At 35.9% G+C, this 57,382-nt stretch carries 58 protein-coding genes (1 of these 58 cut by a window edge); 33 read left to right on the top strand and 25 right to left on the bottom strand.

Annotated features, from left to right (window positions below):
- On the top strand, nt 1-2,408 hold the 3' portion of the coding sequence (locus AC1W31_RS08345; protein WP_481733969.1) for a DUF5686 and carboxypeptidase-like regulatory domain-containing protein. Its footprint begins 25 nt before the window's first position; the window shows 2,408 of its 2,433 coding nt (coding positions 26-2,433); its start codon lies off the left edge, out of view; the stop codon is at nt 2,406-2,408.
- Nucleotides 2,409-2,457: 49 nt separating this feature from the next.
- A complete protein-coding gene (locus AC1W31_RS08340) occupies nt 2,458-3,048 on the top strand; it encodes a hypothetical protein (RefSeq protein ID WP_481733968.1) in 591 nt (196 codons plus the stop codon).
- A 63-nt stretch (nt 3,049-3,111) separates the two neighbouring features.
- Here the strand turns inward: AC1W31_RS08340 and AC1W31_RS08335 are convergent, their stop codons facing one another.
- The gene (locus AC1W31_RS08335; protein ID WP_481733967.1) at nt 3,112-4,275 is read right to left on the bottom strand and encodes a sigma-54-dependent transcriptional regulator; all 1,164 of its coding nucleotides are present in this window, start codon (nt 4,273-4,275) and stop codon (nt 3,112-3,114) included.
- A 349-nt stretch (nt 4,276-4,624) separates the two neighbouring features.
- Here AC1W31_RS08335 and AC1W31_RS08330 point away from each other — a divergent pair, with 349 nt between their 5' ends.
- The 9 genes from AC1W31_RS08330 (at nt 4,625) to AC1W31_RS08290 (ending at nt 12,064) form a co-directional block, all read left to right on the top strand.
- A complete protein-coding gene (locus AC1W31_RS08330; RefSeq protein WP_481733966.1) occupies nt 4,625-5,050 on the top strand; it encodes a DM13 domain-containing protein in 426 nt (141 codons plus the stop codon).
- A gap of 71 nt (nt 5,051-5,121) precedes the next feature.
- Complete coding sequence (locus tag AC1W31_RS08325) at nt 5,122-5,856, top strand: hypothetical protein (protein WP_481733965.1); 735 nt, start codon at nt 5,122-5,124, stop codon at nt 5,854-5,856.
- Between the two features lie 29 nt (nt 5,857-5,885).
- On the top strand, nt 5,886-6,419 hold the full coding sequence (locus AC1W31_RS08320; RefSeq protein WP_481733964.1) for a YceI family protein: 534 nt from the start codon (nt 5,886-5,888) through the stop codon (nt 6,417-6,419).
- Between the two features lie 67 nt (nt 6,420-6,486).
- Nucleotides 6,487-6,984, top strand: coding sequence for a hypothetical protein (locus AC1W31_RS08315; RefSeq protein WP_481733963.1), 498 nt, complete (start codon nt 6,487-6,489; stop codon nt 6,982-6,984).
- Between the two features lie 85 nt (nt 6,985-7,069).
- A complete protein-coding gene (locus AC1W31_RS08310) occupies nt 7,070-7,783 on the top strand; it encodes an NRDE family protein (protein ID WP_481733962.1) in 714 nt (237 codons plus the stop codon).
- A 220-nt stretch (nt 7,784-8,003) separates the two neighbouring features.
- Complete coding sequence (atpD, locus tag AC1W31_RS08305; protein ID WP_481733961.1) at nt 8,004-9,521, top strand: F0F1 ATP synthase subunit beta; 1,518 nt, start codon at nt 8,004-8,006, stop codon at nt 9,519-9,521.
- A 126-nt stretch (nt 9,522-9,647) separates the two neighbouring features.
- Nucleotides 9,648-9,878, top strand: a complete 231-nt coding sequence (atpC, locus tag AC1W31_RS08300) for an ATP synthase F1 subunit epsilon (RefSeq protein WP_481733960.1) — start codon at nt 9,648-9,650, stop codon at nt 9,876-9,878.
- Nucleotides 9,879-10,010: 132 nt separating this feature from the next.
- Nucleotides 10,011-11,225 (top strand): phospho-N-acetylmuramoyl-pentapeptide-transferase, encoded by a 1,215-nt coding sequence (mraY, locus tag AC1W31_RS08295; protein ID WP_481733959.1) that lies wholly within the window; start codon nt 10,011-10,013, stop codon nt 11,223-11,225.
- Between the two features lie 239 nt (nt 11,226-11,464).
- Nucleotides 11,465-12,064: a hypothetical protein gene (locus tag AC1W31_RS08290; protein WP_481733958.1), complete on the top strand. Its 600-nt coding sequence runs from the start codon at nt 11,465-11,467 to the stop codon at nt 12,062-12,064.
- Nucleotides 12,065-12,253: 189 nt separating this feature from the next.
- Here AC1W31_RS08290 and AC1W31_RS08285 read toward each other — a convergent pair whose 3' ends face one another.
- Both AC1W31_RS08285 and AC1W31_RS08280 read right to left on the bottom strand, forming a co-directional pair.
- Nucleotides 12,254-12,592: a DUF2853 family protein gene (locus AC1W31_RS08285; protein ID WP_481733957.1), complete on the bottom strand. Its 339-nt coding sequence runs from the start codon at nt 12,590-12,592 to the stop codon at nt 12,254-12,256.
- 208 nt (nt 12,593-12,800) lie between these two features.
- Nucleotides 12,801-13,292, bottom strand: a complete 492-nt coding sequence (locus AC1W31_RS08280) for an SPOR domain-containing protein (RefSeq protein ID WP_481733956.1) — start codon at nt 13,290-13,292, stop codon at nt 12,801-12,803.
- 169 nt (nt 13,293-13,461) lie between these two features.
- Between AC1W31_RS08280 and AC1W31_RS08275 the strand changes: the two genes are divergently transcribed.
- Nucleotides 13,462-13,713, top strand: coding sequence for a DUF4834 family protein (locus AC1W31_RS08275; protein WP_481733955.1), 252 nt, complete (start codon nt 13,462-13,464; stop codon nt 13,711-13,713).
- Between the two features lie 84 nt (nt 13,714-13,797).
- Here AC1W31_RS08275 and AC1W31_RS08270 read toward each other — a convergent pair whose 3' ends face one another.
- Nucleotides 13,798-15,720, bottom strand: a complete 1,923-nt coding sequence (locus tag AC1W31_RS08270; protein ID WP_481733954.1) for a vWA domain-containing protein — start codon at nt 15,718-15,720, stop codon at nt 13,798-13,800.
- A gap of 214 nt (nt 15,721-15,934) precedes the next feature.
- Between AC1W31_RS08270 and AC1W31_RS08265 the strand changes: the two genes are divergently transcribed.
- The 3 genes from AC1W31_RS08265 to AC1W31_RS08255 all read left to right on the top strand — a co-directional run bounded on the left by AC1W31_RS08265 (nt 15,935) and on the right by AC1W31_RS08255 (nt 19,718).
- Nucleotides 15,935-16,525, top strand: a complete 591-nt coding sequence (locus tag AC1W31_RS08265) for an RNA polymerase sigma factor (protein ID WP_481733953.1) — start codon at nt 15,935-15,937, stop codon at nt 16,523-16,525.
- Nucleotides 16,526-16,530: 5 nt separating this feature from the next.
- Complete coding sequence (locus AC1W31_RS08260; RefSeq protein WP_481733952.1) at nt 16,531-17,820, top strand: TonB family protein; 1,290 nt, start codon at nt 16,531-16,533, stop codon at nt 17,818-17,820.
- Nucleotides 17,821-18,110: 290 nt separating this feature from the next.
- On the top strand, nt 18,111-19,718 hold the full coding sequence (locus AC1W31_RS08255) for a M28 family peptidase (RefSeq protein ID WP_481733951.1): 1,608 nt from the start codon (nt 18,111-18,113) through the stop codon (nt 19,716-19,718).
- 183 nt (nt 19,719-19,901) lie between these two features.
- Here the strand turns inward: AC1W31_RS08255 and purN are convergent, their stop codons facing one another.
- Both purN and AC1W31_RS08245 read right to left on the bottom strand, forming a co-directional pair.
- Entirely contained in the window at nt 19,902-20,471 is a 570-nt protein-coding gene (gene purN, locus AC1W31_RS08250; protein WP_481733950.1) for a phosphoribosylglycinamide formyltransferase, read from the bottom strand.
- 13 nt (nt 20,472-20,484) lie between these two features.
- Nucleotides 20,485-21,372, bottom strand: a complete 888-nt coding sequence (locus tag AC1W31_RS08245) for a geranylgeranylglycerol-phosphate geranylgeranyltransferase (protein WP_481733949.1) — start codon at nt 21,370-21,372, stop codon at nt 20,485-20,487.
- A gap of 315 nt (nt 21,373-21,687) precedes the next feature.
- Between AC1W31_RS08245 and bshA the strand changes: the two genes are divergently transcribed.
- The 5 genes from bshA (at nt 21,688) to AC1W31_RS08220 (ending at nt 27,438) form a co-directional block, all read left to right on the top strand.
- The gene (gene bshA / locus AC1W31_RS08240) at nt 21,688-22,854 is read left to right on the top strand and encodes an N-acetyl-alpha-D-glucosaminyl L-malate synthase BshA (protein WP_481733948.1); all 1,167 of its coding nucleotides are present in this window, start codon (nt 21,688-21,690) and stop codon (nt 22,852-22,854) included.
- Between the two features lie 127 nt (nt 22,855-22,981).
- Entirely contained in the window at nt 22,982-24,265 is a 1,284-nt protein-coding gene (locus AC1W31_RS08235) for an NAD(P)/FAD-dependent oxidoreductase (RefSeq protein WP_481733973.1), read from the top strand.
- Nucleotides 24,266-24,434: 169 nt separating this feature from the next.
- Nucleotides 24,435-25,085, top strand: a complete 651-nt coding sequence (locus AC1W31_RS08230) for a sterol desaturase family protein (protein ID WP_481733947.1) — start codon at nt 24,435-24,437, stop codon at nt 25,083-25,085.
- A 187-nt stretch (nt 25,086-25,272) separates the two neighbouring features.
- Nucleotides 25,273-25,959 (top strand): response regulator, encoded by a 687-nt coding sequence (locus AC1W31_RS08225; protein ID WP_481733946.1) that lies wholly within the window; start codon nt 25,273-25,275, stop codon nt 25,957-25,959.
- A gap of 99 nt (nt 25,960-26,058) precedes the next feature.
- Entirely contained in the window at nt 26,059-27,438 is a 1,380-nt protein-coding gene (locus tag AC1W31_RS08220) for a HAMP domain-containing sensor histidine kinase (RefSeq protein ID WP_481733945.1), read from the top strand.
- Nucleotides 27,439-27,523: 85 nt separating this feature from the next.
- On the opposite strand, the gene folK is transcribed toward AC1W31_RS08220, so the two are convergent.
- Complete coding sequence (gene folK / locus AC1W31_RS08215; protein ID WP_481733944.1) at nt 27,524-28,144, bottom strand: 2-amino-4-hydroxy-6-hydroxymethyldihydropteridine diphosphokinase; 621 nt, start codon at nt 28,142-28,144, stop codon at nt 27,524-27,526.
- A 125-nt stretch (nt 28,145-28,269) separates the two neighbouring features.
- Here folK and AC1W31_RS08210 point away from each other — a divergent pair, with 125 nt between their 5' ends.
- From AC1W31_RS08210 to AC1W31_RS08200, 3 genes are all read left to right on the top strand, one after another.
- A complete protein-coding gene (locus AC1W31_RS08210; protein ID WP_481733943.1) occupies nt 28,270-28,824 on the top strand; it encodes a YqgE/AlgH family protein in 555 nt (184 codons plus the stop codon).
- A 138-nt stretch (nt 28,825-28,962) separates the two neighbouring features.
- The gene (locus AC1W31_RS08205; protein WP_481733942.1) at nt 28,963-29,913 is read left to right on the top strand and encodes a CPBP family intramembrane glutamic endopeptidase; all 951 of its coding nucleotides are present in this window, start codon (nt 28,963-28,965) and stop codon (nt 29,911-29,913) included.
- A 178-nt stretch (nt 29,914-30,091) separates the two neighbouring features.
- Nucleotides 30,092-30,628: a DUF2911 domain-containing protein gene (locus AC1W31_RS08200; protein ID WP_481733941.1), complete on the top strand. Its 537-nt coding sequence runs from the start codon at nt 30,092-30,094 to the stop codon at nt 30,626-30,628.
- An 80-nt stretch (nt 30,629-30,708) separates the two neighbouring features.
- Here AC1W31_RS08200 and AC1W31_RS08195 read toward each other — a convergent pair whose 3' ends face one another.
- A complete protein-coding gene (locus AC1W31_RS08195; RefSeq protein ID WP_481733940.1) occupies nt 30,709-33,531 on the bottom strand; it encodes a putative LPS assembly protein LptD in 2,823 nt (940 codons plus the stop codon).
- Between the two features lie 123 nt (nt 33,532-33,654).
- Between AC1W31_RS08195 and AC1W31_RS08190 the strand changes: the two genes are divergently transcribed.
- Nucleotides 33,655-34,473, top strand: coding sequence for an N-acetylmuramoyl-L-alanine amidase family protein (locus AC1W31_RS08190; protein WP_481733939.1), 819 nt, complete (start codon nt 33,655-33,657; stop codon nt 34,471-34,473).
- Between the two features lie 83 nt (nt 34,474-34,556).
- Nucleotides 34,557-35,507 carry an MlaD family protein gene (locus tag AC1W31_RS08185; RefSeq protein WP_481733938.1) on the top strand — a complete coding sequence of 317 codons (951 nt, stop codon included), beginning with the start codon at nt 34,557-34,559 and terminating at the stop codon, nt 35,505-35,507.
- A gap of 96 nt (nt 35,508-35,603) precedes the next feature.
- On the opposite strand, the gene AC1W31_RS08180 is transcribed toward AC1W31_RS08185, so the two are convergent.
- The 8 genes from AC1W31_RS08180 to AC1W31_RS08145 form a co-directional block, all read right to left on the bottom strand.
- The gene (locus tag AC1W31_RS08180; protein ID WP_481733937.1) at nt 35,604-36,071 is read right to left on the bottom strand and encodes an Lrp/AsnC family transcriptional regulator; all 468 of its coding nucleotides are present in this window, start codon (nt 36,069-36,071) and stop codon (nt 35,604-35,606) included.
- A gap of 65 nt (nt 36,072-36,136) precedes the next feature.
- Nucleotides 36,137-36,607 (bottom strand): CYTH domain-containing protein, encoded by a 471-nt coding sequence (locus AC1W31_RS08175; RefSeq protein WP_481733936.1) that lies wholly within the window; start codon nt 36,605-36,607, stop codon nt 36,137-36,139.
- Nucleotides 36,608-36,809: 202 nt separating this feature from the next.
- On the bottom strand, nt 36,810-37,250 hold the full coding sequence (locus AC1W31_RS08170; RefSeq protein ID WP_481733935.1) for a hypothetical protein: 441 nt from the start codon (nt 37,248-37,250) through the stop codon (nt 36,810-36,812).
- Between the two features lie 56 nt (nt 37,251-37,306).
- Entirely contained in the window at nt 37,307-37,699 is a 393-nt protein-coding gene (locus tag AC1W31_RS08165) for a hypothetical protein (protein WP_481733934.1), read from the bottom strand.
- 2 nt (nt 37,700-37,701) lie between these two features.
- Entirely contained in the window at nt 37,702-38,622 is a 921-nt protein-coding gene (gene hemC, locus AC1W31_RS08160) for a hydroxymethylbilane synthase (RefSeq protein ID WP_481733933.1), read from the bottom strand.
- A 35-nt stretch (nt 38,623-38,657) separates the two neighbouring features.
- Complete coding sequence (locus AC1W31_RS08155) at nt 38,658-38,981, bottom strand: type II toxin-antitoxin system PemK/MazF family toxin (RefSeq protein ID WP_481733932.1); 324 nt, start codon at nt 38,979-38,981, stop codon at nt 38,658-38,660.
- Nucleotides 38,981-39,205 (bottom strand): hypothetical protein, encoded by a 225-nt coding sequence (locus tag AC1W31_RS08150; protein WP_481733931.1) that lies wholly within the window; start codon nt 39,203-39,205, stop codon nt 38,981-38,983. Before AC1W31_RS08150 ends, AC1W31_RS08155 begins: the two co-directional genes overlap by 1 nt.
- Nucleotides 39,206-39,238: 33 nt before the next feature.
- Nucleotides 39,239-40,378 carry a DNA polymerase III subunit gene (locus AC1W31_RS08145; protein WP_481733930.1) on the bottom strand — a complete coding sequence of 380 codons (1,140 nt, stop codon included), beginning with the start codon at nt 40,376-40,378 and terminating at the stop codon, nt 39,239-39,241.
- A 116-nt stretch (nt 40,379-40,494) separates the two neighbouring features.
- On the opposite strand from AC1W31_RS08145, the gene AC1W31_RS08140 reads away from it, so the two are divergent.
- From AC1W31_RS08140 to rny, 4 genes are all read left to right on the top strand, one after another.
- Nucleotides 40,495-42,006 (top strand): lipopolysaccharide biosynthesis protein, encoded by a 1,512-nt coding sequence (locus AC1W31_RS08140; RefSeq protein ID WP_481733929.1) that lies wholly within the window; start codon nt 40,495-40,497, stop codon nt 42,004-42,006.
- Nucleotides 42,007-42,158: 152 nt separating this feature from the next.
- Nucleotides 42,159-42,476, top strand: a complete 318-nt coding sequence (locus AC1W31_RS08135; RefSeq protein ID WP_481733928.1) for a hypothetical protein — start codon at nt 42,159-42,161, stop codon at nt 42,474-42,476.
- A gap of 95 nt (nt 42,477-42,571) precedes the next feature.
- Complete coding sequence (locus tag AC1W31_RS08130; RefSeq protein WP_481733927.1) at nt 42,572-42,874, top strand: cell division protein ZapA; 303 nt, start codon at nt 42,572-42,574, stop codon at nt 42,872-42,874.
- A 406-nt stretch (nt 42,875-43,280) separates the two neighbouring features.
- Nucleotides 43,281-44,900, top strand: a complete 1,620-nt coding sequence (gene rny / locus AC1W31_RS08125) for a ribonuclease Y (protein ID WP_481733926.1) — start codon at nt 43,281-43,283, stop codon at nt 44,898-44,900.
- Nucleotides 44,901-44,960: 60 nt separating this feature from the next.
- Here the strand turns inward: rny and AC1W31_RS08120 are convergent, their stop codons facing one another.
- On the bottom strand, nt 44,961-46,058 hold the full coding sequence (locus AC1W31_RS08120; RefSeq protein ID WP_481733925.1) for an acyl transferase: 1,098 nt from the start codon (nt 46,056-46,058) through the stop codon (nt 44,961-44,963).
- A gap of 95 nt (nt 46,059-46,153) precedes the next feature.
- Here AC1W31_RS08120 and AC1W31_RS08115 point away from each other — a divergent pair, with 95 nt between their 5' ends.
- Nucleotides 46,154-46,705: a hypothetical protein gene (locus tag AC1W31_RS08115; protein ID WP_481733924.1), complete on the top strand. Its 552-nt coding sequence runs from the start codon at nt 46,154-46,156 to the stop codon at nt 46,703-46,705.
- A gap of 217 nt (nt 46,706-46,922) precedes the next feature.
- Here the strand turns inward: AC1W31_RS08115 and AC1W31_RS08110 are convergent, their stop codons facing one another.
- The 3 genes from AC1W31_RS08110 to AC1W31_RS08100 form a co-directional block, all read right to left on the bottom strand.
- Nucleotides 46,923-48,707 (bottom strand): D-alanine--D-alanine ligase family protein, encoded by a 1,785-nt coding sequence (locus tag AC1W31_RS08110; RefSeq protein WP_481733923.1) that lies wholly within the window; start codon nt 48,705-48,707, stop codon nt 46,923-46,925.
- Nucleotides 48,708-48,725: 18 nt separating this feature from the next.
- Nucleotides 48,726-48,980 carry a NifU family protein gene (locus AC1W31_RS08105; protein WP_481733922.1) on the bottom strand — a complete coding sequence of 85 codons (255 nt, stop codon included), beginning with the start codon at nt 48,978-48,980 and terminating at the stop codon, nt 48,726-48,728.
- Nucleotides 48,981-49,100: 120 nt separating this feature from the next.
- Complete coding sequence (locus AC1W31_RS08100; RefSeq protein WP_481733921.1) at nt 49,101-49,997, bottom strand: LysR substrate-binding domain-containing protein; 897 nt, start codon at nt 49,995-49,997, stop codon at nt 49,101-49,103.
- 77 nt (nt 49,998-50,074) lie between these two features.
- On the opposite strand from AC1W31_RS08100, the gene AC1W31_RS08095 reads away from it, so the two are divergent.
- Entirely contained in the window at nt 50,075-50,602 is a 528-nt protein-coding gene (locus tag AC1W31_RS08095) for a GNAT family N-acetyltransferase (RefSeq protein ID WP_481733920.1), read from the top strand.
- A 191-nt stretch (nt 50,603-50,793) separates the two neighbouring features.
- Here AC1W31_RS08095 and mscL read toward each other — a convergent pair whose 3' ends face one another.
- The 5 genes from mscL to AC1W31_RS08070 all read right to left on the bottom strand — a co-directional run bounded on the left by mscL (nt 50,794) and on the right by AC1W31_RS08070 (nt 54,130).
- Entirely contained in the window at nt 50,794-51,099 is a 306-nt protein-coding gene (mscL, locus tag AC1W31_RS08090; protein WP_481733919.1) for a large conductance mechanosensitive channel protein MscL, read from the bottom strand.
- Between the two features lie 51 nt (nt 51,100-51,150).
- On the bottom strand, nt 51,151-52,047 hold the full coding sequence (locus AC1W31_RS08085; protein ID WP_481733918.1) for a DUF3078 domain-containing protein: 897 nt from the start codon (nt 52,045-52,047) through the stop codon (nt 51,151-51,153).
- 303 nt (nt 52,048-52,350) lie between these two features.
- Entirely contained in the window at nt 52,351-53,166 is an 816-nt protein-coding gene (locus AC1W31_RS08080) for a mechanosensitive ion channel family protein (protein ID WP_481733917.1), read from the bottom strand.
- A gap of 47 nt (nt 53,167-53,213) precedes the next feature.
- On the bottom strand, nt 53,214-53,405 hold the full coding sequence (locus AC1W31_RS08075) for a hypothetical protein (RefSeq protein WP_481733916.1): 192 nt from the start codon (nt 53,403-53,405) through the stop codon (nt 53,214-53,216).
- A 125-nt stretch (nt 53,406-53,530) separates the two neighbouring features.
- Entirely contained in the window at nt 53,531-54,130 is a 600-nt protein-coding gene (locus AC1W31_RS08070) for an RNA polymerase sigma factor (RefSeq protein ID WP_481733915.1), read from the bottom strand.
- Between the two features lie 154 nt (nt 54,131-54,284).
- Between AC1W31_RS08070 and AC1W31_RS08065 the strand changes: the two genes are divergently transcribed.
- Both AC1W31_RS08065 and ppk1 read left to right on the top strand, forming a co-directional pair.
- Complete coding sequence (locus AC1W31_RS08065; protein WP_481733914.1) at nt 54,285-54,758, top strand: DUF6438 domain-containing protein; 474 nt, start codon at nt 54,285-54,287, stop codon at nt 54,756-54,758.
- A gap of 204 nt (nt 54,759-54,962) precedes the next feature.
- Entirely contained in the window at nt 54,963-57,167 is a 2,205-nt protein-coding gene (gene ppk1 / locus AC1W31_RS08060) for a polyphosphate kinase 1 (RefSeq protein ID WP_481733913.1), read from the top strand.
- Nucleotides 57,168-57,382: the final 215 nt, after the last annotated feature.

The following is a 57,382-nucleotide window of genomic DNA, read 5'->3' as shown; positions in this document are numbered from 1 at the left end:
TACTTTCCAATATTTCAATCGGAATACAGTCACAGGTAATCTCTGGGCAAGTCTTTGATGCCCGTACCAAAGAACCTTTGCCTTTTGTGTCAATTTCCATCAAAAATACTACAAAGGGAATTTTATCAAACGAAGATGGCAGTTTTACTATTTCGGTAAATAATAAAGATACTGAATTGATTTTCAGCTCAGTAGGTTATTTCCCAAAGGTAATAAAAGCCTCAAAAGTGAATATTATTTATTTGGATGAAAAGGAAAATCAGCTCACGGGCGTAACGGTACATTACATCAATCCTGCCCACCGAATTATTGATGCCGCCATTAAAAATAAACCTTTCAATGACCCAGAAAATTATCCTTCCTTCAAATACGAAGTCTATCACAAAAGCATCGTAACGGCGGATATTGATTCACAGAATCCAAATAAAAAACTCAGCAAAATCCTTCAAAATAGTGATTTATTCGTCAATGAAAGTTATGCGACTCGACAATTTGTTCGCCCCAATCTAAGTAAAGAAATCGTTATGGCTTCTCGAACCTCAGGCACAAAAAGTACACTATTCACCAGTTTAACGCCACTTTTACAACAATTTGGTTTTTATCGTGATTTCATTCAATTTCAAGGCAGGCAATTAAGCGACCAACTGATTTTCGTAAATCCACTCGCCAAAGGAGCAACCAATCGGTATCAATTTGATTTAGTTGATACACTCATCACTGAAATTGGCGACAGCACTTTTGTCATAGATTTTACTCCGCAACAGGGCTCAAATTTTGAAGGATTGAAAGGAATTTTACATATCCATTCGGGAGATTTTGCCTTGCAATATGTTGAAGCCCAACCCGCTGAAACAGGTTTATTGAGTTTTAAATTAGAACAGATGTACGAGAGGATAGGAGAGGGAAACAAATGGTTTCCCACAGATTTATCGGCTCAATGGCTATTATCAGAATTTAAAATTGGTGGACAAAGTTTGAGATTTAATATTAGAAGTTCTATCAAAAATATTGAAATAGATGTGCCTATTTTGGCTTCTTATTTTGATGAAAATGTCCTTGAAATCAAAAAAGGTGCTATTTATCAAGATGAAAAATTTTGGGAAAGCCATCGTTCTGATTCACTTTCTGTCAGAGAAAAAAATACGTTTCTATATCATAAATCAAAAACCTTAGCTCAGAAATTTATCCAAAATGCTATGCTCAACGGCTCTGAATGGTTTGTGTCGGGAATGATTCCATTGAATAAAAATTTGGATTTATCTATTCAAAATCTCTTCGATGCAAACGCTTATGAGGGTATTCGGCCAACATTCAATGTTTTGACGAATGAAAATTTCTCAAAATTCATTCGATTAGATGCAAAAGCGGGCTATGGTTTCAGAGACCAAGCCTTTAAATACGAAGGTAGAATCAGAATATCCTTGGATGAAAAGACTAAGATGAAATTGAGTTTATCCTATCGAAGTGATATTTCTGAGCCTGGCAACGTTCAATACTTTATCTGGAATTCGCCCCAAATTCCGTATGAATTAATACGAACTTTCCAGATTGCCAAAGCCGATAGTTTGAAGCAAATTAAGGCGGAACTCAATTTTAGAGCGTTGAAATATGCTACTTTTTCAGTTTCGTTCACGGACGAATTTCGTAAACCCACTTACGCATATACCTATCATAATCCCATGCACGACCCCAGAAGTCCGATGATGAAAGATTTTCATACTTCTGAAATTGGCTTAGGTTTCCGTTATGCTTTTGGTGAACAATTCTCGCAAGTTGGGCGTGGTTCAATTATTACAACACTTCCTTCACCCATTTTTGCCCTGCATCTTGCCCAAGGAGTTTTGTATTTTCCCGAAAGAAAAACCTATTATACCAAACTTAATGTAAGGGTTGAATACACAATAAATACCCCAAATTTTGGACAAACTTTCTTAAACCTTACGGCAGGAAAAACGTGGGGAGAAGTGCCATATCCGTATCTATACAACGGGCGAGGTGGAAAGGCGGAAGGTGGTAATTTAATTTGGGTTGCCAACCATTTCAACACGATGGGTTTATACGAGTTTACCTCCGACCAATACACCAATCTTTTCTTAACCCACAGTTTTGGAAGTCTATTATCCAAACCAAAAACGGAATGGTTTCGTCCAGATATATCTGTTTTTCAAGGAGTGGCGTACGGAAGTTTTACCAATAATAACAATGCACACGTAGGAATTGATTTCAAGACATTAGAAAAAGGCTATTTTGAATCGGGCTTAATGGTGGATAATTTATATCGAAAACGGTTTATGAAATTGTTTTACGTTGGGGCAGGAATTGGCATATTCAGAAGATGGGGTACGAACGAATTGCCCAATAGTCAGGATAATTGGGCGTATCGCTTGGTTTGGAATGTGAGGTTTTGAGGGTTATTTTTTTTCTCCTATCTTCACAGCATAATCCAAACAAAAGCCCATGAAGCCTTACTTAATCCTACTGTGTGTTTTATTCATCACAAAATCATTTGCCCAAAATGTTACATCGCCCGAAGAACAGGAGGCAATCAAAAAAGTCATTGCTGATGAATCCAATTTTTTCTATGCTCGGAATATAGAAAAATGGATAAATTGTTATCGTCAAACGCCACAAACGTATTGGGCAAAAATCGAAAAAGAAGAAGGATTTCAGAAAGAAGGGTGGGATAATATTATGCCTTTCGTTACTAATTATTTTAAAGAAAATACAAAGGTAATCAAAGCAACTTTCAAACGGGAAAACTATAATTTTAGAAAAGTCAATCCGACGTATATTTGGGTAACTTTCGACCAAAATAAAACGATAAAAGACAAAAAGGAAGCATCAAAAGAAACTCGTATTTTAGAATTAATTAAAGGGGAATGGAAAATTGTAAACGTAACGGGGTTTTACATACCTTCTGAAAAATCAACGAAACCAGAAACAAATATTAACCCAAAAGAAAAAAATAGATCGGAAAGTTCAGAGAAAGAAGGTTCGTTGAATTCGATAAAAGAAAAGAAAGTGAAGGACGTAAAGAAGGCTTTTTAGTGCTGGTGATCAGTTAGAGGAAGTAAATCCTAAAAAATCGAATTCCTGCCCTCTAACTGATAATTATATGACTGGCGTTGCAAACAATTTTACATCTTCAAGCGTGATGACATCATTACACATGATCACCAGACGTTCAACTACGTTGCGTAATTCACGAACATTCCCGGTCCACGGCAAAACCTGTAAATATTTCATTGCATCGGGTTCAACTTCTTTAGAAGCCTGACCGTATTCGTCAGCCACATCGCCCAAGAATTTTTCGACTAATAACGGCACATCATCTGGACGTTGAGCCAGGGCTGGTACGTGAATTGGAATTACATTCAATCGATGAAACAAATCTTCTCTGAAACGCCCTTCGGCAATTTCTAAGGGTAAATTTTTATTCGTTGCGGCAAAAACCCGTACATTAATCTTGATTTCTTTTTCGCCCCCTACTCTCGTGATTTTACTTTCCTGCAAAGCTCTCAAAACTTTTGCTTGTGCTGAAAGCGACATATCACCAATTTCATCTAAGAACAGTGTTCCTCCATCGGCTTGTTCAAATTTTCCGATTCGTTGTTTTATAGCAGAAGTAAAGGCTCCTTTTTCGTGTCCAAAAAGTTCAGATTCAATCAATTCAGAAGGAATTGCGGCACAGTTTACTTCAATCAAAGGCATATGAGAACGCCCACTTCTTTCGTGTAAACGCTTGGCTACCATCTCTTTACCTGAACCGTTTGGTCCCGTGATGAGTACCCGTGCTTCCGTAGGTCCAACTCTATCAGAAGTATCTTTCACTCGTTTGATAGCATCAGATTCTCCAACGATTTCATTGAGTTTATACACTCTTTTCTTCAACACTTTCGTTTCCACAATCATCTTTCCACGTTCCAAAGCGTTGCGGACAGTCACAAGCAAGCGGTTCAAATCGGGGGGTTTCGAGATAAAATCGAAGGCTCCACGTTTGGTTGCTTCCACGGCCGTTTCTACATTTCCGAAAGCTGAAATCATAATGAATTGAACACCTTTTCCCATTTCAGTGGCCTTTTGCAATAAATCTAAGCCCTCAATTTTAGGCATACGAATATCACAAAGTACTACGTCATAGTCATTCTTGGTTATTAATTCCAATCCTTGTTCGCCATCACTGGCCTCTTCGATTGCATAGCCTTCATATTCAAGGATGTCTCTCAACGCTCCACGAATCGCTTTTTCATCGTCAATAATTAATAATTTTGCCATAGGGCGATGGGTATAAATTGTGGCAGTAAATCGTTAGAAAGTTATTTATTTAATAGTGTGTTTTTACAAGTATTCGTCAAAAATACGTGATTTTCGTCTTTTTATTAAATTTTATTTGAATAAATGACGTTTAAATGTTTTAATTTGACTTAAACTTACCACTTTTCTTATCGGAAATGCATTATATACGTAATAATGGTAGTTCAGTTGTGTGATTCGCACCAAAATTATTTCTATAAAATTCCAAAAAATTAAAATTCTGGACAAAATTTCTCTTAAAGGTCGTGTAGCCGACAAAGTATTTCACGCAACCTTCTCAATTTTGTCGTACAAACATTCGACTAATACTATGAAATTATTTTTAGTAATTTTGTCCGTTTCCTTATTAACTTGGTCTTGCGTGAAGAATGAGACATTAACTCCCGTTACTCAAACACTCCCCACGGCTGTGCAAATGGGAATACAAGAATCAATAGGAATTTTTTCATCGGGAGTTCATCCAACTTCTGGTACAGTGAGAGTAGTAGCTGATAAAACAGATGCGAAGAAAAAATATCTTTCTTTTGAAAATTTTAAATCCGACGAAGGTCCAGATTTATATATTTATTTAGCTGAAGATAAAACGGCAAAAGGGTTTACATCGGTTGTGAAATTAAATAAAAGTGGCACTTTCGTGGTTGACATTCCTGAGGGAACAGATTTAACCAAGCAAAAATATGTGTTGATTTGGTGTAAACAGTTTTCTGTTTTATTTGGCAGTGCAAAATTAGAATAATTTAACTTTTAGTAAATTATTCATGCCAAAAGTTTTATGTATAATAATCTAAAAATCAATAATTTATCATAATGAAAAACATTTTTCTGTACTTATTTTTAAGTGTAATCACTTTCAATATTTCGGCTCAAGGGCTTGATAAAACCTATAAAACTTTTGATTTTGCCGTCGGGGCAAGTGGCAATGGTTTTTCTCCAGCATTATCTTTTACCCAATCGTGGGGTTTAGGAAAATCTAATCGTTTCAAGGTTGGCTATGTTGTTAGAATTACTTCATATTTTGGGGGTGCCACAGATTTTAGAACCGCTCCAGCAAAATTTACCTCGGGAACTTCGAGTTTTTCGGCCTTATTTTCAGATGATATTGTTGCTAATATTGATACTTTTAGGGTGAAATCTGTTCAGACAAATGCTTTAAATATTGGGATAATGTTACAATATGCCCTTTCTCAAAAACTGGAAGTCGGTTTTAATATAGATGCTACTGGTAAGACTTGGGGAGGCTCCGTTTCGGGGGATTTAATTTCTACCAAAAACAAGCGTAAATTTCAAGATGGTTCAACTTCTTCTCCTTCAAATCCTGAGACTTATAATTTTTTATTGGTCAGTGATTCGGATATAGGGAGCTTAAACTCAGAGGTTTATGGACGTTATTGGTTGTCGAATAAAATCGGGATTAGAGCGGGTGTAAGTTTTCAATTTGTAGAATTAACGACTGAAAAGAAAGTAGAAATAAATGGTCGACTAAACGATACATGGCGACATAAAAGTTTAATGCCAATGGTGGCAGTTTCTTACAAATTTTGAAATTGTACTTCATCAATAAGCAATCAAAAATGAAAAAAATCTTAATTTTTGCACTTTTCGTAAGTCTGGCAAACACGATATTTGCCCAAAATTGGAAACCTGTAACAGCGGGCGTTTCCTTCAAAATGAAAATGTTAGGAACATCTGTTACGGGTAATTTTAAGGGGTTTTCGGGAATATTAAAATTTGACCCCAACGATTTGGCAAATTCAAGTTTAGTGGGTTCGGTTGATGCCAGTACGATTGATACGGATAATAGTCTCAGAAATAGGCATTTAAAAGAAAAAGAAGATTTTTTTAACGTGGCAAAATATCCTAAATTGAAAATGAAAACTACCAAAATTGAAAAAGATGGTAATAATTATGTGGGATATTTTGACTTAACGATAAAGGAAATAACCAAGAATGCGAAAATTCCATTCATCTTTAAACAAGAAGGCGACAAAGCCACTTTTCAAGGAAGTACCGTTATTAATCGCCGTGATTGGGCAGTAGGAGGAGGGACTTTTGGAATGGGCGATAATGTAACCTTTACGATTACCGTCAACGCTGTAAAAGAATAGTTTACCTGATCACTCTGCTCTTTGTATTGCAAAAATCGAAAACCGAATCACGAAAATTGACACAATTATGCTTCAAAAGACAAATATTGAAATTATAGACCAACTCATTGATTTACTGAATGATATAGATACGCAGGTTTATAAAGATGCGCTTCAACCCTTACACTTTAGTACGGTTGGGCAACACGTTAGACATATCACAGAATTTTATTTATGTGCTTTAAGAGGCTATGAAAACGGTATCGTCGATTATGATGCTCGTGAAAGAAATATTTTGATTGAGATTGATAAAGATTTCACGGTTGAAACCTTAGAAAAGGTAAAAGATCAATTACAAGCCTTAAATTCTGACCGTAATTTGACATTAAAAAGTAAATTTGGCGGGGATGAAACGATGAATATTCCCAGTAGTTTCTTTCGTGAATTGACCTATTTAATTGAACATACTATTCACCATTTAGCCATTATCAAAATTGGATTAAACGAAGTTTATCCTGAAATTGAAATTCCCAAAAACTTCGGAGTCGCTCATTCGACCATCAGGTATCAAGAATTAGGTAATTAGGTAATTTGAGATTAGTTAAAATAATAACCAATCCGCAATTATCTAATCCCTAATTACGAATCCCTAATCCCTAATTACTAAACAAATGTGCGTCCTTACATTCCTTCCTTCCGCTAATTCAGGCTATATTTTAACCAATAATAGAGACGAAGCCCTCGCCCGACCAAAAGCCATTCCCCCAAAAAAATACATCATTAACGGCAAGCAAGTATTCTTCCCAAAAGATGCCCAAGCGGGTGGAACTTGGATGGCAACTTCCGATGATTTTACGGTTTGTTTATTAAACGGAGCCTTTGAAAATCATGTCCACCAACCACCGTATCGTCAAAGCAGAGGGCAAGTTATTTTAGATTTTTTCAAGTTCGATACCGTTGATGATTTTGTTTCAAATTACTCTTTTGAAAATATTCAAAACTTTACGTTAATAATTGTTCATCATAAGAATAACCTTCAACTCTGTGAATTTAGATGGGACGGTACGCAGCTTCACTATGCTTCCAAAAATCCCGAAGAAGCCCATATTTGGTCTTCGGCGACACTCTATTCTCAAGAAATCAGAACCGAAAGAGAACATTGGTTTACTGATTTTAGAGAACAAAATCCCAATTTCACTCGTAAACAAGTAGTAGATTTCCACTTACACGGAGGCACAGGCGACAAACACAACGACATGCAAATGAATCGTGATGGAAAATTGATTACGCAGTGCATTTTTCAAGTAGTAAAACAGAATCATTATTTGTCATTTTCTTTTCATGATTTGTTGTCGGAGCAGGAGCTGTTGTATCGGGTTTTGTAAAACATAACTTAGACCAATCCAACAAAACGACCTATTTTTAGCAAATTTTATGATAAAAATCCAAAAACAGCATTGTTAATCTGAAATTTACCAAGTAATTTTGCACCCTAAATATGAACCGAATCTCCTGATTCGGTTTTGTGAAAAGTAATTCTCAGGGAAAACCTTTTGCAAATCACTATTTTAGGATTAATTCAGAAAAACAAAATCACAATACAAAATGGCAAATGCAGTCAATAAAGGTAAAGTTACGCAAGTAATCGGACCGGTTGTGGACGTAAGTTTTGAGGGCAAAGACTCTCATCTTCCCGCAATTTTGAATGCCTTGGAGGTTACAAAAGCCAACGGCACGTTAGTAGTTCTTGAAGTACAACAACATTTAGGTGAAGACCGAGTGAGAACCATTGCGATGGAAGGAACGGAAGGACTTCAAAGAGGTCAGGAAGTGATTGATAGAGGGCAACCAATGTCAATGCCATCTGGTGATAGCATCAAAGGTCGTCTTTTCAACGTAGTTGGTGAGGCAATCGATGGTATTCCTCAGCCTAAATCTTTGAAAGCTTTACCAATTCACCGTCTTGCTCCAAAGTATGACGAATTGGCTACTTCAACGGAAGTGCTTTTCACAGGTATCAAAGTAATTGACTTGCTTGCTCCTTATGTAAAAGGTGGTAAAATCGGTTTGTTCGGTGGTGCTGGTGTTGGTAAAACCGTACTTATCATGGAACTTATCAACAACATTGCAAAGGCTTACGAAGGTCTTTCGGTGTTTGCTGGTGTGGGCGAACGTACTCGTGAAGGTAACGATTTGTTGCGTGAAATGATTGAATCAAACGTAATTCGTTACGGTGAAGATTTCAAACACGCTATGGAAAATGGTGAGTGGGATTTGAGCAAAGTTGATGAAACTGCCCTTTTAGGTTCGCAAGCTACTTTAGTGTTTGGTCAAATGAATGAGCCTCCTGGAGCTCGTGCAAGAGTTGCCCTTTCTGGTTTGACGGTTGCCGAATATTTCCGTGATGCAGAAGGTGAAGATCAAGGACGTGATATTCTATTCTTTATTGATAATATCTTCCGTTTCACTCAGGCTGGTTCTGAGGTATCTGCCCTTTTGGGTCGTATGCCATCAGCCGTAGGTTACCAACCAACCTTGGCAACTGAAATGGGAGCGATGCAAGAGCGTATTACTTCAACAAAAAGAGGTTCAATTACATCGGTACAAGCAGTTTATGTACCTGCCGATGATTTAACTGACCCTGCTCCTGCAACAACATTTACCCACTTAGATGCTACTACGGTATTATCTCGTAAAATTGCTGAATTAGGAATTTATCCAGCCGTAGATCCATTGGATTCAACGTCTCGTATTCTTTCTGCGGACATTTTGGGTGATGTTCATTATAATACAGCTCAACGTGTTAAGGAGATTTTACAACGTTATAAAGAATTACAAGATATTATTGCCATCTTAGGTTTGGATGAACTTTCAGAAGACGATAAATTGGCAGTATCTCGTGCAAGACGTGTACAACGTTTCTTATCACAACCATTCTTTGTGGCAGAACAGTTTACAGGTTTGAAAGGCGTATTAGTACCTATCGAAGATACAATCAAAGGTTTCAACGAAATCATTGATGGAAAATATGACCATTTGCCAGAAGCAGCTTTCAACTTAGTCGGTAACATCGAAGATGCAATGGCGAAAGGGGAAAAATTAATCGCAGAAGCAGGAAAATAAATTGATTGTAGATTTCGGATTTTCGAGTGCGGATTTAAAAAATCTTAGTCGAAAATCTGAAATCTAAATAATTGGGTTAGGTGTTGGGATTTTAAAAATCCGAAATCCGAAATCCGAAATCCGAAAATGAATTTAGAAATCATCACTCCCGATAAAAAAGTGTTCTCTGGTGAAGTAGAAGTAGTTACTTTGCCTGGTACCGACGGTTCTTTCCAAGTATTGAAAGACCATGCTGCCCTTGTTTCAACTTTGGGAAAAGGCATTTTGAAGGCTGATAAGCAAGAATTTACCATTGATGGTGGCGTTGTTGAAGTTTTAAACAACAAAGTTCTTGTGTTGGCAGAAGCAGTATTATAGCTTGCTCTTACAAGCTATTTAAAAAGCACAGACTCTTTCGAGTTTGTGCTTTTTGTTTTTCATAATATTAAAGTTATTTTGTCTGAATACAAATTCCTAACTTTGTCCAATCATTAATCTATCCGCAAAAATATGCTTTACTATTTATTTGATTACTTGTACAAACACTTCGATTTTCCCGGTGCTGGGCTTTTTCAATATATCACATTTAGGGCTTTTGCCGCTACCGTAACTTCTTTAGGAATTGCGGCTATTTGGGGAAAAAAAGTAATTAACCTTCTTAGAAAATTACAAATTGGCGAAGACATTCGTGACTTGGGTTTGGCGGGTCAAATGCAAAAGAAAGGTACGCCAACAATGGGAGGATTTATCATTCTTTTGTCATTACTTGTACCTACACTATTGTTTGCCAAACTTCATAATATTTACATTATTCTTTTACTCGTAACTGCCGTTTGGTTAGGTGCAGTAGGTTTTTTAGATGATTATATCAAAGTTTTTAGAAAGAATAAAGATGGACTTTCGGGTAAATTTAAGATTGTTGGGCAAATTGGTTTAGGCTTGATTGTGGGCTTAACGATGTGGTTTAATGACGATATAAAAGTGCGGTTTTATGAGAAAGCCAAGATTGCCACTAATATTGGAGAAGTACAAAAATTTACCGATTCAAAAGCCTTAATTTCAACGCTTCCATTTCTTAAAAATAATCAATTTGATTATAGTTACCTAATTCCAGATTTTTTGGGACTTGACGAATTTACATGGATAGTTTATGTAATTGCGGTTATTTTTATCATCACCGCAGTTTCCAACGGGGCAAATATTACGGACGGAATTGATGGTTTAGCAGCGGGAACTTCCGTAATTATCGGAATTGGTTTGGCCGTTTTGGCGTATGTGTCAGGGAATAAAGTTTTCTCACAATATCTTAACGTAATGTTTATTCCTGATTCGGGCGAGCTGGCAGTCTTTTGTGCGGCCTTCGTGGGGGCTTGTGTTGGCTTTTTGTGGTACAATTCTTATCCTGCACAGGTGTTTATGGGAGATACAGGTAGTTTGATGCTTGGTGGAGTGATTGCAACGCTTGCCATCGTGATACGTAAAGAATTAATGATACCTGTTTTATGTGGGATATTTTTAGTTGAACTTTTGTCCGTAATTACGCAAGTCAGTTATTTTAAATATACCAAGAAAAAATTTGGCGAAGGTCGAAGGATATTTCTGATGTCGCCTTTGCATCATCATTTTCAGAAGAAAGGTTACCACGAAGCCAAAATTGTGGCTCGCTTTTGGATTATTGGCATTTTGTTAGTGGTCGCAACTTTGGTTACTTTGAAATTACGGTAAGAAAAATTTTAGTATAGAGAAATCATTTGAAAGAGGTTCAGTTTGGAGAAATTCAGGCTGGACCTTTTTTTATCTAAATCAAGATTTTTAGGGGTGTTTGATTGCTCTGTTTTTCTTCAGGAAAGGTTTTTTATACAAAATTTTTAAATTTTTTTTTAAAAAACCACTAAATTTTTGGCATGGATATTGTTTTGATTTAGGCAACGTTAAGAGTAGAATTTTAAAAACAGTAACCAACCATGAAGAACATTAAAACATTAATTACCACAGGCTTAGTATTAGCTTCAGTAACATTTGCGACTGCTTCTAATTTTTTCAATACGCTTCGTAACGTAGAAACCAGTGATACTAAAAATGGTATTATTGCTCCTGCGAACCGACCATCTGCTAATCACTTAGAAAAAAACACAAATGCCAAGTTTATGGCAAAGCAATTGTCAAAATCTGTTTTTGCTAACGCAATCTTAGGCAAAACGTCTGACGTTTTAGAACGTTATGGTTACCATACCTCATCAAATAGCACATTTTTTAGTAATACTGATGTGGTAGTAATGGGTTCTCCAACTGATTCCTTCGCAGTTATGTCGATGTCACGCATTGAAAGAGGGGATGTCGTAAGAGTAAAAGTTGAATCAAATAAAGACTTACAAATATATTTGAACACAGAATCTGGCTTAGGAGTGCCGTTTGAATTGATGAATTTAGGTGAAAACGAGATATTTATTTCGCCTTCTTACACACTTCCAAACGGAAATTATACCATCAGATTGAAAACGAAAACGGAAGAAAGAAAGTTGAAATTGCTTGTTGAACAAAGAGAATTATTAGGTAAGAAATAAGGGGTTGAAAGTTTTTCCTTTGCATTTAATAAAAATATATATTTAGGTTAGGTAATAGTTTACAAAATCGGTGGTCGGGGGGCTGCCGATTCTTGTTGTTAGAGAATAAAAAAATCCATCTTACGGTTGTAGGATGGATTTTTGTTTTGAATTTTACGAAGCAATTAACTAAAATAATAATCAATTTAATTAAGCATAAAAAGATTCTTGACCTAAGTTGATTGTTAAAAGTGCATAGAAAATAGCTCTATACTTATTGCGATTTGATGTACCCATTTGTTCAACAACGCCTTGAATAGCAGTGTCTAATTCGGGGCCATCGGCTAAGCCTAACTTTCCGATAAGAAAATTGTTTTTTACACGGGCAATTTCTTCTGGATCAGAAGAAGAAACTTTTGATGAATCTGCGTTGTAGATTGAAGGTCCTAAACCTTTTGCTACTTTTGTAAGAAGTACTGCATCTATAGAGATGCCTAATTTGCTAAGTTCGCCTTGGTAGGTTTCAATAGCTTCATCGAATTTGCTCATTGTTGTGATTTTGTTTAGGTAAATTGGGAAATAACACTTATTTAAACTTATGAAGATTAATGCGATGTGTTAATATTTTACTTCCGAAATAACAAAATATTGCTTAAACCACCAAATTTTATTATTTGAAATTATTAAGAGGCATATTTTTTAAATGATTTAATTGATAAATATAAAAAAACGTCTTATTTTCCTCTCAAAAAACATTTTACCTATGTTTTACAATAGCATCAAAACCTTTATTTTGTAAACCTGAAGCAATTCTTTGTGCTTCTATTTTAGTAAATCGCCCTGCACTTACGACACTCCTGGTTGATTTTGAGTAACTATAAGCATTACCAAAACCTAAATCTTTTAGCTTCTTGAGTTGTCTATTAGTATTTGAACGCTCTCCAAAAATACCAATTACAACGTCATAATCGCCTACTTGGATTGGAGACTCATTAGTTACTTCCTTTATTGGTTTTTGTTTAGCCACAGGCTCTGGCACTTGAACGGTATCTCCCAGCCATCCATCAGTTGAATCAATTGGTAATGAGGCAGTTAATGTAGTAGAATCTACGGAATTATCCACCAAAAAATTAGGGTCTTTCAAAGGATTACCTTTTTCACGGATAAAAATATTGGCAATCAATATTCCAACACCTAAAAAAATGAAGGAAAATATAACGAATAGCAGGTTTTTAAGCCAGTTTTTCATGAGTTAGGGGGTTTATTCAATGCGAAATTATCATTTCTATTTAAATAACGATACGACCTTTCATAAAAACTTACAAAAAAAGGATATGTCAGAATAAACTAATTCGTAATTTTAACGTTATTTTCTATATTCCCAGAAAAATACTGAAGCATTTTAAAACAGAACAACGATGTTAAAATTCATAATTATACTTGCACTTATTTTCTACATATTGCCCCGATTAATCAAATGGGCATTAAAAGGCTTCATTGTCACTCAGGTCAACAAAGCGCAACAAGATATGCGGAAACAACAAAAAACGTACCAAACTCAACAAAAGCGTGAAGGTCAGATTGATGTTGATTACGTTCCGAAAAAAAATGAAAAAAAATCCGAAAATTTTGGTGGAGGTGAATATGTAGATTATGAAGAAGTGAAGTGATTTTGAATCCAAAATGCACAGTAATCAAAGTTTTTCTGTTTTTGATGAACATTGATTATTGTGCATTTGCTATGATTTAATTAATTATTCTTCCCCTTTTGCCACTTCCCGATTTCCAGTTTTACCCAACAATTTAGCTGTTTTTACCAGCTTCAAAAATTCGGCACGATAGCCCTCAGCATCCTTTCCAAAGGCATTTTTGGCTAAATTTATCACTTGCTCATAATTGCTCGAACCTTTGAAATCTGAATTTCTGAGCAATAATCCAAATTCAGCAACCGCCACTGAGAATCTAAAATTTTCGGAAGTCTTTTCCAAAGCTACGTGGGTGTCTTTCACAACCTCTTCCATTTGTACATTTTTATCGGCATCGGGTTGTTTGTATCTGATTTTTATGGTACATACTTCTGTTGAATTTGGGCCAGTTATGGTATTAGTAGATTGCTGATATTTTAATTTATCGGGCAAAAAAGTACTTTCAACACCCGCAGGAATGATTTCGTAAATGGCCGTTACCGTATGCCCAGAACCCATTTCTCCCGCATCTTTTGCATCATTCTTGAAATCTTCATTTGCCAAAGCTCTGTTTTCATAACCGATTAAATGATACGCTTTTACGTATTTTGGATTGAATTCTAACTGTAATTTTACATCCTTTGCTACCGTGAAAAGTGTTCCGCCAAATTCCTTGACGAACACTTTCTCGGCTTCTAATAAATTATCAATGTAGGCGTAATTTCCGTTTCCTTTATCGGATAAAATTTCCATTTTTGAGTCTTTGTAATTACCCATTCCGAAGCCTAAAACCGAAAGAAAAATACCTGATTTGCGTTTGTTTTCTACTAAAGTTTCTAAATCTCCACTGCTTGAAACGCCCACATTAAAATCTCCATCGGTGGCTAAGATTACCCGATTATTGCCGCCTTTTACGAAATTATCCAAGGCCGTTTTGTACGCTAATTCGATGCCTGCGCCACCCGCAGTTGCGCCACCCGCCGAGAGATTATCCAAAGCATCTTTTATTCTGGTTTTGTCTTTGCCCGAAGTAGGGGGGAGAACTAAGCCCGCCGCACCCGCATATACCACAATTGCCACGTGGTCTTGTTCACGTAATTGGTCGGTGAGGAGTTTAAAAGCAGTTTTTATTAAAGGTAATTTGTTTTGGTCGGACATTGAACCTGATATATCAATTAAGAAAACTAAATTGGAAGCGGGTAAATTTTCCGTTGAAATCGTTTTCGCTTGTAAGCCAATGTGTAAGATTTTCAAGCTTTTATTCCACGGCGAATCTGAAATTTCGGTTTCAATATTAATTGGGTCTTTGCCTTTGGGTTGGGCATAATTATAGTCGAAATAGTTAATCATTTCCTCAATTCTGACCGCATCTTTTGGCGGTAATTGCCCATTTTGCATAATAAAACGACGAATATTTGTGTAGGCTGCTCGGTCCACATCAATTGAAAAAGTAGTTTGAGGGTCTTTATCGGTTGCTTTGAAACCAATTTCTTTTTCAGATTTGTATTCTTCATTATCCGAAATCACTTCGGGAGCCATGCGTGGCGGCATGATAGGAGCGGGCATTGAGTGTGTAGCATAAGCACCACCCACGGTATTTATATTTCCTTTGATTTTTGCATTTTTACTTATCGCAATACCCGATGCCCTCCCTTGTAACATAACATCATTGCCAGAAACAATAACTTCTTCTAATTTTTGAACATCCTCTTTTAACGTGATATTTAAAGTATCTTTCGTACCAATTTTTACATTTCGGGTAACATATCCAATAAAAGAAAACTGCAAAATTGCACCTTTCGTGCTTACTTTGATAGAATATTTACCATTTAAATCTGACGTTGTTGTCTGCGATGTTGCTTTGATTGAAACATTTACACTTGCAATTCCTTGACCAGTTTCATCCGTAATTTTTCCTGTAATAGTTCTCTCTTGAGCGTTTGCTAAAATGCTGATAATGAGTGAAATAAATATGAATATTTTAGTTTTCATGTATTTTATTTTGTTTAGTTTTCACACTTTTTAAATATATGATGCAGTTGTTTTGTGGATTCCATAAAAATTTTGAAAATATATTTTGGAAGATAAAAATAACAGAGGAATACCGTTTCTGTCATCCTGATTCGTTGGGATGACAAAGACATTTGTACGGTTAGGTTTAATGATTTATCTTTCATGAAAATATCCCACTGCTCAAAGGTTATAAATGCTCTTTTTCAAGAAAAAACATAAACCCGAATCTGAAACTGACCTCCTTCGTGAGTATCGTCAGACGGGAGATTTGGCTATTTTGGGAAAATTGTATGAACCGCAGATGGAAATGGTTTTTGCGATTTCGATGAAGTATTTTAAGGATGAAGAAGAGGCAAAAGATACCGTTATGCAGCTTTTTGAAGAATTAATTCCGAAATTACGACAGTATGAAGTAGAAAATTTTAGGGCTTGGTTGGGCATGGTAACTCGTAATTATTGTTTGATGGAATTACGCAAAAAAACGGTTGAAATTTCAAATTTTAACGCCCAAGAAAATGACGAAGATGAAAATTATTCCAACAATTTTATGGAAATTTCCACTTCTGAACATCTTATAGATAGTTTGGACTTAGAACAAAATCTAACAAAATTAGACGATTGTTTAAAGACCTTGAATTTGGAACAAAAGCAATCGGTAGAATTGTTTTTCATGCAAGAAAAAACCTACCAAGAAGTTGCGCAATTAACTGGTTTTGAGATTAATAAAGTGAAAAGCTATTTGCAAAATGGCAAGCGAAATTTGAAAAATTGCATGGAAAAATAAACATATTGAATACGAAAAATAACATATCTCCAGAAACCATAAAAGCCTATCTCGCAGGCACGCTTTCGCACGCCCAAACGCATGCGTTTGAGAAGGCAATGTTGAACGATGCTTTGTTGTCGGATATGGTAGAAGGATATGAATTGTTAAAGGATAAAAAAGCGGATTTAGAAGGTGTAAATAGTTCATTATCAGATAGTTTAAGTAAAAGAATTAATAAAAAAGAAACCGAAATTTATCCTTTATGGAGGCGGGTTCCAGTATATATTCGGGCGGCTTCGGTGCTGTTATTTTTAGGGGTTGGGAGCTATTTATTGATGACTAAAAATGAAGATAAATCGGTAGAAAAATTGGTCTCAATATCTTCAGCGCAAGCGGAAAAAATGGTTGTCGCAAAACCAGTTCCTCCTGTTGAAAATCCAGTTATTGGGCAGGAAAATACTAACGTTGAAATGGATAAAATTGCTTCGGGTGGAGAAAAAATTGCTGCTCAAAAATCCAAGACAAAAGTGGTATTAGATTCTGCTATTTCTTCGGCTGATGTAGTAGCGATGGAGCGTAAAAAAGAGGCAGCAATTGTTGCTATTCCTGAATCATCGGTTGCGTATGAATCCGTTCCTGCACCTGTTCAACAAGCACCCAAAATGGCCGCTCCGTCCGGGGTGATGAAAAGGGAAGATAGACTTTATTCTAAAAGGAAATCCATTGACAGTCAGGAAAATACGAATATTATTAGCGGAATAGTTTTGGATGAAGATAGCAAACAACCCGTGCCAAATGTTTCGTTGTTTTCCAATGAAAAAAGTGTGGGGAAAACCGATGAAAATGGGCAATTCAAATTGGATAATGCTGTGCTGGGAAATAAGCTAAATTTAGTAGCGCCCAACTTTGAAAACACGGAAATTAATATCAATAAAAATGCTTCTGATGAGCTGTTTATCCGTCCAAAAGCGGAATTGATTTTTATAGATTTGAAACGCAATAAAATCTGGAAATATAATCCGTCCGAACATTCTGCCCAGCCAACGATTAGTCCCGATGATTATACAGAATATTTGCAAAAAAATCTTAAAAAACCAAAACAAGCCATTGATAATCAAATTGTTGGAAATGTTACGGTTGAGTTTAACGTCAATAAAGAAGGTGAATTGTCGGACTTTAAAATCTTAAAATCTTTGGGATATGGCTGTGATGAAGAAGCCATCAGAGTCATTAAAGATGGGCCAGTTTGGATGTCAAAAATGAACGAGGGCGAACCCCGAAGACAGCGAGTTCGTCAAGAAGTGAATTTCTAATCATTTTTAACTAATTAAGCGTAAAATTCTGATTAACAGAAGTTTACGCTTAATTTTTTTATACTTACTTATGAGAATTAGTCGGATTACGGATCCGTAAGATGAATAATTTAAGAACTATGCCAGTTTTAGTATTTTGTTCTTGAGCAATAAGTTATTAGGTAAAATGGAAAGATTAATCCTTCATTATTTTCTAAAAAAATCACTGTTTTTTTCTTAATTTCGTAATATCATCCATCAACGCAACGAATTGAAAATCCAAAGAATTTCTATGTACTTGCCCACTTTTTATGAAAAAAATAACAAAAAGCATTCTTCTGCCATTAATTTGTGTTCTCCCGTTTGTCTCATGCCGAACTGTTGCACAATTAACCCCTGATTCATTGGTAAAAACCATCACCGCCGAAGACCTCAAAAAACATCTTACTTACATTGCTTCCGACAGTATGCGGGGACGTGATACAGGTTCGCCCGAACAAAGATTAGCCGCAAAATATATCGCTGATAAATTTGAAAGTTACGGTTTAAAAGGCGTAGTTGGTGAAGATAAATCGCACCTTCAATTAGTAGATTTGGTGAAACGTGGTTGGGGCGATTTTTATCTGAAAGCTAACAACAAAAAATATCAATATCTTACAGATTTTATCTCAAATTCTATCGCCCCAATGCCTAAAGAAGAATCTTTAGAAATGGTTTTTGTAGGCTATGGTATTGAGGATAAGGACTTTGCGGATTATGCTAATGTAGATGTTAAGAATAAAATTGTGATTGCTTTTGAAGGTGAACCGAAATCAGCAAATGGCGAATTTTTGGTAACAGGTACTACGGAAATGTCAAAATGGAGTAAAGGTGATGCTTGGAAAGAAAAGATGAATCTTGCTAAAAGTAAGGGTGCAAAAGGACTTTTATTAATCTCTAAACAATCAATCGAAGATTTTGATAAGAGCGTAAAACAGCGTCAGACCATGATGAAGCGTTTCGGGAATGCACGCTTAGGATTTCGTGAAACTTCCGACCCACAAGGCTCTGACTTTGCGGTTTTAACCATTTCTCCAAGTATGGCGGTTGAAATTTTGAAAACTACTTCTGCTGAGTTTGATGCGGTAAAAGAAAAAATTGCTTCAGCGAAAAAAACCGTCGATAATTCTATTAAAAATCAACCAATTAGCTTAAAAATTGAGCGAACAGTGGAAGGCATCGAAACCTATAATGTCTTGGGATACTTGGAAGGAACGGATAAAAAAGATGAGGTAGTTGTGGTGACTTCACACTACGATCATGTGGGCGTGCAGGATGGAAAAATCTATAACGGAGCGGACGACGATGGTTCGGGAACGGTGTCGGTTTTGGAAGTTGCACAAGCAATCGGAGAAGCGGCAAAAAGTGGACAAAAACCCCGTAGAAGCATTTTATTCATGACGGTAACGGGCGAAGAAAAAGGACTTTTGGGCTCGGAATATTACGTAAAACATCCCGTTTTTCCTTTGGCAAATACGGTTTGCGACATCAATATTGATATGGTTGGACGGACAGATAAAGACCACGAAGGCAAGGGCGATTATATTTATGTAATTGGTTCGGACAAACTTTCTTCGGAACTACATTCGGCTTTGTTGGAGCAAAATAAAAAGTCACCGATTGATTTAGATTTTAGATTCAACGACCCCAACGATCCAAACCGTTTTTACTATCGTTCAGACCATTATAATTTTGCCAAAAACAAAATTCCAGTAGCATTTTTCTTTAATGGTGTTCACGATGATTATCATCAACCAACGGACGATGTGGAGAAAATTGAGTTTGATAAAATGGAAAAACGAGCAAGATTAGTCTTTAATTTGACTTGGGAAATTGCTAATCGTGAGAAGCGTTTAGTAGTGGATTCGGATAAGAAGTAATTGTATTAGAATTGCCAAATCTGAAAGATTTGGCAATTCTTTTTTCTATGTAAGCTATCTTATCTATGTGGTTGCATTCTTTTTTCTATATAAGCTATCTTATCTATGTGATTGCATTCTTTTTTCTATATAACCTATCCTATCTATATGGTTGCATTCTTTTTTCTATGTAACCTATCCTATCTATATGGTTGCAAGAATAGCCCGCTCAATCACTTCTGGAAAGTGTTTATGCTCCAAAACCTGCCCTTTGCGAGCCACATCTTCGGGTGAATCTGTCGCTAATACAGGAAATGAAGCCTGAAAAATTACGCCTCCTTCGTCATAATGTTCATTTACAAAATGGATAGTAATGCCTGATTCCGTTTCTTTATTTTCTACGACCGCTTCATGCACAAAATGTCCGTACATTCCCTTTCCGCCAAATTTTGGGAGAAGTGCTGGGTGAATATTAATAATTCTATTCGGAAAAGCCTCGACTACATTCTTGGGAACGAGCCACAAGAAACCCGCCAAAATCACCCAATCAATCTGATTTTCTTGTAAGATTTTTACCACTTCGCCCGACTTGAACGCTGGACGGTCGAACATAATTAAAGGAATTTGTAATCTTTCGGCACGTTGGATAACGCCCGCTTCGGGATTATTACAGAGGAATAATTTTACGTTAATTTGTTCAGAATCAGCAAAATATTCAACAATTCGCTCGGCATTGGAGCCAGAGCCTGAGGCAAAAATGGCAATGTTTTTCATTTTTCATTATTAATTATACAAATATCATTGTCAAAACCCCCAACAACATAATTCCCTTACAAGCGTCGCTCAAAAAATCAAAGTCTTTGGGTTTGTCGGCGTAAACTAATTTGTAGGTCAAAAAGCCTACGGGCAACATCATTAATAGGAAAATATAGGCTACTCGGTCGTTGGGTAATTGCGTGGCTAAGATGAAAAGGGTGAGAATGAAAGAGGCAATCAATACGTAAACTAACAACTTTGTGCGGGCAATTCCCCAGATGATAGGCAAGGTTCGGCAACCGTGTTTTTCATCGCCTTTCACGTCTTCCATATCCTTAATTATTTCACGAATGAGGGTAATAAAAAACGAAAATATCGCATAAATCCAGACTTCTCGTTGATGTCCTGGGTAATAAACGGCCAGAACTAACAGTGAAAATCCTGTCAAAATAGCCACCATTAAATTTCCCCAAAATGCTAATCTTTTTAATTGATTAGAATATAACCACAAACAAAAAACGGCCGATAGATTCACCAGAGCCACTTTTCGACTTACTAATAAGCCAATTAAAATGCCTAATCCGTTAAAAATTTGATGAATAACTAAAGCCCATCTTCTTTTGATATAACGCCCAATTACTACTCTTTCGGGTTTATTGACCAGGTCAATTTTTATGTCGTAATAATCGTTGATAATATAGCCAGAAGCTGCAATCAGCACGGTAGCAAGGGAGATATAAAATAGCTTTTTTTCGGTAATAATTTCAAGTAAATAATTGAAAGACAAGTTTTTACCGCCAATCAGAAAAAATCTTGTGAAGTATTGCGTGAACACAATAATGGCTAAATTCTGCCAACGAATTAATCGACTGAATCCTTGAAATACTTGGAGATATGTAACTTTGCGGTTTGGTTTCATATTTTTTAGGGTTTAGCGTTTGGCAATAGGATTTTGTGGACGAACGCTAATACCTATTGCTTAACCCCTAACATCAAATTTATCTCTTTTTATCCCCCCAAAAAAGAAATAATCTTATTCTGTGAGACATTTTTAATTTTTCTTTGTTCTATCAATAGTTTGATATTGTCTAAACCATGACTGCGAACCGTCGCACCGTTTGATTTTAGGATTAAACATGATTAAATAAAAATAATCTTCAAATCTCTTAATTTTATGAATCATGGTTCAGATAATATTCTTTTATTCAATCAGTCATTCCCTCATTGCTAATTAATGAAAATCGGAATTGTATGTTATCCAACCTACGGTGGTAGTGGCGTAGTAGCTACCGAATTAGGTAAGGCCCTCGCAAAAGTGGGTCATCAAGTACATTTTATCACGTACTCGCAGCCTTCGAGGTTGGATTTTTTTAACGAAAATATCAACTATCACGAAGTCAGTATTTCGTCTTATCCACTGTTCCAATATTTGCCCTACGAGTCAGCTTTGGCGAGTAAAATTGTGGATGTTGTCATCAACGAAAAGCTTGATTTACTGCACGTACATTATGCCATTCCGCACGCCTCGGCTGCCTATTTGGCGAAGCAAATTTTAAAATCCAAAGGGATTCATGTTCCATTCATTACAACTTTGCACGGAACGGACATTACGCTCGTAGGAAAAGACCCGTCTTTTGAACCCGTTGTAACGTTTTCAATCAACGAATCTGATGGTGTAACAGCCGTTTCTGAAAGTTTGAAAAATGATACTTATTCAGAGTTTGAAATTGTGAATCATATTGAAGTAATTCCTAACTTTATTGACTTAGAACGTTTCAAAAAATTAAGGAAAGACCATTTCAAAATTGCCATTTGTCCCAACGGAGAAAAATTATTAATGCACACTTCCAATTTTAGAAAAGTTAAGCGTATTGAAGATATTGTACAAGTTTTTTATCGAGTAAATAAACAAATTCCCTGCAAATTACTTTTGGTGGGCGACGGGCCCGAACGAACTGGTATCGAGATGCTTTGTCGTGAATTGGGCGTACAAAATGATGTTAGATTTTTAGGAAAATTGGACGTTATTGAAGAGGTTTTGTCATTGGCAGATTTATTTTTATTAACTTCTGAAAAAGAAAGTTTTGGACTCGCTGCCTTGGAAGCAATGGCTTGTGAAGTACCCGTGATTTCGTCGGATGCGGGAGGAATTACGGAGGTAAATATCCACGGGGTAACGGGTTATGTTTCAAAAATTGGCGATGTGGACGACATGGCAAAAAATGCTATTTCGCTCTTAGAAAATGATGAAAAATTAGCCCAATTTAAGCACAATGCCCTCGAACAAGCCAAACAATTTGATATTGAGAAAATCTTACCTTTGTATGAACGTTATTACGAAAAAGTAACCGCCAAAAGCTGGAAGTTCCCAACGCAAATTTGTGCGGAGAAGGAGAAATAGATTAGCCCAACAGCCATAAATATCAAAATATGGAATACGGATGAAACGGATTTAACACGGATTTTTAACAAAATTGTTTCAATCCGTGTCAACTCTCTTTCATCCGTGTTTCAACAAAACCGAAATTATGCCCCTAAATATTCCACAAACTAACCAAAAAAGAATCATCATCATCGGAGCCGGTTTCGGTGGTTTGCAAGTTGCCCAAAGCTTGGCAGGCAATGATGATTTTCAAGTTGTTTTGATTGATAAAAACAATTATCATCAATTTCAACCCCTGTTTTATCAAGTGGCTACCGCTGGTATTGAACCTTCTGCTATTTCATTTCCCCTTCGTTTGGCATTTCATAATCACCCGAATGTTCACGTTCGAGTGGCTTCTGTAACGAAAATTATTTCTGAAAATAATACAATTGAAACCAATTTAGGAGAACTCCAGTACGATTATTTGATCATGGCAATTGGTGCGGATACCAATTTTTTTGGTAATCAAAATATTGCAGAAAAAGCCCTGCCGATGAAGTCAGTTGGCGAGGCTTTGGGACTTCGGAACAGATTATTAGAGAGTTTTGAGAAAGCCTTAGTGTCTGATAATGAAGAAGATAAAGCAGGATTGTTGACGGTTGTTGTGGTTGGCGGAGGGCCTACGGGTGTAGAGGTTTCGGGTACTTTGGCAGAAATGAAAAAGCACGTATTACCCAAAGATTATCCCGAATTAAATTTTGATTTAATGCAAATTTATATTGTAGAATCAGGAGCGGAGCTGCTGGGACCGATGTCGAAAAATGCACAAGTAAAATCAAAAGAATATCTTGAACAATTAGGGGTAAACGTGATGTTAGACTGTCGGGTAAGTGATTTTGATGGTGAGTATGCTTATTTTAATGATGGTTCAAAAATCAGAACGAATAATTTGGTTTGGGCTGCTGGGGTAAAAGCCAACTCAATTGAAGGAATAAATCCATCCATCATCGTGCGGGGTGGGCGTATGAAAGTTAATAGTTTTAGTCAAGTAGAGGGTTACAATAACATTTTTGCCCTTGGCGATGTTGCTCTTATGACGGAAGAAAAATACCCAAATGGACATCCGCAAGTGGCTCAGCCCGCTATCCAACAAGGAAAATTATTAGCCAAAAATTTGATAAATCTCACAAGAGGTAATGAATTAAAAGCGTTTATTTACAGAGATTTAGGCTCAATGGCAACCGTTGGACGAAATCTGGCAGTTGTGGATTTACCTTTCTGGAAATTTCAAGGATTCTTTGCGTGGCTCACTTGGATGTTTGTCCATTTAATGGCAATCGTTGGGGTGAAGAATAAAATGTTGATTTTTATTAACTGGCTTTGGAATTATGTTACTTACGACCAATCGTTGAGATTGATTATTCGGGCTAAGTCACCGAAGAGTTGAATGAAATATTTTTCTATTCCACTCAAACCACAAATTAAAAAATTATGTATCTTTGTGATTATAGTTCAATAAAAACGGAGGTAATTGGCATTTTTTATTAAATTAGTACAATTTTTTATTAATTTTAATTTCTAAATATATAGGCTAATCCTACCAGTAGAATAATTTTATGGAAGCAACAAACAATAAAGTAAGACCTAAGAATAGTGGAACAAAACAATTATTTAAAAACCCTATTTTAGAGAAACTTTCACACACACACATCGCTACACCAGTATCGATATTTTTTGTGGCGGGTGCAATTTTAGGTTATTATGCCTTTACGCATACAAATTTAGAAAATTGGGTAATTGGAACCTTGTTTTTAACGGGCGCAATCGTTTTTACTTTTGTAGAATATTGGGTGCATCGTAGTGTCTATCACATCGAACCTACTACGGATGCTCGTGCTAAATTTCAGTATATAACTCATGGTGTTCACCACGAATATCCGAAAGATAAAACTCGTTTGGCCATGCCACCAGTTATTGCTGCAGTGGCTGCTATAACCCTTTTTACGGTATTTTTCCTTTTAATGGGTGAATCTGCTTACGCATTTTTTCCAGGATTTATTTGGGGTTATGCCGCATACTTATTGGTTCATTATTCGGTACATGCTTATGCTCCTCCAAAAAATTTCATGAAGCAATTGTGGATAAACCACGCTGTACATCATTATAAAGATGGCAATGCCGTTTTTGGGGTGTCATCTCCCTTGTGGGATCATGTTTTTGGCACAATGGCAACGATGGACAAAACAAAGGTTTCTGAGAATTTGTAAAATAAGATTTCTAAAATTGCCTTTAAAACTCCGTAAGATAAAAATATCTCTTGCGGAGTTTTTTGTTTTATCTTTGGGAATATTCGATGTTTTATTTTCGTTGTTCGATTATCGTTCATCGACATTAGTTTTTACCTGCATTGAAAACCGAACAACGAAAAACGACAATCAAAAATCGAACAACGAAATGAAAATACTACTTATAGAAGACGAACCCAAAACACTTCAATCGCTCCGACAAGGATTAGAAGAAAATGGTTTTGACGTGGACATTGCCTACGACGGAATGATTGGGAAACATCTTGCCAAAAAAAACCATTACCAAATCATCGTTTCTGACATTATTATGCCAGGTATTAATGGCTTGCAGATGAGTAAAGAACTGCGTCAAGAAGGCATTACTACACCCATTTTGATGCTCACAGCTTTGGGAAGTATTGAAGAAAAGCTGATGGGTTTTGATGCAGGAGCCGATGATTATTTGGTCAAACCTTTCGACTTTTTGGAACTTTTGGCTCGAATAAAAGTATTGGCAAAGCGAAGTACACAAACTCCCTTGCCAGTTACTGGTAATACATTGACATACAGTGATTTAGAAATGAATTTTGACGCTCATTCCGTAACAAGAGGAGGTGATAAAATTGATCTAACCGCCCGTGAGTTTGCTTTGTTGGAATACCTTTTGAGAAATCACGGAAAGGTGATTTCAAAGGCCGATATTGCTCAAAAAGTATGGGATAGTCGTTTTGATATGGGAACAAACGTCATCGAAGTTTTTATGACAATGTTACGGAAAAAAGTAGATAAAAATTATGATACCAAACTCATTCACACGCAATATGGCGTTGGCTATGTGTTGAAGGTTGAGGAATAAAGCAATTTGAAAAGAAAATTTGAAGATGAAAAACAATGATTTCTCAATGGAATTAGTCACTCTCTAATTAGCACATTTTCAAATTATCAAAATAAATTTATGCAAATCAGAGCCAAACTTACTTTACAATTTACCTTATTGGTTTCAGTGATTGTGTTAGCAATCTTCGTGGTAATTTATTGGCTTCGGAATAATTACATTGAAGAAGAATTTTACAAAAGACTTACCCAAAAAGCATCAACCTCGGCTGAATTATTGGTTACTATTAAAGAAGTAAATACCAAATTATTAAGGAAAATTCAGAAGGCGAATAATGATGTTTTATACCGGGAAAACTTGATTATTTATGATTATAAAAATATAAAAGTATTCTCTGGTAACGATACCATCCGTTTTAATGTATCGCCCGAAATGTTAAATCAAGTCCAAAAACAACATTATGCCCGTTTCAGACAGGGCGATTTTAAAATTGTTGGAATGCTTTATACAGATAGATTTAATCGGGTAATAACGGTGGCAGGTGCCGTAGATAAATCTGGACAAAAAGACCTTGAAAACCTCAAAAATATCATGATTTCCTTATTTTTGGCGGTCTTAGTTTTGGTTTCTTTGGCAGGGAGATATTTTGCGGCAAGAGCGTTGGCACCTATTTCAGAAGTTATTTTTCAGGTACAATCCATTTATCCGCAAAATGTAAATCAGCGACTGACCATTCAAAATCCCAAAGATGAAATTGGGCGGCTTACGGCCACTTTTAACGAACTTTTAGAACGAATTGCCGAGGTATTTAGACTGCAAAATCTCTTCGTTTCAAATGTCTCCCACGAGATGAAAAACCCTTTGATGAAAATCGGCTCACAGATTGATGTTGCCTTGCTCAAAGAACGTAGCCCTCAACAATATCTTGCTACATTACAGTCAGTTAGGCAAGATATCCGTGAAATGGGACAACTTTCAAATACATTGTTGGAATTGGCAAAAGTGAGCGATTTGAACCATAAATTGATGTACGACGAAGTGCGTTTGGATGAAACTATTTGGGAAGCAGGCGACCTTTTATTACAAGCCGAACAAAAATATCAAGTACAAGTAGATTTTGCTGACGGTTTGGAAGAAGATACGCAATTGGTGGTGAAAGGAAACGCCCAATTATTGAAAACCGCCTTTGTGAATTTGATGGAAAATGGCTGTAAATTCTCAGAAAATTATTCGGTAAAAGTGAGTTTACACTTTGAAAAAGACCATATTGAAGTGATGTTTACGAATAGTGGCGTGATGGAACAACCCGAAATGGACTTAATTTTTGAGCCTTTTTATCGTAGTCAGAATACGGCAAGTATTAAAGGCTACGGGGTAGGATTATCCTTGGTAAACAGAATTGTGAAACTTCACGGAGGCAATATTACGGTACAATCCACTGGTAATCAGACGGTTTTTGTGCTGTGGTTGCCTTATTCAGTGGGAAACTTAGGTAATTAGGGATTGGGTCAGCAGTCAAGTTCAAATCTGTTGAGTTCTCAGAAGAAAATATATTTTAACCATTTCCAAATCCCTAATTACCCAATTACCTAATCCCCAAAAATAATTCCAAAACCGTTTTTCCTAACACAGGATGCACCAAATCGGGAGCAATTTCAGCCAAAGGAGTCAAAGCAAAATCTCGTTCTTGCATGAGTGGATGCGGGATTTTCAGGTCGGGTTCATCAATAATTTCATTTTCATAAAACATGATGTCAATATCAATTAATCTGGCTCCCCATTTTTCTTTCCTGATTCTACCTAACTGATTTTCAATCGATTGTGTTTGTTCTAAAATCTCCAAAGGACTTAAGTTCGTATGTATGGCAATGGCTAAATTTAAAAAATCTGGTTGGTCTGTCACGCCCCAAGGTTTTGTTTCATAGTCTTTTGACTGTAAAATTATTACGCCTACTTTTCTGTTTAATAATTCGAGGGCTTCATCTAAAACTTCTTTTCTATTTCCTAAATTTGAACCTAAAAGCAGATAGACTGTTTTTAAGATAGTAATTGGAAAATGTTCACGTTTATATTTTTCCATAAGTTTGGTTAAATGGTTAAAATTACTTTCTGCTGAGTCATGCAAAACAGGCGAAGAATCTGTCAGAATGAAAATTTTTTCTAATGCTTCTTCGGACTGTTTTTTAGTTTGGATTGATTTTAACACAGGAATTTATTTTGCGGTTTTCCACGTTATTATGGATTACTAATATGTTATTTTTTTGCAAATTTATCAAAAATAAAATATCTTTAAGGAAAATAGTAAACATCAACATCCGAAATAATATTACCATGCGCAACGTACAACAAGGCTCCGTTTTAATCTCTGAACCATTTTTGGGTGATCCAAATTTCGAGAGAAGCGTCGTGTTAATTTGTGAACACGAAACCACGCAAGGCACATTTGGCTTAATTCTAAATCAAACTTCTAATCTGTTACTTGCCGATGTATTAGAAGAAAATATTTACCCTGATGTTCCATTATTTGTGGGTGGTCCCGTTCAGCACAACACACTCCATTATTTGCATCGTCGTCCCGATTTAATTGATGGTGGCGTTGAAATAATGAATGGTGTAACGTGGGGAGGTAATTTTAGCCAAGTCAAGGAATTGCTTAATAATGGCGTACTGTCGCCCAATGATATTCGATGTTTTATTGGTTATTCAGGTTGGGAAATTGACCAATTAGTTGGAGAACTCAAAAAAGATTCGTGGATAATTTCTCAAACAACGGCTGATATCATCTTCGACACACCCACCAAAAGTTTCTGGAGAAGTTTATTAAAAGATATGGGTGGTGATTTTAAAGTCATGTCTAATTATCCAATTGATCCACGGCTGAATTAGAAATTATGTATAATAAATATGGGACCACGGGTTGCACAGATTTAACGGATTTTCACAGACAAAAAAATCCTTTAAATCTGTACAACCCGTAATTTTTTTTGTAACGATTTATTTTTCGTTTCCATTTAACTACCCACAATGTTCAAGCAATTTTTTGCGGCAGCTCGTAATAAAAATCAGTGGTATTGGTACCTATTTGCCGTAGCAATCATCCTTATTTTTGCTTCTATTTTTAGCATTCCTCTCTTTATCATTGCAGGAATTAATGGCGTGAAAGATACCTCTAAAAATTTGACTGCCACAGATTTAGGATTGAGCGATGCCCTTTTTTTGGGAATAGAAATGATTCCAAGTATTGGGTTAACGTTGGGCGTAATCACCGCCGCTTGGATACTTCACAAACGCTCGTGGCAATCGCTCATCACTGCCTACCCACGTATAAGATGGGAGCGTTATTTTTTCGGAAATCTTCTTTGGTTAGGCTTAATGATTGGGGGAGAATTAATTATGTATGCCCTTTATCCAAATAATTACATATTTCAATTTGAAACAACGCAATTGGGGGCTTTACTGCTGATTTCCATTTTAGTAATTCCCTTGCAAGCGGCAGGAGAGGAACTTTTTTTTCGTGGATATTTGATGCAAGGCATTGGTTGGGGAACAAAAAAAGCGTGGATTGCCTTAATAATGACCTCGGTGGGTTTTGGATTGATGCACTTGGCTAATCCTGAAATGGAAAAATATGGTCAAGCATTCATTATCACTTATATAATCATGGGTTTATTTTTTGGCGTAATTTCTCTAATGGATGATGGTTTGGAACTGGCAATGGGCGTTCATACGATAAATAATATTTACAATGCCGTATTGGTGACTTTCCCAAATTCTGCCTTAGAATTGCCAACGGCTTTCAGAATTAAGGAGTATAATGCTTGGTTGGGTTTTGGAATTGAGGTACTTCTTTTCGTATTTTTTATCTGGATATGTGCAAAAAAATATGGTTGGACTGATTGGAATAAAATTACTCAACCGATTACCGACCCAAATTCAACTGACATTTCTGCGTCTGATTTAGCCATAAATAAATAATTTTGAACATAAATCAAACTTGCGTATTTTTACGACAGACCCAAAAGTACAGTAGTAAACAGTGGGCAGTTGGCAAAAAAATGATTTATATTTTAAATACTTATATTTTTTACTGCCTACTACTCATCCATAACTAACCAAACCAAATTCTTTCTGTGGGCGAAAAGAAATTTTAATCATGAAAATATTACGGATATTACTCGTTATTTTGGCAGTTTTAGCCTCCGCTTTCGTTTTTTTTAGGTTCTATTATACAAAATCTTTTAGTCCATCGGCATCTGAAAAATTTGAAAAGAATGGTTTGGTTGTAACCGTTGATTATTGTCAGCCCTCTAAAAAAGATCGTTTAATTTTTGGAGAAGAGAAAGATAAGGCACTTGTTCCCTTCGGAAAATGGTGGCGTACTGGAGCAAATGAAGCTACCGTTATTAAATTTTCAAAAGATGTAATAATTGCTGGAAATCCTTTAAAATCAGGAACTTATACGCTTTTTACCATTCCTAATAAAGATAGTTGGACTATTATTTTCAACCAAGAAGTTGGACAATGGGGGCTTTCGTATGATGAGAAAAAGAATGTGATGACCGTGCCAGTGCCTGCATCGCAAACGGATAGTTCGGCTGAACAATTCAAGATTAGTTTTGCAGAACAACCAGAAGGCGGAGATATGATTTTACATTGGGATACTACGGAAGTGGTGGTTCCGATTAAGTAAAGGAGAAATGGAGAGGGGGAGTAAAGGAGAAAAGTAATTTACTTTTCTCCTTTACTCCCCCTCTCCATTTCTCCTCCTCCCTAAAAACCAGCCCTATCATACGAACTTCTTCTACGGGATAATTTCAACTCCTGCAAGAGTGCCGATTTTACTCTTAAATCAAAAGAATAACTACTTTGCCTGCCGTAATAGGCACTCGCAATGGGTGTCCAGTTGAAGGCTGCTTCCCAACAATGCAAATCACGGTGAACACTAATATTGGTTAATGAAATGCCTTTATTGTTAAAATCATAACCCGATTGCAATTTCATATCCCATTTATCGGTCAATTTTAGGGTTCCATTGAAAGTTACAGCACTCACAATTACGGCAGGGGCAAAACCTAATTTACTCAAATTATACTGGTAACTAAACTGAAACTGCCACGGCACCGACCAATCTACGTATTCGTTAATATTTTTATTGACTTGCTTAACTTGCTCCTGTTGAAAATCATTATTCGGCAACGTTGAATTCTGAGGTAATTGTTTTGGCTGCTTGGCTTGTTTCGGTTGGAAACTTTTACCAATTGAAAAACCAAGATTTGATAAACTTGGAGCCTTTAATTCATCAATTCTACTTCCTACCAACGACGACCCATCTTGAATATATTTATACGGATCGAGCGAACCATTCAAATTTATATCAAATTTTTTAACCCTCGATGTAGCTGAAAAAGAGATGGGTGATAACTTAAACTGTTGGGCAAAAAAGTTGTAATTTGTTGATAATGAGAAATTATCTAACAACGTAACCTTCTCATATTCCTTGGCGGCGGTATCCGACTTTGATTTTATTTTTGCCTCTAAAGTATTGGAAATACTAAAATTTACACCTCCCGATTGACTGCCGTAATTGGTTAATCGTGGGTCGAAAGTTGAGATTCTTCTGAATGTTCCTACGACTTGTTTCCCATTAATCGTTCTGATATCCGTGCCTTTGGTGCTTACTTGTACTTCTTGGTAAAATCCATAAGTTGGGTCGGTGAAATCTGGGGTATAATTTAAACTTAACGAAGGACTCATAATGTGCCTAATTCCACGCAAACGACCTTTATTGATGTTGATAGTACCGTATAAGCGGGTGTTCATACTGGCAGAAAAATTGTATTGATAATCTGGAAAAAATCCTTGTCCCGATGAATCAATATTTACCACACCGTTCCTCGCCAATGTATCACTGGCATAAGGTTTAAAACGAGCATCACCCGACTGAATAAATGCGTATTTAAACTTGCGTCGGTACACATTTCCAGAAAGACTCATGCCAGGCGTTAAATTTATATACTTACCTAATTTGAGGTTTGGTAATGATAATGGAATTGAATAATTCATTCTGAAATTGGCATTTTTCAATATTTCAGGCAAATTTTCAAGATTAAATCCAATTACCCCATCACGGGCTAAATTTGCCGTTTGGTTAGCAACTACCCGTGGGTCAACAATTAGTGGTCTATTGGGATTTGTATCAAGTGTATCTTTTTGACGGTTCACGTTGTAGGGCAAACTGTTATAAGCCCGGTTGTTTAAAGCCACTTGATTGGTAATTCCGAATGAACCGCTGAAATCTAACCCCAAACGAAAACCATCCCAAAAACGCTCTGAAACGGCATTTTTCTTCTTAAAAGGTTGGAATTGATTTAAGCCGAAAGAAAAATTATTATTGACATTTACTGCCTTCGTAATCGTATTTTGGTCAGCCTGCAAACTCAAACTGGTACGAATGGTTTGTCCAAAATTTCTTGAATATTGAACAGACGAATTTAAAGCAGTTGAAATATAGCTGTTCGAAGTAACGCTATTGAACTGAGCATTTGAATTACTTTGAACGTTTACCGATGCTGAAAAACTCGAATTTCCTCGACTTTGGGGTGAATGCGACCACTGAATTCCAAAATCGTTACGAGTTTGGCGGTTAAATTCTTTTCCATCATTACTATTTCTGAAAGTCAAATTGAAAGCTCCTCCGTAACGATAACGCTTGATATATTGTGAATTGGCGGTTAATCCAAAACTGCCTTTCGAGTAGATTTCACCCGTCAATTTCAAGCCAATGTTTTCACTAATGGCAAAATAATATCCGCCATCACGTAAGTAAAAACCACGTCCAAGCGGTTCATCGCCATACGTTGGCATCACAATTCCCGACGTTCCGTTTTCTTGCGGAGGTTTGTAGGGAAAGAAACCAAAGGGTAAACCAATGGGCAAAGGAATTTCATTGAGTTCAAACCTGAAAGGGCCCGAAACAATTTCCTTTTTTCCCACCATTTTAATCCTCGAAGCTCGGATATTGTAATGCGGATGTTCTAAATTACAGGTCGTATAAATGGCATTTCGGATGTAGAGATTGTCTTCATTGTCCTTTTTTACGCTCGTGCCTTGTACATACGCATCGCCTTGCTTGGTGATTAAGCCTTTAATAATGGCCTTTCGGGATTTGAAATTATATTTAATCTCATCGGCATCGTAGGGTTCGCCGCCTTGTTTGAAAACAGGTTTGCCAATGGTCTTATTCGTAGCAGTATCTTTCGTACCTTTAGCAAAAACTTCATTTTTATCCCAATTTAATTGGATGAAGTCAGCTTGCAGGACAACGTCCCCGTAGGTTACTTTTGCATCACCATATAAATAAACCACTTGATTCTGGGTATCCATAATGGTAGAATCAGTAGCAGAATAGACTACAGTGGTTTGTAAATCGTTATTCTTTTTTAAAGAGTCAGGCGTAGCTTTTATAAGGCGATCGGCTCTGATGGTATCATTTTTAGTAATATTGGTTCTTAGGTTTTTAGGATTGTTAATAACTTCGCCGCCAATAATACGCTGTGCTTGAATATTATTTATTACAAAAAGCCCTAAAAACAAGCTTATTACGATACTGAATATGTGAAGTGCTTTTTTCAGAAGTCTTAAAATTTTATCTTTGTGATGTTTTCACTACAAAATTAACCCATTCCTTATTTAAGATAACGTACCCGATTGAAAATAATGTTAAAGTTTGTTAAAGCGCTCATATTAGCTACTATTTTTTGTGGATTCGGAGGTTTCAAATCCTTTCAAGATTCGAGCAACAGTTCGATTGATGATAGTCCATTGACTTCCGTTAAAACACGGCTCAAAACGGTTGTTTTAGATGCTGGACACGGGGGTAAAGACCCTGGTTGTCACGGGGCAAATAATAACGAGTCAAAAATTGCCTTGAAAATTGTGTTGGCATTAGGTCAAAAAATTAGCGATGAATTTCCCGATGTCAAAGTGATTTATACTCGTAAAAAGGACGTTTATCCAACGCTCAACGAACGTTCTGCCCTTGCCAATCGAAATAAAGCGGATTTATTTATGTCGATTCATTGTAATTCTCACCCGTCTTCCAAATTTGCTGGAACGGAAACCTATACGATGGGGTTACATAAAACGAATGAGAATCTAAATGTCGCTAAACGAGAGAACTCCGTAATTTTACAAGAGAAGGATTATCAGAAAACCTATAACGGGTTTAATCCAAATTCACCTTTAGCACACATTATGATGGCAAATTATCAGAATGCTTTTATGATGAACAGCATAAAATTTGCTCAGAAAGTAGAAAGACAATTCAAAAAACAAACGAATAGAACGAGCTACGGCGTAAAACAGGCGGGTTTTTTAGTCCTTTGGGAAACTGCTATGCCCAGTGTTTTGATTGAAACTGGTTTTTTAACTAATGGAGCCGAAGAAAAATATTTAGCCTCGGAAGAAGGAAAAGAGGAAGTTGCCCAAGCCATTTTTAAGGCTTTTAAATTGTATAAAGAAGAAATTGAAAACTAACATCAGTTAATAATTGATAATTGACAATTGATAAGATGGTTCTTATTTGTTAGTTATTAATTGTCAATTGTTAATTAAATAATATGTCCATCTCTAAAGAAACTAAAGTGGGTATTCTTGCCCTTGTATCATTTGTAATTTTGTACTTAGGATTTAACTTTCTGAAAGGAAAGGATTTCTTCTCTTCTCAAAATAAATATGTCGTGATTTATGACAATGTAGAAGGTCTGACTTCTGCTAACCAAGTATCAGTAAGTGGTATGAAAGTTGGGCAAGTGAAAGCAGTCGAACTCATTGCTGGTAATAAAGTAAAAGTTACGCTTGTGATTCGCAAAGATTTGCCTTTACCAATTGATACCAAAGCCATTTTATCAGCTGATGGATTATTAGGAGGAAAACTTATCCGATTACAAATGGGAAAAGCAAATAAAGTGATTGAGAACGAAGGGTTAATTTTAGCAGGGAGAGAAACAGGAATCTCTGATTTGATTAAAGAACAAGCTTTACCATTGTTGCATAATTTAGATTCTTTGACTCTTTCACTAAGAGTTGTTACCAAGAGTTTTGAAGCAACGGGTAAATCAGTCAATGGTTTGGTAAGCAATACTGACAAGACCATTTCAACTTTGGGGGGTACTTTGGGAACTACTATTACTGAAAATAGAGCAAGCCTTGCGGGAATTACTGCCAATATGAAAGCGCTTTCAGGCAATTTAATCGAAACCGAAAGAAGTTTGAAGCCACTAATTGGTAAATTTACCTCGATTGCAGATTCTTTGAACGCTTTGAAAATCAGTCAGGCCGTGGCAACTACCCAACGTTCGTTGGAAGGGTTACACAGAATTATGTTGGGAATTGAAGCGGGGCAAGGTTCGATGGGTAAATTATTGAAAGATGATTCGCTTTATTCAAATATTAACCGCTCATTAGCAGATTTAGATAAGTTGTTGATTGACTTTCGTTTAGCTCCAAGACGGTACGTAAATATTTCGATTTTCGGAGGAAAAAAAGCCGACCCACCGATGGTGAAATAGGGAGAAGAAAAGGAAAAAGGAGGAATGGAGAAAGGAAAGATTTACACCTCTTTCTCCATTCTTCTTTTTTCCTTTTTTCCTTTTCTCCATTTCTGCTTACAGAGAAATTGGCACGGGCGTTTGACTCTTAATCTCATTCACCACAAAACGACTTTGGGCATTGCCGATGTTGGGAAGTGTGGCTAATTTATGGAGAATAAAATGACGGTATTCATCCATATCTTTCATTAGAACTTTCAATAAAAAATCAGAACCTCCCGAAATACAGTAACATTCCACCACTTCGGGCAACAATAAAACATCCTTCTCGAATTGTTCCAGAAATACTGCAGCGTGTTCTTTCAACGTTACATCTACCAAAACAACTAAGCTTTTTCCTAATTTTGATTTATTGAGAATTGCCGTATATTTTTCGATAACGCCATCCCGTTCAAGTCGCTTAATTCGCTCATGTATGGGCGTAGTCGTCATGTTCAAGCGTGAAGCAATATCTTTATTAGTCATCAAAGCATCGTCTTGAAGAAACTTTAAAATCTGTAAATCTATGTTATCTAAATTTGTCATATTGAATTCATAACACAGGTTTTAACCTGTTTGGATGATTAACAGACTGAAATCTGTACTGTTTTTTACCAATATTTAAAAGGATTTTTCGATAAATTAGCATTAAAATACTTGCTTTCATGGGTAACTTCATAGTCAATCCACGCAGGAATTTGGAAAGATTCTTCTATCGAATTCAACTCAATTTCTGCTACAATTAAACCTTCATTATCACCATAAAAGATATCAATTTCCCACGTTTTCCCTTGATAATCAATTTTGTAGCGTGTTTTTTCAATATTATTTTCCGTAAAACTATTCAATAATTCTATCGCTTCAGCTATTGGAATTTTATATTCAAATTCTGGCTTAATGGCAGGATTATCGGTTTTACCTTTAATCGTAATAAATCCATGACTTTCAGTTGCTCGCACACGCACCGTTTTGGCTATTTCATTAACGATATAACCTTGTCGGTAATATTCACCTCGAGGTTTCGCAAGCGCCTCCCAAAGGTCATGTTTTACTAAATATTTTCTTTCAATTTCAAATGGCATGATAAGAAGTTATGAATTATAAGTTGTGAGTTTATAATTTGATGATTTTAGACAATTACCGATTAAAACTGGATGACTTATTTAATTCAAAATCCATAAGGTTGTTGCGTTAAAAAAATACCCTTGATTTCTATAACAAAATCAAGGGTAAAGATAATTGAGTAAGATTCGTAATTAAACATTTTTTTCTAACCTCTAATCTCTATTTTCGAAATAAATTACGGACTAAAAATCCACTCATTGCTCCCCAACCACCAACGAGCCCACCGATAAAAACGGTCACTGCAATCAATACGCCTACATTTCCACCAACGGGAAGAATTTGAGCGATTTTATTTGACAAAATTCCTTGGGTTGAAAAGTGATGATACCAAACCATTAATAGCCAAAGTGTTGCAACAGCAGCCATTCCTTTGGCAAAAGTTTCGCCACTGGTTTTTCCAAAAATTGCTCCGCCAATAAATGCCGCTATGGCCACCGTCCACCATTCAAAAAAGTAGCCCACTACAAAAGCCAACACTACGATTGTGGCCGTTAATGGACTGGCAAAAAGTCCTTTAATTTTATCAAGAACTGAAGAAAAACCTGCGTTTGCATCTGCCGAACTTGGCATATTAGATTGTTGGGGGATGTTTAGTGCCATAATGTGGTTTGTATAATTTTTTTGATAAATTTAGTGATTATTCTATTGCAAAATAATTATTTCCCAAATTTTTCATCAGGTCGCCCTCTTAATGCACTCCAAGTTTCATTAATTGCTATTTGAGATACTGCTTGCAAACCAACTAATTCAAATGTAGTCCAAACGGTTTTACGTTTGATATTACTCTTTATTTTACCCGTTCCTTTCGGATAACAAGCCCAAAATGAGCAATCATATTTGCCCGATTTTCCAACTAATTGAACCAGTTTTTCTAATTCATCTTGTTGATAACCAAATACTTGCACAAAATCATAAATCCCTTCTCCGTTTGATTCGGTATCCAACTCAATCCCTGAGAATATTTCAAGATATTCATTTGGGGCATTGACAATCAGCATTTTTTTGTTGCCACTAATACGGAGTTTTTTGAAAATTTCTTCTTTGTTCATGCTTATAAATTAGCTTTAATTTCTTTCAAAATTTTATCGCCTCCCAAGCTCAAAATCTTCTCGGCCAATGCTTTGCCCATTTCTAAAGGATTATTACCCTTGATAGTTTCCTTCAAAATTTCGGTACCATCCAAACTAATTATTCCACCCGTAATTGATCCTGATTTTTGAGAAAGTCCAAAAACAGGAATACTACAACCACCCTGCAAACGTCTCAAAAAGGCACGTTCTGCCAATAATTGCTGTTCGGTTTCAGCATGATTACAGAGTTCTCTAATTTTAGCTTTTTTCGCTGAATCTAAACTAACTGCACATTCCAAAGCTACTGAACCTTGTCCAACGGCGGGCGTAAATTTTTCTGTAGAAATCATCTCGGCAATGTGTTCTTCATAACCCATCCGATGCACCCCCGCATACGCAAGGATGATGGCATCGCACACGCCACTTTCGAGTTTTGCCATGCGAGTTTGAAGATTTCCACGCATATCAACGGTCTGAATATGAGGGTAAAAATGTTTTAGCATCGCTATTCTGCGGGTCGAAGAAGTACCGACAACAAAAGGTTTTTCACTATCTAATCTCAGACTTTTATTGTAACTTACCAAGACATCGTTCACTTTTTCACGTTCAGTAAAAGCAATTAATTCTAAATCATCCGATAATTCTGATTGTAAATCTTTGGCAGAATGTTGGGCAATATCAATTTGTCCCGAACGTAATTGTTCTTCTAATTCCTCCGTAAAAACGCCCTTTGAACCAATCTTCGACAACGAACGGTCGAGAATTTGGTCGCCTTTGGTGTTAATAATTACGATTTCTACTTGCAGACCGCCTTTTTCTAAGGTTTCTCTGATATATTCTGCTTGCCAAAGGGCTAATTTTGAACCTCTTGTTCCTAATTTGATAAGATTATTTACTGACATAATAAAAATGTCTTGATTTTGTCAAGACATAAAATCTAAATATTTATTTGTAAAATTATGATTAAATTTTTATCAATTTCATGAAGTTCATTTTTTGATACTTCTCCTAATTTTCCCAAAACTAACCCTGAATCAATCGTTGCTAATTTAGATAATCGAACCAATGAATTTCTTTTCAATCCATTAGTTGAATTTGCGGATAACATTAAATCATTTGATTCTTGCCAATCTATTTGAGTAGTAATAAAGGCTACGGTGACATCCAATGAGTTAGAAATCAATACCAATGCAGGTCTGGTTTTATTTCCTGAGAGGTCAGTAAATGGAAATGGTAGTAAAATTATATCTCCTTTTTTCATTAAAATTTTTCTTTCAAATCTTCAATTGAATATAAATCTTCTTCTTCATTTAAAAAGGCAAAGGATTTAGATGTTGTATTTATGGCAGTCAGCCCTTTTATAAGTGACGATTCTTCAAATCTTTTAGAAATGAATTCGGCGTAATCATAAACTTCTTCTATTTTTTCAGGAGGCAATTTCTCTAATTGTTTAATTGTCTGTTTGATTAACTCCTTCTTGCTCATGACGTTAAATTTTTATTTTTTAACAAATATACCTTATTTCTTAAACAATCGTGCAATGGTCAGCGACAAGTCCAGATGTAAGATTTTTGCTCTTCCGTTGCGTTCTAAATAATAATGGGTTTGACTTAACTCATTTACAATCAATTCAATAGCTCCCGATTTTACGGCTTTTGAAAAATTCTGAACAAAGGTCAATTCTTCGCCTTCCAATCTGACCAATGACTCTGCGCCGTTTTTCCAGAGTAATAAATCTCTGAAAATATTGAGTCCATATTCCATCATTCCTTTTTGGTATTCTTTCGGAAAAGCGTCAAATTCATCTGCTGTTTTTACTAAAGTGGCAATGTCTGGTTTATAAGCTGAGCGCATCCAAGTGGCAAACCATTGATGTTTACTTTCTCCCTCATAATTCACCAATTCAACGGCTTTCGACAAATTTCCTTCTGAAAGATAAGCAACTTGTTTGGCTCTTTCGTGAGTAATTCCCTCTTTTTTGATAAGATAACCAATCGTTTCTTCATCCGTAAAGGCAGGAATAACAATGCGTTGGGTTCTGGAAAGGATGGTCGTTAATAAGCGATTGGTGTCATTGCATGCCAGAATGAATAGCGTTTTAGCGGGCGGTTCTTCCAGTAATTTGAGTAACGAATTGGCCGATTCAATATTCATCAATTCGGGTTGCCAAATTATCAAAATTTTATACTCCGCTTCAAAAGCTTTCAAAGAAATTTTTTCGATGATATTGTGCGCCTCTTTAATCGGAATAATTCCTTGTTTGTTGCCCGTTACGCCCGTAAATTCCAACCAATCGGTCAAACTTCTGTACGGACTCTCTATCAAGAATTTGCGCCACGTTGGCAACAATTCTAAGATAGTTTCTTTGGCACTTGGCGTTGGGAAAATGTGGTGAATGTCGGGATGAACCATTTTTGCCATTTTCACACAAGAAGCACAACGCCCACAAGCATCACCCAAAAGCCCGCTATTGGTATCGGAGCTGACGGCATTTCTGTCCTCACAATTTATGTAAGTTGCATACGCCCACGCCAATGCCAAATTTGCACTGCCCACTCCTCCATGAAACAACTGAGCATGAGCCACGTGATTTGTCTCAACGGAGTGAATGAGGGTATTTTTTATACTTCCCAGACCGGGAATATCTTGAAAACGCATAATTGAATTTTAATAGGTTGTAAAGTTAAGGAACATTGAGTGAAAAAATAAGGAATTCAAAAAGCTACATTTTTTTAATAACTTCGTAGAAAATTTACCCACCGAAAAACCATTCAATGAGTGTTCTCAAAAAATTAGCGGGCGAAACTGCCTCTTACGGTATTAGTACAATTCTTGGTCGTTCGCTGAATTTCCTTTTGGTCTTTATTCATACGGCTGCCTTTATGCCTGCCGAAATGGGAATTAACGTCAAATTATATGGTTACGTAGCCATTGCCAATATTGTTTATACTTATGGAATGGAAACGGCTTTTTTCCGTTTTGCTCCTGAGGATAAAACAAAATATTACAATATTATTCAATCCGCTATCATTATTAGTAGCATTTTCTTTTCTGGAATTCTCATTATTTTTGCCTCGCCAATCATTGACTATTTGGGTTATGCAGGCAAAGAAACTTTCTTGATTTGGCTGGCACTCATTATTGCCATTGATGCCGTAACTGCTATTCCTTTTGCCCGTTTAAGATTAGAAAAAAAGACTACACGTTTCGTTAAAGCCAAGATTATCAATATTTTAATCAATGTTTTTCTGAATGTTTTCTTTTTGTTGGTATTAAAGAAAATAGCCGAAGGAAACTATCTGATTTCATTGCAACCAATGGCTCAAAAATTGTATAATCCCAAGATTGGAGCGGGTTATATTTTCTTGGCAAATCTCATCGCCAATGCTACATTTTTCTATTTTCTCCGTCCCGAATTCAGAGATTTCAAGTTTCAATTCGATAGAGAAGAATTTAAAAAACTCTGGATTTATGCCTACCCAATTATGATTATGGTGGTAGCAAGTACCTATAATTTGGTTTTTGACAGGTTGCTATTAGAAAAATTTCTTCCCGAAGGATTTTACCCAAATCGTACTTCTCAAGAAGCATTGGGAATATACGGAAGTGTTTATAAACTTTCTATTTTTATGTCCTTGGCAACCCAAGCATTTAGATACGCCGCCGAACCTTTTTTCCTTTCAAAAACGGGCGATAAAAACTCGCCAGAAACTTTAGCGGAGGTCACCAAGTGGTTTTTAATAACCTGTATTTTTATCTGGTTGGGCGTAAGTTTAAATCTCGATTGGCTGAAAGTTCTTTTTCTTCGTCAAAAAATTTATTGGGAAGGAATCATGGTGGTGCCTGTGTTGTTATTAGCCAATTTGTTCTTGGGCGTTTATTATAATATGTCTGTTTGGTTCAAACTGAATAACAAAACTTATTTTGGCACACTCATTACATTCATCGGTTTAGGGATTACGATTATTGCCAATATCATTCTCATTCCACGTATTGGGTACATGGGTTGTGCAATCGCTTTTTTGATTTCTTGTTTCTCGATGACAGCACTATGTTACTTGCTTGGACAACGTTATTATCCTGTACCCTACAAAATTGCATCGGCTTTTGGATATATAATCTCGGCAGGATTATTGATTTGTCTGGTTATGCAAATTAGGTTTGATAATCTCTGGTTATCAATTCCTTATCACATCATTCTGTTGCTTTTATATACGGCAAGTGTTGTGATTGTTGAGCGAAAGACTATTATTCCATTGAAAATCAGAGATAAATACAAATTATAAGGGTGAAATGTCATTTTTTTTTGCCAAATTTGTTATTGATTCTGTATTCTTAGTGCTGTGTTAAGGGTTCTTCGTTCAATTTATTTTATGAATTAACGATTTTGAGAGAAATACGATGAACTTTAGAACCAAGAACTTAGAACCAAACTGAAATGGCTGAATCCCAAATACTCACTCGATTTAGTTCCTTAGAGATGAAACTCAAGGGGCTTTTGAAAGATTATATTGAAGTGAAAAAACAGCTAATCGAGGTTAAAAATGAAAATGAAAAATTGAGGAACGAATTGCATGAATCTCAAGAGTTACAGAAAAATTTAAACCAACAGATAAAAAATTTTAAAAAATCAGATAAATTCACTAAGATTGCAGTAAACAATCTAAAAAGTACAGGCAACCCTGCCGAATTGAAAGAAAAAATTGACGAATATATTTTAGAAATAGAAAAGTGTATTACTCAACTTAGCAATTAGAGTTTTAGAGTTCAATAGTTAAACAGTTCAATAGTTAAATGCTACTTTCTTAACTCTTTAACTCCTCTAACTCTTTAACTTTAAAACTTAAAGAAATGGACAAGAAAATCGTTTGCAATGTCATGGTTGGGACTGAGTATTTTACACTCTATCCTGCGACAGAATTGGATGAGGAAGTTGTTCGTAAAGCTGCTAATTTGATTAATGATAAAATGCAACATTATCAACAGAAAAACGGTATTAAAAGTACACAAAGACTTCTGGCATTAGCTGCATTAGACTATGTAATGAGTAATCTAAAATCTGATTTACTTTATGAGGATTTCCAAGATTCCGTATCTGAGAAACTCACGGGATTAGAAAAAATAGTAGATTCAGTTATAGAAACGCAATTCTAAATTCGTCATACCAATAATTTAATCGTTATTATACATCATTTTTAAATTTAATATCCTTACTTAAAATAATTTAAAATTTTGTATTATCTCTTTAAACGATTACTCTTGTATTAAAGAAAGTATTGAGTAAAACCAATGATTTCGTTTTGCTTAATTTTGAATTTTATTGAGACATTTGAATAAAAATAAGCTCATTTTTGTTTATTAAATACATGATTATAAGCTGTTTAAAATTCAAATCATTAATATTTCAAATAATAAAAACTTCTAATTAAGAACCTTCTTTTCAATCGGCATCTGTCTGTTTTAGTCCCATTTTTCACTCGATTTTGCATAAAAATCCATCGAAATTCTATGTAACAATAATTTCTGAATGGATGTAAAATCAACTAAAACGATATTAGAAATGCTATATCCCATCATTGCCGCAGTGGTTTCCCTGATAGCAGGGCTGTTCGTAGGTAAAGCCATATTTGCCAAAGAAACTAAAAAAATAGAAGACGAAGCAACTGCCAAAGCTGCCGATATTGTCAAAACTGCTGAACTTCAAGCGGAAAATATTAAGAAAGATAGAGTCTTGGAAGCCAAAGAAAAATTCTTGAAACTACGTTCAGAATTTGAAGATGATTCGAATAGAAAGAAACAAATTTTAGTTCAAAATGAACAAAAATTGAAAGAACGTGAACGTCAGATTCAACAGTCGATGGATGAGGCTAAAAAGTCTATGGATCAAGCCAAACAATCGGTTGAGCAAGTAAAAAAGATGGAAATGGACGTAATGTCTCAACGTCAATCCCTGACTTCAAAAGAAGAAAACCTAAGAAGAAAAACCGAAGAAGCCGAGAAAAAACAAGCCGAAGCCGACGAAATGTTTGCCTCGCAAGTGGCTCAATTAGAGAAAATTGCGGGTTTAACTGCCATTGAAGCTCGTCAACAATTGATACAAGCCATGACGGCCGAAGCTGAAACAAAGGCATCATCCATGATAAAAACGGCTATCGAAGAAGCAAAATTAACGGCAACTAAGGAAGCTAAAAAAGTAGTTATTGAAACGATTCAAAGAACTGCTGCTGAGAATGCCATTGAAAACTGTGTGTCGGTTTTCAACATCGAATCGGACGATGTGAAAGGTAAAATTATTGGTCGTGAAGGTCGTAATATTCGTGCTTTGGAAGCTGCAACGGGCGTTGAATTTATCGTAGATGATACACCTGAAGCGATTATTATTTCTGGTTTCGACCCTGTTCGTCGTGAAATTGCTCGTTTATCGCTCCACCGTTTGGTGCAAGATGGACGTATTCACCCTGCTCGTATTGAGGAAGTTGTAGCAAAAACGAAGAAAAATATTGATGATGAAATCATTGAAATTGGCGAGAGAACGGTAATTGATTTAGGCATTCACGGACTGCATCCAGAGTTGATTAAAATGGTTGGTCGTATGCGTTTCCGTTCTTCTTACGGACAAAATCTTTTGCAACATTCACGTGAAGTAGCAAAACTTTGTGCTACGATGGCGGCTGAATTGGGACTAAATGCCAAAGCGGCGAAACGGGCTGGCTTACTCCATGATATTGGGAAAGTTTGGCACGAAGAAGCAGAATTGCCCCATGCAATTTTGGGGATGCAATTGGCAGAAAAATATAAAGAAAATGCTGAGATTTGCAACGCCATTGGCGCTCACCACGATGAGATAGAAATGACATCGATGATTTCCCCAATTATTCAGGTTTGCGATGCTATTTCGGGTTCACGCCCAGGAGCGAGACGTGAAATGATGGAATCTTACATGAGACGTTTGAAGGAGTTAGAAGAATTGGCGGTAAGTTTTCAAGGTGTTCAGAAATGTTATGCCATCCAAGCGGGTCGTGAATTACGGGTTTTGGTGGATGCCGAGAACGTTTCGGATGAAAAAGCAAGTTCATTATCATTCGATATTTCTCAGAAAATTGAGAAAGAAATGCAGTACCCAGGACAAATAAAAGTAACCGTAATTCGTGAAATGAGAGCGGTGAATTATGCGAAATAGGTTTTATAGAGATTAGAGAATATAAAAAAATGCTTCTGAATTTATTTTCAGAAGCATTTTTTATTGAATCATTAAATTACAACCCCGAATATCCGAATTGTCAAATCTTCCCAATATTCGAAATTGCTGACAATTTGACGATTTATTTTCATCATTTTTCTCTGAACTCTGTTCTATATTCTCAGTTATCCAACTTCCCAAATCCTTCGTTTCAATAAAAGAACAAGAATCCACGTTGGCGAGGTCAATGACGTTGATGCCCCCAGAACGTGAATTAGAAATATAATGAAATGGGTCGTTGACATCTCTCAACATTATTTTCATAGAAACAGGTAATTCAAAAATCCCTTCGCCCTTAGAATATCCTTGCGAAAGTAGTTCGGTCATGCCGTATTCCGAATGAATATTTTCTACGTGAAATGCACTCGTTAGAATCTCGTGTACTTCCTCTCGAAGCAATTCTTTTCGGCGCCCTTTCATGCCACCAGTTTCCATTACGATTAGATTATCAATGTCTTGCAAGAATGATAAATCAACAGGAGCGCCTGCCGTTCCTGATTCTGCAAAATCTAACAAACCGAAGGTTACGCCGATGAGGAGGGTTTTAGGGATTGAGATTTTCCCCTTTCCTTCTGTCTCCTGTTTCCTGTCTCCTTTCAACGCTTTTGCTAATGCCTCATAATCATCTAAATAAAATCCAGAATTTGCTGAACCGCTTTTTTTGATAAAATGCTCAACCATGTAAACTAAGGAAGAATTTGTCCGTTCGAGATAGGAGGGAAGCAAGGCAAGTATTTGAAAATCAGCTAATTTTCCGTAAAATTTCTCAAAAATTTGTTCCGCAATTTCCACATAAAAATCAGGGTCTTGCACGTGATGTTGTGAAGTATTTTTTCCCGTTGTGCCGCTACTTTCAAAAGTAATTAGAGTCCTATCTTCGCCCGTAATTACGGTTTGAGTTTTGAAAAATTCAATCGGTAAAAATGGAATTTGTTCAATTGAATTGATTGAATCTACTTGAATATGAAGGCATTCTACGTATCTTTTATAAACTAAATTATTACCAGCCTGGTATCTAAAAATTTCCAAAGCCAAAGAATCAAATTCTTCGGGCGTTAATTGTAAAACTTTTTGTTTGAGTATTTGTGCTTGTTGCATGAAGATTTTGAAAATATTGGTACAAAATTACGCCAAATCATTAACTTTACGGGTGTTTAAAACAACAACCTATCTTCCAGTTTCGTTTAATGTTTATGAAAAATAAGATTTTACTTATCGCCTTTGTTTCTTTTCTGGTTTCTTCATGCGTGGGAGAACCAAACTATAGTTTTGTCCCTGAAATCGGTTTCCATAATATCCAAGTTATTACCACCTCTTCGCCCGATATTTTGGGTAATATCTCCAAGCGAGATTCTGTCGTAATTTCCATAGATTTTAAAGATGGTGATGGCGATTTAGGCTTTTCAGAAGCCGATTATCAGGCTCTTGTAAGAAAAACGGGCGATAGTGTCAAAACCATTGATGTAAATATTTTTGTGGCAAAAAATGGCAAATTCACAAAGAGTAATCCAGCCGAAAAAATTGGAGGAAATTTGAAGGGTTTTCGATTTAAACAAGGTACAAAAGCGGGGGCAATTGAAGGCGTAATTGATTATTCTACCAGTTTTGGCTATTCAAATTTTGATAAAATTCCAGGCCTCACTGGTAAATCTGATACGGTAAAATTTACGGTACAAATCATGGATAGAGCCTTGAATAAAAGTAATATTACGGAAACTGTACCGATTGTACTTTTTAAAAAGTGAAAGATTAGATATAAGGTTTGAAGGATAATACAAATATTTTGCTGCGATTCTTGGTTTAAAGTAATAGAAATGAACAGAATAAGTAGGACAGTTTACAAAACGGTCCTACTCCTACCTATTCACCATAACTCGAACTGCTGAGTTTTCACTTTATTCATTTGTGTAAATTACTCAGACAATGATAAATCTCGAAAGTATATTTTTAATTTTGAGGAAATTATATGATATTTTCCAACAAATTCAAATCAACCACTAAGTCCTCCCCACAATTCACCCCAAAATCAAATCCTTCCAGCGATTCTATCACTTTCACATTTTCCATGAGTTTTCCCGTAAAATGAAGTGTAATTGATTCGGCATTTTTGCGAGTTGAAACGATTAAAGGATGCACCTCACCGTCCAATAATTTCACAATATCCTCCGCAAATTCCTTGAACATCAAATTGATGGGTAATTGATGATATTGACCATCCAACGTAACAAAAATGGGAATGGGTAAATACTCCGTTGAAGCTGCCAATTTCCCAAAAGCCTTGCGAGCCTTTACAAAACTGTCTTCTTGATTTTCAAGTAAATATCCGCCAAAAATGACTGCTACTTTTTTGCGGTTTGGCAACTCTGCCACACGCTTTGTAATGGCCAAATCCAATTTATCTAACAGTTTTTGAAACTTAAACGTATTCTTGCTCGCCCGAATACGCTCACGGATAGACTGGCGAATAAAATATGTAATGGCATCCGTTACATTCATGCCAATTTCAGCCATTTGCTTGAAAATTAGCGAAGTAGGAGACATTCCTGGAATTGTATTTGGGTCATGCAAAATCACTCGTCCATCGGGCGTTAAAAATCCGTCAATGCGAGTACAAACCCCAAATTTCAAGGCATCAAAAGTGGCTTTTACATCGTGTTGAATCTGCTGATTATTTTCCAAAGAAGTATCCACCGGAATTTTCTTACGAGTAGCCGATGATTGATATTTTGCTTTAAAATCAAATACCTCAACATTAGCAATAATTTCGGTAGGAGGGAGTGCAACCGACTCACAATCAGGTGTTTGAATAACACCACAACTAAATTCCTGTCCTTTCACAAAGTCCTCAATCAAGACAGCATCTTCCGAATTCATGGAAATTAATTGGATAACTTTATGCGCTTCGTCAAGACTTTTATCTAATTTTTCTAATAATTCCGATGGATGATAAATCACCTCATTATTCATTGAAACGGGCAAGCCAATCCCTTCATCAAGATTTGCCATGCGTTGCACAAATTCATGTTTATCAACGCTATTCCATTCATTTTCAGATACTTCTCTAATAAAAAGACATTGTTTAACGGCCTTTTCAAAATCTTCAACCGAATCTTTTTTCACAAAAGAAACGCCAATCGAAGAACCCTGATGGGGTGCTTTTACGACAAACGGCAATCCAACTTTTTCTTTTATTTCTTCAAAAACTTTCACCGAATCATTGGCTTCAAAATAAGCACGAGTCAAAGTGGTTGTTTTTTTATCCAAACCAACGGCAAGTTTTATTAAGTCATTCTGCGCAATTTTATCAATCCCAATCGACGAACCCATCAAACTTGGGCCCGAATACGGAATTCCGTACCATTCCAAAAGTCCTTGAATACTGCCATCTTCACAGGATGGCCCGTGCATGGCAATAAAAGCAAACTTAAAGTGTTCAGAAAATTTGTCGGGAGAAATCTTTGTACCAATCGTTGAAATCATCGTAAGTAATTCATCGTCAGACATTTGCCCTAACGATTCTGAATAAATACGGTAATCACCTTGATAAGATCTGGGAGGATAAAAATCTCGAATGGAAACAGCGTACACCAATTCGGGATTTAGTAAAATGAAGTTCCCACAGCCGTCTACAAATACTGGAATAGGTTCAAAAAGAGACTTATCGATGTTCTCCATTGCGGTTTTGCCACCTGCAAAACTAATTTCACGTTCACGGGCGGGACCGCCAAAAAATATGCCTATTTTCATTAAAATTATTATTCGTTATCAATTGACATTAGTAGCTTCAACCTTCAAAATCTCTGGAACCTCACGGCGAATTGTATCCTCAATACCACCCTTGAAAGTCATTGCCGACATTGAACAAGAGCCACACGCACCCACTAATTCCAAACGTAAAGTGTTTTCCTTCGTAATTTCAAGGACACGCACGTTTCCTCCATCCGCTATCAAATATGGACGAATTTTATCCAAAGCTATTTCTATTTTCCCTTGAAGAGGATGCTCAAATATTGCTTCCATGATGTTTTCAGACGGTTTTAAATTTATTCAAAGATAATTGGTTTTGTTGGGTTTTAGGTCAATTCGTATCACAAAGTTTCACGGAGTTCTGTATAGCGTTTCACCAATTTTTTTAAAATTTCAATGTAATTCTGTGTCAAATACCACCGATTCTGCTGCTTTTAGAAAATTGAGTAGCACAGGATTTGTATCATTTTTTCGCCAAGCTATCGAAAGATGCGTTCGCTCTGGAATATCGGTTAATTCAATGAATTTTACCCGCATTGCCGAACTGAATTTATACGAAATGGGCATTAAAGAAACACCCAAATTATGCTCAACCAAACGTAAAATAGTAGCACCAAAATTTGATTCATGCGATATATTGGGCGTAAAACCTTCATGTTCACACATCCGTATCAGCAAATCGTAGTAGGCAGAACCCGCATAGCGTGGAGGTAACACAAATGGTTCGTATTTCACTTGGGCTAAACTGGTAAAATTTTCTTGCGAAATCCAATGATTTTCGGGTAAAACTAAGGCAAAAGATTCTTCAAAAATTACCTTTGATACGATATTTTTATGGGCAAAAGGCTCTCTAATGAAACCTACATCTAATTGATAATTTTTTAAATTTCCGAATAAATCATCTTCTAAAACCTCGGATAATTTTGCTTTAATCTGAGGAAAATGTAATCGTAAATTTGTTAAAATTGGCGGAATTACGGAATAAATGGCCGAGCCAGGATGTCCAATTTTAATTTCCCCTTCTTCCCCTTTGTGGATTAATTGCGTCCTTTTAGTGATATGCTCTACTTGCGAAAGTAATTGAGTCGCTTCTCCCTGTAAATATTCACCCGCTGGAGTCAATTTTACATTTCGTTTATCTCTTTCAAAAAGTAGAACCCCCAAATTCTCTTCTAATTGCTGAATTTGCCTACTCAATGCGGGTTGTGCAATAAATAATTTTTCGGCGGCTCTCGAAAAATGTAATTCAGAAGCAACGCCTAAGAAATATTGTAATTGTCGAAATTCCATTTAATGTGATTTTAGTATTAATTCATGCAAATTAAGTATTTTTTATTATAATTATAAATTCATTCTTTTGTGGTAATATGAGACAAAACCTACAAATAAGAAAGGCCACCATTGAGGATACTGACCTGCTTCAAACAATTGGGGCGAAAACTTTTATTGAAACGTATGGGGATCAAAATACGCCCGAAAATTTAAAGAAATATCTGGAAGAAAAATTCAATAAAAAGCAAATTTCAGATGAATTCCAGACTCCCAAAACGATATTTTTGCTCGTTGAATTGGAGAATGAAATAATTGGATACGCAAAAATGCGGGTTAACTTAGTAGAAAATCCTGATATGATGTCTTTGGAAATAGAAAGAATTTATATCAGCAAGATTTATCACGGACAGAAATACGGTGCAGAATTAATGCAAAAATGTATTGAGGTAGCGCTTGAAAATAATTATGAAAGCCTTTGGCTGGGCGTGTGGGAACACAATCCCAAGGCAATTAAATTTTATCAAAAATGGGGTTTTGAGGTATTTGGAACGCATATTTTCCACTTAGGTGATGATGCTCAAACCGATTTTTTGATGAAAAAGACATTTACACAACTTGTGTGAATTTTTAGAAAAGGTTAATTCATAAAGTCCCTGCCGATGGCGGGGATTTTTGTTTTGCAACCACATCGTTATGATAGATTACTTAAGAGAATTATTGGCGTAGGGATGAATAACATTTGTCCAAATAAAAAAAGCCCGAAGGCTACGAACCTGCGGGCTAAACTATTTGATAATCAATTGTTTGAATTAAATTATTCAACTTTTTTTTCTATTAAACCAGCTTTAGTAGCCGCTTTAATAATCATAAACACAACAAATGCAATAATGAGGAACTCAATAACTGTTTGAATAAAATTGCCATACATTACATTGGCAGTTCCTACCGTAACGGCTAATTTTTTGAAATCTACGCCTCCCATGAAAATACCAATAATTGGCATAATAATATCACCAACTAACGACGCAGTAATTTTTCCAAATGCACCACCGATAATTACACCAATAGCCAAATCAAGGACATTGCCTTGGGCGATAAACGCTTTGAATTCTTTTAACATTTGTTTAGTTTGGGGTTTTGATGAAACAGTTTATAAATAAGGATTACTATTTTAAAACGTATAAAGAAAGCCAAGACCTAAATTATGAGCGGTTTGAATATTTGGGCTTTGGTTATCGTAATAAAGCACAATTAAATCAGCCGTAAAGCTAAAATATTTGTTGATTTTTGCTGCCAATTTTGCATCTATACGATTATCAATATGGTCAATTCTGCTGGCATTAAAAAATACTTGATAACGCAGTTTTAAATTTACATTTTTTGCAATATCTCTATCATAATTAGCTACAATTTGCATAATTCCTACTTCACTCAATACCGACTGACCAACTGGAACGCCATAGGCAGTCAATAATTTACCACCCACATCTTTTAGTCTAACCGCATCATCGCCCACAATGGTTTGGCGTAAAGCACCTGGAGCGAACACTACGTTAAAAAATGGTTTGGGTTTCCATTCAAAACCAACATATTCAGTTAAAAAAGCGGGAGCAAAGAGGTTGGAAATTAATAAGTTTGAACCATCTGGATTTGCTCCGTATTTATAACCTTGAGCAAACTGAGTTTGGAGGTTTAATCCCCCCACCAACGACCACGTTTTTGAAAGTTTATGTCCCACTTTGGTATCAAAGAAAATACGGTCAATGCCTTTCTTTTGTCCATTTCCTCCTTGCCCAAAAGTATTAATAAAACCGTATTGTAACTGTAAATCATTCACCCACGTAGTTTTATCTTTGGCATATTCACCTTTTGAATTAAAAAAAATGTTTAGTCCAATTGTATTTTGCCCACCCGCCGTATAATCGTTGTTGATACCTGCTTCATTGACTGTAAAGCCAAATTGAGTTTTCTTAACCCAATAAGATGTATCTTTTTTAACTTCTTGAGCGTAAAGATTTGACGTAAAAAACAATAATAGGGCAATAAATAAGGAAATTTGCTTTTTCATAAACAGCTATTTTAAGTTTTGTAAGGTACAATTATAAACTGACGGACATGGTTGTGCCTTACATTGATTTTAAAATTGAATGTCCGCCGAATGACGAAGAAATTTTAATGTGTGAATGATATTTTGAGTATTTGAATACACTCGAAAATTGTAAAGAAGTAATAATTCTTATTTTATTTTTGAGTTACTATGGGTTGATACGGAGATAATCTGGAAAAGTAACGATTAATACTATTTTTCAAAAAAATACGCTTAAATGTAAAACTATCAATTTATGATAAAAATAAAGCTATTTAAAATTATCTAATTAAAAACTTCAACTTGCTTATTTTGTAGCGTACTTAATGGGAATATGGTTTGAGAATCGCCCGTTGAGAGGGTAATTGACGTAATATCCATGGTTAAAATTTCACCTTTCACGCCGTCAATAGCAATCACTTGACCTTCTTTAAATTTATTTTTAGAGTAAAAACTCGACAAAATATTCGATAAAACATCTCTCGAAGCCATGCCATATCCAACGGCAAAAGCGAAAATTACCCCACCGATTATTAGGTTAAAACTTGATTCTAACAAACTCGTTTCAATGCCTGCTTGTTTCAAGGCGGCAATTACCACGATGATTAAGAAAAATGAGAAAACGATACTGCCTAATAATTTTCCAGAATCAATTTTTAATGATTTACAGATATTTACAACCGCATTTTTCATCGCATCTGCAATCATAATTCCCACAAAGATCATAATGGCAGCCACAATCAATTTCGGAATCAGATTGACCAAGGATGTAACCATATCAGTCAAGGCTTTCATGCCTAAAATGGCGGTTGAAAGGGTGGCAAATATGAGAAGTATGTAGTAATAAAGAACGGTAGGAATAAAAGTGCTAAACTTGATTTCACCCATTTTTTTGATAATGTCAATTTCGTTGAGTTTATCCCCCAATTTATCCACACCGGCTTTTTCCAGACCTTTTTGAAGAATTTTTCTGATTAATTTGGTCACAAAAATACCAACCACTAATACGATGACGGCAGGGACGAAATTTGAAATAAATCCCGTAAGTTGTTCTAATAATTTTCGGAAAGTATCAATCAGAATATCTTGAATATTTGGCATGACTTAATGTTGAAATTTAATAGTTTGGTTAATTAAAATGGTTAATGTTACAACTTCTCATTTTCATTTCCGTTTGAAAATGAAGCAGTTAGGGCATTTATAAAATTGCCAACAAACAATTCAATGATGGTGGAAGTATTCCGAATGGTATCAATTTCAGAAACCAAGGCCTTTTTTAAATGTTCAGGCACTTTTCCATTGGGTTCAAGGAGTTTAAATGGATTTTCTTTTTCTGCCATATTTTTAGTGCTAAGTTAATATCGGAAAATATCATGCCGATATATGTTAAATCTCACGTTATTGCTTGTGTCTTTACAGACAATTGAAGTTTTCTGTGAAGACACAGACAACAACCATTCAAAATCTAATCATTCCAAAAGATCCAACTTGCGGTTTTTGCAATGATTACACCCCAGAACAATACGCCTTCCAGATAAATCTTGCGCAGTTTTTCTTTTGCCCGTAATAATCTCATTTTTACGGCACTTTCCGAAATATCTAATGAATCTGAAATCTCCTTGATGCTCAAATCGTCCTGATATTTCATCATCAGAATTGACTTCTCTTCGGGCAATATTTGCTTCATAGCTTTGTTCAATTTCTGAGCTTCGAGTTCAGCCATTTCCGAATCGTCATCATCGTCTGGCACATCAAAATTTTCCTCTAAACCAACTTCTGAATATTTTTTAGAGATACGAGTTTGGTCAATACAATAATTGTAAGTAATTGAATATAACCAAGTTGAGAATTTGGCAGTCTCTTTGTAGGAAGAAAGATTGAGGACTAATTTCAAAAATATATCATGCGTAAAATCTTCCGCTTTAGCATCATCTTTCACGAACGACAAGCACTTTCGATATACTTTATCGGAGTAGCGGTCATAAAGTTGCTCGAAATATAGATTTTTTTGTGTTTCTATAAAAAGAGCCACTAATTGCTCATCGGTAAGTTTTTTTACGTTCATAATTTATCTGCAACAGCGAATACAAACCAAAAATAACAAAAATATTTTATTTAGCCCTATCTTTACAAGCAATAAAATCACTAAATGTGCTTATGCTTAGCGCTTTAGATACTATTTCTTATCAATTAACCGTTCAATAATTAAAATTATCTCCATGAAAATATCAGTTCTATTGATTTGCGTCTATCTGTTAAGTAACTGTAAAAGCCATAAAAAACTGGTTGAAAAAAATAACGAAAATGTGGTACAAACGATTCAGCAACAAGTTTTTGAATTGGAACTGACACGCTGTTATGGAACTTGTCCAGCCTATAAAGTAGTAGTTTTAGAGAATGATAGTCTTGTCTATGAAGGATTAAAGTATGTAGCAAAGGAAGGAAAAATAACTAAAAAATTGCCTAAAGGTACTGTTAGTCAATTAGTTGAAAAATTTAGACAAGCTGATTTTTTTAAATTTGAAAATCAGTATACTTCAAATATGTCAGATTTTCCAACGACTTATATTTCGTTTACGGATAAGGGAGTTACCAAGAAAATTATGGATTATTATAAAGCACCAGAGCGTTTGAAACAATTGGAAATTCTCATTAGTAATTTGGTGCAAGATGAGGTAGAAATGAAAAATTAGGCGTAAAATTTAGCATTATTCTTGTATATTTAATAACTTTATTGGTATAAAAATCTAATAAAATCTTAATCTGAAACTTGATGTAAAAGCATTAAATATCCAGTAATTTTGTAAGCAATGAGCGGAATGATTCCAAAATATTATAAACGTAGTAGAGCAAAAGATTCTCTTGTAGGGAATCTTTTCTCTTTTCTAAACAATTTTATGAATACCAAACAGACACCCGAAGAAAAGCGTCGTCTTGAAAAAGTGATAAATAAGTCGTACGATGTAATTGAAAAATCGGATTATATTAGCCGAGATTTGAGCTGGCTAAAATTTGATGAGAGAGTCCTCGACCAAGCCCGTGATACTCGTCGAAATATTTTTGATAGGCTCAAGTTTTTAGCGATTACGGCTTCTAATTTGGATGAATTTTTTACGATTCGAGTTGGCTCTTTGTACAACTATATTGATTTTGGCAAAGAACGTACAGATTATTCTGGGTTAAGAGAAATTCCTTTCAAAAAAACCTTAATGGCTGCTACACAGGCATTTGTGGAAGAAAAGCAAAGGCTTTATCGTGAAGAGTTAGTACCTGAATTTGCAGAAAATGGTTTCAGAATTGTGAATATTTCTGATTTGAATGATGAAGAAACCGAACAAATTATAGATTATTTCAGTCTGACCATTTACCCGATGCTTACGCCTATGGTTTTTGATCATACGCACTCTTTCCCAAGTTTATTAGCCAAAACGTTGATATTTGGGGTGGTTACAAGAAGCGAAAATGAACGGAGCGAACTTGGCAAAAGCGAAAATCGTAAAATTAGTTTTGTTCAAATACCGCAGAACCTAAAACGCTTTCATATTATTGAAAGAGAAGACGAAACCCTTTTTGTTCCGATTGAGGAAATTATCCGTCACGAAATCTGGAAATTATATAAAAATGTAGAAATTGAAGCCGTTTCTTTATTTAGACTTACCAGAAATGGCGATTTTGATGTGGTTGAACACGAAGATTCGGAAACCGATTTTATTGATGAAATCAGAAAAAAGATTAAAGACCGTCGTTTGGGAAGAGTTACACGGGTAGAAATCGAATCGGGTTGTTCGGAATGGATGTTAGAAATGATGTTGAAACGTTGGAAAATTGACAAAAATGGAATTTTTCACAGCGAAAATTTATTAGATTTTACGGCATTTTGGCAAATTATTAAGCATCCAGAATTTAAATCGAAACAACCCGTTCAAAAATCATCGGTGCCAGCTTTGGGGTTAAACAGCCAAACGCCCGAAAATATTTTTGAAGCCATGAATGAGGGAGATATTCTTTTGCATCATCCTTATAATAATTTTGAGCCTGTTTTGCAACTGTTGGAACAAGCCGCCGAAGACCCGCAAGTGTTGGCTATCAAGATTACGCTTTACAGAATTTCTAAAAATTCTCGGATTGCGGATGCGCTACTTCATGCGGCTGAAAATGGAAAACACGTCTCGGTTTTGTTTGAGGTAAAAGCTCGTTTTGATGAAGAAAATAACATCCGTGAAGCCCAACGTTTATCAAAAGCCGGCTGCTTTGTTATTTATGGAATTCCTGGCTTGAAAACCCACACAAAATTACTGCAAGTTATTAGAAATGAGGGGGACAGAGTAAAAAGTTACGCCCATTTATCATCTGGAAATTATAATGAAGATACCGCAAAACTTTATACTGACATCGGACTTTTGACGACTGATGAAGTTTTAACCAGAGATATTTCTGAGTTTTTTAATGTTATTACGGGCCATTCACAACCTCATTCTTACGAGCGTTTAATCACCGCTCCGAGAGATATGCGGAAGCGTTTGGTGGAGATGATTCGGAATGAAGCGGATAACGCACGTGCAGGTTTGTCAAGTGGTATATGTCTAAAAATCAATTCGTTACAAGATAAAATTACGATTGACGAATTGTATAAAGCCTCACAAGTAGGCGTACCCGTAAAGTTGATTGTGCGAGGAATTTGTTGTTTACGACCGCAACGGAAAGGCCTTTCCGACAATATTACGGTTCGGTCAATTGTGGGAGATTTCTTGGAACATACCCGAATTTATTACTTCCATAACGATAACGACCCGAAAGTTTACGGTGGTTCGGCCGATATTATGGTTCGTAGTTTTGACCGCCGGATTGAATCGCTTTTTGAAATATATGCTGAAAACGTAAAACAACAGGCAATTCATATTTTGGATTGGAATTTGAAGGATAATATCAATTCTTATGAGATGCAGGAAGATGGTTCATATAAACATTGTGAATCGCCCGTTGAGTGTGGTATGGAACCTTTCGATATTCAGAAAAAGTTTTTTAAAGTGACCTTGAAAGAGGTGATGAAAGCAAAATTATTTGAGCAAGAAGAGGAGATTTTAGCGGTTGAGGAGGCTTAGAAAAAATAGACCACAGATAATAGAGATTTTACAGATTTGATTTGCACGGATAAACTTAAAAAATCTGACTGTGCTTTTAGGTTTGTGCTGTTGAATTTTTCCAAGAAAAAAGTAATTTCAAATAATTTCTCAAAGTGAGAAAACCATCCCCTCAGAAGTACCTTAATGTACTGTGCTGGGTTAAAGACCCAAGGGACGATTCAAGGCTCTGAGGG

The sequence above is a fragment of the Arcicella sp. genome, from assembly GCF_964672035.1.
The sequence above is the reverse complement of the archived record's forward strand: the minus strand, read 5'-3'. Positions and strand labels throughout refer to the sequence as shown.

Excerpts from the sequence above, each read along its gene's own strand:
- AC1W31_RS08210 (WP_481733943.1), top strand. The coding sequence starts at position 28,270 with ATGCGCAACGTACAACAAGGCTCCGTTTTAATCTCTGAACCATTTTTG.
- AC1W31_RS08085 (WP_481733918.1), bottom strand. The coding sequence starts at position 52,047 with ATGAAAAAGCAAATTTCCTTATTTATTGCCCTATTATTGTTTTTTACG.
- AC1W31_RS08320 (WP_481733964.1), top strand. The coding sequence starts at position 5,886 with ATGAAAAAAATCTTAATTTTTGCACTTTTCGTAAGTCTGGCAAACACG.
- AC1W31_RS08245 (WP_481733949.1), bottom strand. The coding sequence starts at position 21,372 with ATGAAACCAAACCGCAAAGTTACATATCTCCAAGTATTTCAAGGATTC.
- AC1W31_RS08325 (WP_481733965.1), top strand. The coding sequence starts at position 5,122 with ATGAAAAACATTTTTCTGTACTTATTTTTAAGTGTAATCACTTTCAAT.
- AC1W31_RS08230 (WP_481733947.1), top strand. The coding sequence starts at position 24,435 with ATGGAAGCAACAAACAATAAAGTAAGACCTAAGAATAGTGGAACAAAA.
- atpC (WP_481733960.1), top strand. The coding sequence starts at position 9,648 with ATGAATTTAGAAATCATCACTCCCGATAAAAAAGTGTTCTCTGGTGAA.
- AC1W31_RS08185 (WP_481733938.1), top strand. The coding sequence starts at position 34,557 with ATGTCCATCTCTAAAGAAACTAAAGTGGGTATTCTTGCCCTTGTATCA.
- AC1W31_RS08180 (WP_481733937.1), bottom strand. The coding sequence starts at position 36,071 with ATGACAAATTTAGATAACATAGATTTACAGATTTTAAAGTTTCTTCAA.
- bshA (WP_481733948.1), top strand. The coding sequence starts at position 21,688 with ATGAAAATCGGAATTGTATGTTATCCAACCTACGGTGGTAGTGGCGTA.
- purN (WP_481733950.1), bottom strand. The coding sequence starts at position 20,471 with ATGAAAAACATTGCCATTTTTGCCTCAGGCTCTGGCTCCAATGCCGAG.
- AC1W31_RS08330 (WP_481733966.1), top strand. The coding sequence starts at position 4,625 with ATGAAATTATTTTTAGTAATTTTGTCCGTTTCCTTATTAACTTGGTCT.
- hemC (WP_481733933.1), bottom strand. The coding sequence starts at position 38,622 with ATGTCAGTAAATAATCTTATCAAATTAGGAACAAGAGGTTCAAAATTA.
- AC1W31_RS08265 (WP_481733953.1), top strand. The coding sequence starts at position 15,935 with ATGCTCTTTTTCAAGAAAAAACATAAACCCGAATCTGAAACTGACCTC.
- AC1W31_RS08225 (WP_481733946.1), top strand. The coding sequence starts at position 25,273 with ATGAAAATACTACTTATAGAAGACGAACCCAAAACACTTCAATCGCTC.
- rny (WP_481733926.1), top strand. The coding sequence starts at position 43,281 with ATGCTATATCCCATCATTGCCGCAGTGGTTTCCCTGATAGCAGGGCTG.
- AC1W31_RS08130 (WP_481733927.1), top strand. The coding sequence starts at position 42,572 with ATGGACAAGAAAATCGTTTGCAATGTCATGGTTGGGACTGAGTATTTT.
- AC1W31_RS08095 (WP_481733920.1), top strand. The coding sequence starts at position 50,075 with ATGAGACAAAACCTACAAATAAGAAAGGCCACCATTGAGGATACTGAC.
- AC1W31_RS08100 (WP_481733921.1), bottom strand. The coding sequence starts at position 49,997 with ATGGAATTTCGACAATTACAATATTTCTTAGGCGTTGCTTCTGAATTA.
- AC1W31_RS08075 (WP_481733916.1), bottom strand. The coding sequence starts at position 53,405 with ATGGCAGAAAAAGAAAATCCATTTAAACTCCTTGAACCCAATGGAAAA.
- AC1W31_RS08340 (WP_481733968.1), top strand. The coding sequence starts at position 2,458 with ATGAAGCCTTACTTAATCCTACTGTGTGTTTTATTCATCACAAAATCA.
- AC1W31_RS08080 (WP_481733917.1), bottom strand. The coding sequence starts at position 53,166 with ATGCCAAATATTCAAGATATTCTGATTGATACTTTCCGAAAATTATTA.
- AC1W31_RS08280 (WP_481733956.1), bottom strand. The coding sequence starts at position 13,292 with ATGAAAAACTGGCTTAAAAACCTGCTATTCGTTATATTTTCCTTCATT.
- AC1W31_RS08285 (WP_481733957.1), bottom strand. The coding sequence starts at position 12,592 with ATGAGCAAATTCGATGAAGCTATTGAAACCTACCAAGGCGAACTTAGC.
- AC1W31_RS08335 (WP_481733967.1), bottom strand. The coding sequence starts at position 4,275 with ATGGCAAAATTATTAATTATTGACGATGAAAAAGCGATTCGTGGAGCG.
- AC1W31_RS08290 (WP_481733958.1), top strand. The coding sequence starts at position 11,465 with ATGAAGAACATTAAAACATTAATTACCACAGGCTTAGTATTAGCTTCA.
- AC1W31_RS08275 (WP_481733955.1), top strand. The coding sequence starts at position 13,462 with ATGTTAAAATTCATAATTATACTTGCACTTATTTTCTACATATTGCCC.
- AC1W31_RS08310 (WP_481733962.1), top strand. The coding sequence starts at position 7,070 with ATGTGCGTCCTTACATTCCTTCCTTCCGCTAATTCAGGCTATATTTTA.
- AC1W31_RS08145 (WP_481733930.1), bottom strand. The coding sequence starts at position 40,378 with ATGCGTTTTCAAGATATTCCCGGTCTGGGAAGTATAAAAAATACCCTC.
- AC1W31_RS08175 (WP_481733936.1), bottom strand. The coding sequence starts at position 36,607 with ATGCCATTTGAAATTGAAAGAAAATATTTAGTAAAACATGACCTTTGG.
- mscL (WP_481733919.1), bottom strand. The coding sequence starts at position 51,099 with ATGTTAAAAGAATTCAAAGCGTTTATCGCCCAAGGCAATGTCCTTGAT.
- AC1W31_RS08150 (WP_481733931.1), bottom strand. The coding sequence starts at position 39,205 with ATGAGCAAGAAGGAGTTAATCAAACAGACAATTAAACAATTAGAGAAA.
- AC1W31_RS08255 (WP_481733951.1), top strand. The coding sequence starts at position 18,111 with ATGAAAAAAATAACAAAAAGCATTCTTCTGCCATTAATTTGTGTTCTC.
- AC1W31_RS08120 (WP_481733925.1), bottom strand. The coding sequence starts at position 46,058 with ATGCAACAAGCACAAATACTCAAACAAAAAGTTTTACAATTAACGCCC.
- mraY (WP_481733959.1), top strand. The coding sequence starts at position 10,011 with ATGCTTTACTATTTATTTGATTACTTGTACAAACACTTCGATTTTCCC.
- AC1W31_RS08065 (WP_481733914.1), top strand. The coding sequence starts at position 54,285 with ATGAAAATATCAGTTCTATTGATTTGCGTCTATCTGTTAAGTAACTGT.
- AC1W31_RS08070 (WP_481733915.1), bottom strand. The coding sequence starts at position 54,130 with ATGAACGTAAAAAAACTTACCGATGAGCAATTAGTGGCTCTTTTTATA.
- ppk1 (WP_481733913.1), top strand. The coding sequence starts at position 54,963 with ATGAATACCAAACAGACACCCGAAGAAAAGCGTCGTCTTGAAAAAGTG.
- AC1W31_RS08140 (WP_481733929.1), top strand. The coding sequence starts at position 40,495 with ATGAGTGTTCTCAAAAAATTAGCGGGCGAAACTGCCTCTTACGGTATT.
- atpD (WP_481733961.1), top strand. The coding sequence starts at position 8,004 with ATGGCAAATGCAGTCAATAAAGGTAAAGTTACGCAAGTAATCGGACCG.
- AC1W31_RS08205 (WP_481733942.1), top strand. The coding sequence starts at position 28,963 with ATGTTCAAGCAATTTTTTGCGGCAGCTCGTAATAAAAATCAGTGGTAT.
- AC1W31_RS08155 (WP_481733932.1), bottom strand. The coding sequence starts at position 38,981 with ATGAAAAAAGGAGATATAATTTTACTACCATTTCCATTTACTGACCTC.
- AC1W31_RS08115 (WP_481733924.1), top strand. The coding sequence starts at position 46,154 with ATGAAAAATAAGATTTTACTTATCGCCTTTGTTTCTTTTCTGGTTTCT.
- AC1W31_RS08235 (WP_481733973.1), top strand. The coding sequence starts at position 22,982 with ATGCCCCTAAATATTCCACAAACTAACCAAAAAAGAATCATCATCATC.
- AC1W31_RS08135 (WP_481733928.1), top strand. The coding sequence starts at position 42,159 with ATGGCTGAATCCCAAATACTCACTCGATTTAGTTCCTTAGAGATGAAA.
- AC1W31_RS08220 (WP_481733945.1), top strand. The coding sequence starts at position 26,059 with ATGCAAATCAGAGCCAAACTTACTTTACAATTTACCTTATTGGTTTCA.
- AC1W31_RS08170 (WP_481733935.1), bottom strand. The coding sequence starts at position 37,250 with ATGGCACTAAACATCCCCCAACAATCTAATATGCCAAGTTCGGCAGAT.
- AC1W31_RS08105 (WP_481733922.1), bottom strand. The coding sequence starts at position 48,980 with ATGGAAGCAATATTTGAGCATCCTCTTCAAGGGAAAATAGAAATAGCT.
- AC1W31_RS08200 (WP_481733941.1), top strand. The coding sequence starts at position 30,092 with ATGAAAATATTACGGATATTACTCGTTATTTTGGCAGTTTTAGCCTCC.
- AC1W31_RS08110 (WP_481733923.1), bottom strand. The coding sequence starts at position 48,707 with ATGAAAATAGGCATATTTTTTGGCGGTCCCGCCCGTGAACGTGAAATT.
- AC1W31_RS08315 (WP_481733963.1), top strand. The coding sequence starts at position 6,487 with ATGCTTCAAAAGACAAATATTGAAATTATAGACCAACTCATTGATTTA.
- AC1W31_RS08165 (WP_481733934.1), bottom strand. The coding sequence starts at position 37,699 with ATGAACAAAGAAGAAATTTTCAAAAAACTCCGTATTAGTGGCAACAAA.
- AC1W31_RS08270 (WP_481733954.1), bottom strand. The coding sequence starts at position 15,720 with ATGAAAACTAAAATATTCATATTTATTTCACTCATTATCAGCATTTTA.
- AC1W31_RS08190 (WP_481733939.1), top strand. The coding sequence starts at position 33,655 with ATGTTAAAGTTTGTTAAAGCGCTCATATTAGCTACTATTTTTTGTGGA.